This window comes from Anaerosolibacter carboniphilus (assembly GCF_014205875.1).
Lineage (GTDB): Bacteria > Bacillota > Clostridia > Peptostreptococcales > Thermotaleaceae > Anaerosolibacter > Anaerosolibacter carboniphilus.
In genome coordinates this window covers 57672-115342 of sequence record NZ_JACHEN010000003.1, presented here as the reverse complement: position 1 = coordinate 115342, position 57671 = coordinate 57672, and the positions used below count along the sequence as shown (strand labels likewise).

Sequence of the window (57671 nt, the reverse complement as noted above, 5' to 3'; positions counted from 1 at the left end):
GAGAAAATGGCATGAGAGAACTAAGTGTAGGAAGAAATGAAGGGAATCAACGTATTGATAAGTTTTTAAGGAAATATTTGCCCAAAGCCTCCCTGGGGTTTATCTATAAAATGATTCGAAAGAAGAATATTAAGGTCAATGGTGGCAAGATTGACAATGATTACATATTGAAGGATGGCGACATGATTCAGCTATACCTTAGCGAGGAGACGATTGAAGGATTTTATGAAAAAAAAGAAGTGAAAACCGTCAGAATGTCTTTTAAAGTCGTATATGAAGACGAAAATATACTCCTTGTAAACAAGCCCTTTGGATTATTAGTTCATGGAGACAGCAGAGAAAAAAAGAATACATTAATCAATCAAGTGATGAGCTATCTCCATGCCAAGGGAGAATATGACCCTCGAGATGAAAAAACTTTTGTACCTGCCAGTGTAAATCGTCTGGACCGAAACACCAGCGGCATTGTCATTTTCGCAAAGAATTACGAAACCGTTCAAAACTTGAATAGAATGATTCGAGAGAAAGAGTATATTAGAAAATACTATGTAACCATTGTAAAGGGGAATGTCAAGAAAGGACAAGAATTAAAGGGATATCTGACCAAGGACGAAGTCCGAAACCGTGTTCAGCTTGCGGACAGAGAGGATGAGGATGCAAAAGAGATTCATACCATTTATAGACCATTGAAGAGCACCGAAACGTTTAGCCTCTTAGAGGTGGAGATCATCACTGGGAGGACTCATCAGATCAGGCTTCATCTTTCCAGTATTGGACATCCTATCATTGGAGATTCCAAATATGGCAATACTAGCATTAATCAATTGATGAAGAAAAACTTTGGACTAGAAACCCAGTTTTTGCATGCTTATAAAATATATTTTGAAAAATGTTTAGGCAATCTGACCTATCTAGAAGGAAAGAGCTTTGAAACACAGCTTCCTAAAAGGTTGAAGGATATTGAAGACAAGCTAATCAATGATTTAGCAAGAACAAATTGATGCAGTTAATTAGATGATCATGATAAAATTGAAGATGGATATAGATCTTTATGAAAGAGGGGGACATCAATGAATGTTTTTTCCAAACCTGAAATTAATACTAACTCTTTATGGTTTGTTTTTCATAACGATAGATTGCTTATAAAAGTGGGAAATGAAGGGTGGGAAATTCCTACACAAAAGGATTTGATGGTTTTAGAGCGTAGACCTGAGAAGTATCACTTTCTTGGGAAAATCAAGGAAGCTAATTGTTTTTCTGCTGAATTAAGTACAGATGAAGTCCAGGGAGAACATATGATTTTTGTTGGTTTGAGAGAACTGTTTGGAAAAATAGACGAAGCATTGTTCTGGCTAGCAGGGAAAGCTATTCAGATTGTGAATTGGGATAAAACCTATCAGTTTTGTGGGCAGTGTGGAAGTCCAACGGTTACAAAGGACAATGAATTTGCAAAACTCTGTCCTGTCTGTGGTCTTACGAATTATCCACGAATTTCTCCAGCCATCATCGTGGCGGTAGTAAAAGATGATCAGATTTTATTAGCCCAAAGCCGCCGTTTTACTTCAAAATTTTATAGTGTTCTTGCTGGATTTGTAGAGCCAGGGGAAACGCTGGAGGAATGTGTGAAGCGGGAAGTAAAGGAAGAATCAGGCATTGAAGTAAAAAATATTTCCTATTTTGGGAGTCAGCCCTGGCCTTTTCCAAATTCTCTTATGGTCGCCTTTACAGCGGACTATGCTGGTGGAGAGATAAAGGCAGATGAGGAAGAGCTTGTTGATGCGAAATGGTTTTCTGCAAAGGATCTTCCACAGATACCTGGTAGTATCAGTATTGCAAGAAAGTTAATCGATTGGTTTATTGAAACTCACCAATAGAGCTGCAGCCTTCGGGATTCTCGAAGGCTATAATTTTATATAAAATATATTATAATGATGATATACTTGGTATACTATGAAAAAAATCATCAGTAAAAATAGACAAAATTACATTGGGAACAGTGGATAGGGAAGGGAATGCTGATATAATATGAATGAGGAACAAAGAATAACATTGGCTTATTGTTTAAGTCGATATGATTATTCGGGAGCTTATGATCTACTGAAGGATAGAGATGATGTCTTTCAAGGTATCGTAAGCATTTTGGATGGTTGTAGATATGCAAGCAATTTCGATTTTACGACAGCGTTTGAGGTGGTTCGATTTTTAAGTAAAGAGAGAAATATAGACATATCTATGAAAAAGTGGATAAATGAAATGGAAAACTTAGCCCGCGGTGTCCCTGAGGCAATTTTTTCTGAGCTTTTAGAAAATACGAGGATTCAATTGCACAATGAGCGATATATAGATTTTGTGAGCAGGATATACCGTCTGAAAGAAGCTATTCTAAAATATATTTTTATCCGTTATCATATGGAAAAGAGTAAAATTACATTTTCATCAGAGGTTTTGTCAAAACAATCTATATTGAAAATACTAAGAAAAAAATACAAGGTTTTTAATCCTAATTTAAGCTATGCCATTACAGCTTATCTTCAAAAGTATCAAGGGCATGATTGGCGATGTAATGAATTAATCCATATCCTAAATAGCGATAAGATGAATGCCCTTATGGATCTTAGAAACGCTTCTGTTGCAGGCCATGGCTTTAGAGGGATAAATCGAAGGGATATTAGCATGATTTATGGCAGTATCGACCAAATCATTGAAGATTTTATCAAAATATTATCTGGAATAGATGTTCATGTACAACGAAAAAAATATGATCGATTGAATCATTATATTTTGGAAGTCATACCCTCGAATAATTAGGAATTGTTGTACAGAAAGATAAGTGATAAAATAAAAGATAGTGAGCTTGTATAAAGGAGGGGTAACGTATGAGGAAAGAGATAATGGAGTGGCTTAAAACCATTGCCATTGCAGTAGCGATTGCATTAGTGATTACAAATTTTATCGCAAGACCAACCCTGGTAAAAGGATATTCCATGTATCCTACCTTGGATCAGTACGACTATTTGATCATTAATAAGATTCCATACATGATTCATGAACCAGAGCGAGGAGATATTGTCGTATTTAAGTCCCATTTAAAAACCTTGGAAGGAAAAGAAAAGGATTTAATTAAAAGAATCATTGGTATCCCTGGTGACCATATTCAGGTAACCGGAGGGAAAGTTTTTGTGAATGAGAAAGAATTGGTGGAACCATATATTAATGGTGATTATACGCCTGGAGAAGTGGATGCTGTCGTCCCAGAAGGGATGCTTTTCGTAATGGGAGATAATCGAGAAAATAGTTTGGATAGCAGGGATGAAAGAGTGGGTCCAGTTGAAAAGGAAACCCTAATGGGAAAAGCATTTGTTCGCTTATATCCCTTTAACAAAATTGGTCTAATGGATGATAAATAAACTCAAGCTTTGGCTTGGGTTTTTTTATATACAAGAAAGTGTACTTTCTTGTACTATAAAAAGCAGGGGTGCCCAGGCCGTTATTCACAGAGAAAAGTTAAATGCAATAATTATACATCTATTTTAAAGGAAATTGGAAAAGTATATCGAAATAAGTAGAAGAAATAGTAGTTTAAGGATTTTTATTTTTCAGTAAGAGGAGATACCGTCATGGAAAATAGGGATGTGATCATTGTAAATGATTCAAAATTTGAAACGAGAATACTGAAGGATATATTGTTCAAACTGGGGATGAACCCTTTGATTTCAGATGAATACATGATTCTAAGAGATATAAAGCATCATAGACCCTTTATGGTTATTGTTAATTATATTTTGGAGGATTCCACTGGAGATCGAATTATCGAAGAAATCAAAAGAAAAGCCCCAAAGACCGTATGTATTCTGTCATCAAGCAATTTACTCTTGATGAAGGATTTTTCCAGCAGTCCCATCGATCAAATCATGAAAACACCCATTACCATTGACAAAATGAAAGAGATTTTAAAAGGCTATCTTCCTAAGAAGAACAATCAATGCATCAAGTGTGGAAAAATTATTCAAGATGATTTTAATATATGCCCTTATTGTGGAACGCAATTAAAAATTAGAGCGTAAACCGTTTTTGCTGATTATTTTTTCATATATTGCGCAAGCTAATAAATGAAAAAATGAAAGGAGGCAAGAATTCATGAAAGTAAGAGAATTAATGACAACAAATGTTTCAACAGCAAGCGTAAATACTCCAATTGGTCAAGTTGCAAAGCAGATGAGAGATCTAGATGTGGGCTGTATTCCAGTGTGTGATCAACAAAAGAATGCATTAGGAATTATTACCGATAGAGACATCGTGATTAGAGGCGTTTCAGAAGGAAATATGAATGCCAATGCAGGTGATGTGATGACCAGCAATCTTGTGTATGCGACTCCAGAAATGCATGCCCATGAGGCTGCTGAGATTATGGCAAAACATCAAATTAGAAGATTGCCAGTCGTAGAAAATGGACGAGTAGTAGGGATTTTAGCTATTGGAGATTTGGCGACAGTAAACATTTATGTTAATGAAGCAGGAGATGCATTAAGCAATATATCAAAACCTAGTACGCCAAAAATGTAGTTAGAAAAGTTCCTGCTAATGCAGGAACTTTCAATTTTAAATGAAATAAAAATGATAAACGATTTATGGTAGGAAACAAAAAGTATAGGGTATAATACGGTTAGTGTGTGAAATTTATTATTTTAGTGGGGGGATCAGAGAAAGATGACAGAAAAGATAAATGTATTGGTGGATGAAAATAAAGCGTTTGAAATAGATGAAGGGATGATTCTAGCGGATATCTGTAAGGAAATTCAAGGGGAATATCCTTCAATGATTGTAGCAGCGAAGGTAAACAATAGACTTCGAGAACTAGGATATTCGTTACATAAAGATGCAAAGGTAGAGTTTATAGATTTAACAACAACCGATGGGATGCGTATTTATCAAAGAAGCTTGGCCTTTGTTTTTATTCGGGCAGCTATGGAAGTATTATCTGGCTGTAAGGTTACTGTAGAACACTCTTTAAGCAAGGGGTTGTATTGTGAAATCCATTATAAAAGGCCTATTCATGAGGATGATGTAGTCAAGATAGAAGCAAGGATGAGGGAGATCATTGAAGAGGATGTGCCTTTTATTAAGAGTAGTGTGCCGGTTGATGAGGCGAAAAGAATATTTAAAGAACTGGGATTAGATGCAAAAACAAAATTATTAGACTATAGAGATACAACAGAGGTGAATATTTACAGCTGTGGCTGGTTAAAGGATTATTTTTATGGTTATATGGTGCCAAGTACTGGATACCTGCAACTGTTCAAACTAAAATATTATATGCCGGGCGTAATTGTTCAGTATCCTGAGAAATCAAAGCCTACTGAGATACCTTCGTTTGAAGAACAGGCTAAATTGGCTACTGTCTTTAGAGAGGCAGAGCAATGGGGAAAGATTCTTAATATTGAATATGTGGCAAATTTGAATGATACTATACGGGATAAAAAGTATCCAGAACTGATACGAGTGGCAGAGGCACTTCATGAAAAGAAGATAGCCCAAATTGCAGATATGATCTTAGAAAAGAAAAAAAGAATTATTCTGATTGCAGGGCCTTCTTCATCGGGAAAAACCACATTTGCCCAAAGGCTGGCTATTCAGCTGCGAGTAAATGGACTAAGGCCAATTTCCTTATCAACAGATGATTATTTTGTAGATAGAGTTCATACACCAAGAGATGAGAATGGTGATTATGATTTTGAATCCATCGAAGCGGTAGATACAGCATTGTTCAATGATCACTTATCTAGACTGATTCAGGGGGAGACGGTGGATTTGCCAACCTTTAATTTCCACAAGGGCGAAAGAGAGTATCGTGGCAAAACCCTGAAAATAGCTGAGGATCAACCTATCATCATCGAGGGTATTCATGGGCTGAATGACAAACTTACATTAGATATTCCCCATGAAAAAAAATTTAAAATTTATATTAGTGCCTTAACGCAGCTGAATATTGATGACCATAATCGAATTCCTACAACGGATACTCGGTTGCTTCGAAGAATTGTGAGGGATAGCAAGTATAGAGGTCATTCGGCGTTAAACACGTTAAAGCTTTGGAATTCTGTGAGAAGGGGTGAAGAACGAAATATTTTCCCTTTCCAAGAAGAAGCGGATATCATGTTTAATTCGGCGCTAATTTATGAATTGGCTGTCCTGAAAAAGCACGCAGAACCACTGCTGATGGATATAAGTAAGAAAGAAAAGGAGTTTTCTGAGGCAAAGAGATTGCTGAAGTTTTTAAGTTATTTTCTATCCATTGAAGATGACCATGTAATTCCTCAAACATCGATTATAAAAGAATTTATAGGCGGAAGCTGTTTTGAAGAATAGGAAGTCTGGAGAAATAATAATGGATATTACAAAATATTAAGAAAGTTGCATAGATGATCTATTGACTTCGTTTTCATGATGTTTTAAAGTAAGAATTGCGATGGATTCAGAAAGGTGGAACATATATGCAATTTTTATTATCCGAATTGATATCTAGAAATAGATATTGGACCAGTTTTGGGCATGTGGCTACATATATTCCAGAACTTAAAAATGCAGGCCCGGATGCCCTTGGAATTGCTGTAGTGGATACGGATGGTAAGATACACAAGGCTGGTGACTATGATACAAAATTTACAATTCAAAGTGTTTCTAAACCTATTACTTTGATGCTTGCATTAATGGATTATGGACCAGAGTATGTATTTGAAAAGGTAGGTATGGAGCCAACGGGAGATCCTTTTAATTCCATGAGAAAGCTTGAAACCATCAATCCATCAAGACCGTTAAATCCTATGATTAATGCAGGGGCAATCGCAGTGGCATCCTTGATTAAGGGAAAAGATAATCAGGAAAAGATGGATAGGATCCTTGATCTATTCAGAAAATTATCAAGGAATCCTCTGTTGAATATCAATGAAAGTGTTTATTTGTCTGAAAAGAAGACTGGAGACAGAAATCGAGCGATGGCTTATTTCTTAAGAGATGTGGGCGTCATTGAAGGGAATGTAGAGGAGATTCTAGATTTATATTTCATGCAATGTTCTATAGAAGTGACCTGTGAGGATATGGCACATATGGGAATGTTTCTAGCAAATCATGGCTGTATACAAGGGACAGGAGAGCAATATGTGCCCAAGCATATTACCCAGATCGCTAAGACTTTCATGGTAACCTGCGGGATGTACGATGCGTCGGGAGAATTTGCTATCCAAGTGGGCATCCCGGCAAAAAGTGGCGTTGGCGGTGGGATCATGTGCGCAGTACCAAATAAAATGGGTATTGGTGTAGTGGGACCAGCCTTGGATAAAAAAGGAAATAGCATCGCGGGCGTAAGAATGCTCCAGGATTTATCAAAAGAGTTGAATTTGAGTATATTTTAAGAGATTCCTTACAAGAGGAGTCTTTTTTTATAGCATAAGAAAGGATCCTTATTTATGCAGAAATGAGGAGCAAAGTTAACGGGGAATAATATCTTTAGGGTTTCTAATGAATAAATAAAAAATTTGAATAGAGGGTGATTGTAATGAATAGAGTATATTATGTTGATGGTGGCAATAGAAAAATTGAGTTGCATCTATCAAAAAAAAGCGAGTTGGAAGCGTATTACGATGGCTGCATAGTGATTTTATTTAAGAATGAAAAATTAATAATGGCATATCATCCAAAGAGAAAAGGGTGGGAATTCCCGGGAGGAAAACTTGAGCCAGATGAATCTATTGAAACCTGTGGTATAAGAGAAAGTTATGAAGAAACTGGGGCTGTTGTTCGTAAACTCATTCTATTAGGGAAATTCATCATTACTACGCAAGAGAAGAAAATTACTTCGGCCATATTTTATGGTGAGGCAGAAGTCATACATCCCTTACCTGTTGATAGTGAAATGGAAAAGGTAGAAGAATTTGATGGTTTACCTGAGAATATATCTTTTGATGATGATATTTACAAACTAGTATTAACTTATATTATGGACGAAATGGACGAAAAAATTCGCTAAAAAATCAAGCGTTAAGGGGTGGAGGAAGTGAATATTAATGAAATCCTAAAGCGTAGAAGCTCTATACGAAATTTCGATAAAAGGGAAGTGTCCCATAATCGATTAACTCAACTGGTGGACGCAGGAAATACATCTATACCCTTGTACAAAGATATCGATGTACAATTTAGGTTGATCCATCAAGGCGCTGTCTTTGCAAAAAAAATACATGGCTATGCTGGTTATTTTGGGATTGTATTCGATGCGCCCCACTATATTGTTTCTGTTTCAGAAAGAAAAGAAGGATTTTTGGAAAACCTAGGATATCGTATGGAACAACTGATGATCAAAGCCCAGGAGGAAAAGATCGGTACTTGCTGGACGGAGGTATTCCATTATCATGACAAAATAAAGGAAGTTTTAAATATTCGCGATGAAACCAAGGTGATCCTTGCAGTAACACCTGTCGGCTACGAAAAAGAAAATTTTGCAGATAAGATGATAAAGCAGGTAGAACATCAGGGCATCCCAAGGAAAGAGATTGAAGAACTCATATGGGGAAGAGAATGGAAGGCGGAAAGAGCAAGCAAATGGTCTGAAAGATATAAAAGGATTATTGATGTGGTTCGTTTAGCTCCGTCCTGGGCTAATCAGCAGCCTTGGAAATTTGTTTTACATAATGAGAACATGATACTATGTGTAAAAAAAGAATCTATTGGGGGGCTTTTATCTGTCAATATGAACAGAATTGATGGAGGGATTGTCATGCTCTATTTTCAATTGCTAGCAGCCAATGAAGGAGTCAGGGGTACATGGAAAAAGCTATCATCGATTGAGACTGCGAACCTCAGAATTCCTGAAAAATATGAGGTGGTAGGTATATTCAAGCCAATTGTTGCTACCTAGATAGAGGTTTTTACAAATGATTTCGACATAATATTCAAGGATGAGGAACGGAATAATTTTAAAATATTGAAGGATTATGACGTTTCATGTAGAAAGCTTAAATAATAAAGATTATCGAAACGGAGTTGAATCCTTTGCTAAGTATTAAGGAGAATAAAAAGTCAATCGATTTAAGATATATTTATTTAGCACTAATCTTTCTAGGATCCTTGTTCATATATCAAATTGTAGGGATGCTGGAAACATATATTTACAGTGTGCTTGGTAATGTCACCTTTCTTACCTATCACCTTATATTGGAATCCCTTAGCATCATTATTAGCTTTACATCTTTTATTCTTACATACTATACATATCAGAAAAATAACCGTCTGAGACTGCTTGTGTATTCAGCCGTTTTTTTTATCACTGGATGGTTGGATTTTTTTCATACGATGGGATACAATGGGATGCCAGTATTCTTTACAAACAGCTCTATACCTAAGGCAACGACTTTTTGGATTATAGGAAGATTGATCTTTGCTATGGGTTTATTGGTTGCTGGGCTGGTTCCATATAATTACAAAACCAGATTAAGCAGGAGTTATTTTCTATGGGGTAGTATTATTGTTTCTGTTTTAATCTCCTATGTAGTGACGGTTCATTTAGACAGTTTTCCACCATTATTTATTGAAGGTCAAGGATTGACAGAACTCAAGATAAATCTGGAATATTTTATTTTAGTAATTTTTGCGATTGCTTCGATCTTATATATTCGTGATTACCATTTGACAAGGGATCGGGTTTTCATGTTGGTAGCAGCGGGTCTCATTGTCAGCGTTTTTGCAGAGGCAGCATTTACAGTGTATAAAAGTGTTTATGATACTTATAATATGCTAGGACACATTTATAAAGTTTTAGGCCTGTATCTAATCAGCAGGGGGATATTCATATACAATTTAGACAAGCCTTATGTAGAACTGAGCAATGCAAAGAAGAAAATCAAGCTCTACGCAGAAAACCTAGAAAAAATCGTGGAGCGAAGAACGTCTGAGGTTCATAAAATTAATGCGAAGATGATTGAGGATTTAGAATATGCAAAAAAAATTCAAGAATCCATGCTCCCCGCCAAGGAGTTAAATATCTATAGTACTCAGTTTGTGTCAGAGTATATTCCTTGTGAACGGTTAAGCGGAGATTTTTATGGAATATATGTTATTGATGAAGAGAATCTGGGAATGTATATTGCCGATGTGGCAGGTCATGGCGTGTCTGCTGCTATGATGACAGTGGTGGCAGACCGAATCATTAAACCGACGGGGGCTCAAGAGCGTGCAGTGAATGCATTGGCGCCTCATAAAACCTTGGGGCATTTTTACAGAGAATTTAATAAATCGGAATTTCCTATAGAGATGCATGTGGTTATGTTTCATGCTATTTTTAATACGAAGTCCCGTCTATTATCCTACTGTAGCGGTGGAATTAATGTATTGCCGATTCTTGTAAGGAAAAGTGGAGAGATCGTTACCTTAAGTGAGAGCACTGGTTTTCCCATTTGTCGTTTTGGTGACTTCTATACACCAGAATATAAAAAAGCTGATATCCAGATGGAAAAAGGTGATCGGGTGATTTTTTATACCGATGGTTTAGTAGAGAATTTCAAGAATAGTACCTTAATAGAGCAAAAAGATCTGATTCGTATCCTTTTGGCGAACCGAGACAAGGATTTGAAAGTGTTAAGTCAGGGAATACTGAATGAAATAAAACAAATTGCATCAGGATCAGAATATGATGACGACATTACTTATTTTATTATGGAAGCATAATAAAGGAACGATAAAAGCTTACAAAGGATTTTGACAAGGATGTAGAAAAAGTATATAATATATACAATTGTTACGATATGTTAACAATTTTGCAAAACGCTTAATATCAAAAAGAATAGAGGAGATTATATGAAAGATATATTGGTGTTGCGGGAATTGGATCAAATAAAGGCGATTTCTCATCCTTATCGTATAGAAATTATTGAGTGTTTTGAAGAGGATCAGCCTGCCACGGCAAAACAGATCGCAGATCGTATGGGAGAACCTCATGCCAAAATTAACTATCATATCAAAACCCTTCAAAAAGTCGGTATCCTGGAGCTAATTGATGAAAAGGTAAAGTCTGGAATTATAGAGAAATACTATCGTCCAGCGGCGAAAACTTTTGTGATTGATCGAAGCATTATGAATACCGGAGAAAAGAGTGTAATGGAATCCATTAACCAAGCCTCCATTTCCATATTCGAAAACATTAGCAATGATTTCTATCGTGCCATTGAAAATGCCAATGACTCAATTTATCCAAAAAGAATGCTTCACTATAATGATTATTATCTGACGATTGAAGAGACAGAAGAACTACAAGATATACTAAAAGAGACATTAGAAGGCTATATCAAGGATAAAAAGGATAAATCCCGACAAGGGACAAAGGCATATTCTATTTCAACTTTGACGATTCCAAGGGTGAAAAAAAAGAAATAGGGCAATAATAATAAAAGACTTATGTGACTTTTGCATAAGTCTTTACAATTTTACATTTCGGTATAGATTTATAATGGTAGATTTTTAAAAAAGAACATGGTATTTTGAAATAAAACTTCAAATAATGGGGGGGCGGACATATGCTGATACTTACGATTATCATTATGGCAATTGGTTTCATTGGGGCCATTGTTCCAGGACTCCCAGGCATTGGACTGATGTTTTTATCTACTTTGTTCTATGGAGTTTTTACACAGTTCGAAAAAATCAGCATTGGCTGGATCGTTGTTTTTGGGGTATTAATGCTAATATCCTTTATATTAGACTATCTATCGAGTATGGTAACAGCTAAAAAATTTGGTGCTACAAAATTTGGAATCATTGGAGGACTTGTGGGTGCAGTGGTAGGTGCTTTTATACTGAATGTACCAGGATTGTTTTTAGGTCAGTTTATTGGGATGCTTTTAGGGGAGATGTTTGGGGGAAAAGCATTAAAGGCTTCCGTTAAGGCTGGATTTGGCGGGATCGTAGGGTATATTTTAGGAATGACGATCAATATATCCATTGCATTTTTTATAATGGCTATTTTTCTGTTTAAAACATTGAGATAAAAGCTTTGTGGGAGGTGGCGTGATGTTACAAATAGGTGCTCATTTAACTATATCAAAGGGATATGAAAAAGCTGCTAAAGAAGCGATTTCAATCGGTGCCAATACATTTCAGTTTTTTACAAGAAATCCAAGGGGTGGTAAGGCAAAAGCTTTAAATATAGACGATATTCAGAGGCTGGACGAAATAAGTAAAGTCCATGGGTTTGCTTCGTTACTAGCCCATGCGCCTTACACATACAATTTGGCGTCAGGTGATGAGGACATATGGGAGCTTGGAAAACGGCTGTTGCGGGATGATCTAGACAGACTACAGCATATGGAAAGCTGCAGCTATATCGTGCTTCATCCTGGAAGTCATGTGCAAAAGGGAGTAGAATATGGAATTGATCGGATTGCCCAGGGACTCAATGACGTTCTGATTGGAGAAGAGAATACTATGGTTTTATTGGAGGGAATGGCTGGGAAAGGAACGGAGATTGGGAGTCAATTTGAGGAATTGGGAGCAATAATAGATCAGGTACACCATAAGAATTTAGTGGGTGTTTGTCTGGATACTTGCCATTTGTATAGTGCTGGCTATGATATTGTGGAGCAGTTGGACAGTGTATTGCTGCGATTCGAAAGAATTGTAGGCTTGTCTAAGCTAAAGGCAATCCATCTCAATGACAGCATGATGCCCTTTGCTAGCCATAAGGATCGACACGCAAAAATCGGAGAAGGTACCATTGGACTTAGAGCTATTGTGGAGTTTATCAAGCATCCTGCCATAAAAGAGTTACCTGTTTTTTTAGAAACACCCAATGAAGTGGAAGGATACAGAGATGAAATCAAGATGCTGAGAAGCGAGTTAAATAAATAATAGTTAGAAGAATAAGGAATGCCTTATTCTTTTTTTCTTTGCTAAGGTTATCGCTACAGGAGTATGAGAGAGCTAACTATCGTAAAAAATAATAGAAGTAAAATGATCAGCAATATATGCGTAAAGAATAACGATGAAGGAGTGGGTCTGGTGAACGGATATATTGCGAGTATATTGGCTGGTGCTTGTACTGGTATTGGTGCTTTGCCCCTCATTTTTGTAAAAAGGATTACGAAAAAATTCGAGGATATTATCTTAGGATTTGCTGCGGGCATTATGTTGTTTGCTGCATCTTTTAGTCTTGTTTTACCTGCACTGGAGATGGGTGGGATCAAACAAGTCATTGCAGGACTATTATCAGGAGCCATCGTCTTAGCCTTTATTGAGAAAGTGACACCGAATATTAATATAGGTCAGGTGAGGGGGACGGATTTTAATAGCAAAACCCTGAGAAAAACGATTATGATGACAGCTGCCATTGCCATACACAATATCCCAGAAGGATTCGCCATTGGCATAGGCTATGCTTCTGGGAAGGCAAACATGGGACTGGTATTAGCCATGGCCATTGGAATTCAAAATGTACCAGAAGGTCTGGTGGTGGCTGCACCACTGATTGAAAAAGGTTATTCGAAATTTAAGGCTATAGCCTTTGCATTTTTTGCAGGGATTGGAGAGCCTATAGCAGCTACTGTAGGAATTCTGGCAGGGAGATTCATACAGCCATATATGACATTTACGCTGGCTATGGCCGCCGGGGCAATGTATTATGTGGTATCCCATGAATTAATCCCGGAGAGTCACTGCCATGGCAATCAATTAGGTGCTACCTTTGGTGTAATTATTGGTTTTATAGGTATGCTCTTGATCGAATACAAGCTGAAAGGATTTTAAAGGCTTATTTTGTTTCAATGCTGTATTGAATATTGTATTTACTGCTTTCGTATAATTCAATTTCAATCCGTGGATGATCTTTATCAATATAATCGAATAAGAGGACGGGTTTTAACTGCTTATCGTTTTGAATCACACCGCTTTTTTCAATACCATCACAAATACTTTTTGGATAATTATGGATGTCCCCCATCTTTCGATTGGGAAAGAAGAGCTTAATGATAGTGATAACACTGCCTTCTAGAGGTGGTCCATCATATTGTTGATTAACATGGCCAGCAATTGTGTTTTCGTAAGCGATATATTTACTATGTTTTCCCTGTTTTGGCATCCAAAATTGGCCGTGGATATTCTGAAGCTTAAAGTTCGATTTGCTGATGGGTTTTCCTGGTACAACTATTTTGATCATTTTTACACCTCCAGAAATATTTTAGCATACCCTGCTCATATAATAAATTGATTCATTGTTTCTTTTGAAAATGTATTTGTTCACTTAGTTATAAAAAACGAAGTGAAAGGAGACAATGATTAAAAAAGGTACAGGGTGTGATGAGATGCTGGATAAAATAATTAGTATATTAAGAAATATATTGGTTGCAGTTTTTATTGCAATTATTATCGAAGAGTTTGTCTTCGGCTTTACTGTGGTACAGGGTGAATCCATGGCACCTACCGTAAAAGATCGAGATAAGTTGTTTGTAAATAAAATATGCTACTTGCTTCATAAACCGGAGATTGGAGATATTGTTATTTTCCATCCACCCATTGAGGAAAGAAGAAAGGAATATTTCATCAAAAGGGTTATCGCCATGGAAAATGACGAGTTTATGATTCGCGATGGAAAGGTATTTGTTAACGGCAACGAAATCAAGGAAAATTATATCATGAATGAGCAGTATATAGATAGGGCTTTTGATATGGATCAAGGCAAAGTACCTAAAGGTATGGTGTTTGTCATGGGAGACAATAGAAATGATAGCAATGACAGTCGATACTTTGGCTTCGTGCCAATAAAAAATATTGAAGGAAAAGCAGATCTGCGGCTGTGGCCTTTTGACGAGGTTCAGGCATTTACAGTTGATTATTGAAAGGATTGGGGAAACTCAATTCTTTTTTGTCGTGTCATGATATAATGGAAAGAAGATTCTCTTTGGAATTAGGAGATGAGGTTGATGATGTTCGAGGATAAGATCAGAAGTTATGGAAAAAGCATCGGAATTGATTTAATTGGGTTTACTACAATAGAGCCATTCGAAAGAATTGGAAATGTACAACGAGCGAGACATAAAAAGGGGCATCTCTCAGGCTTTGAAGAGCATGATCTGGATAAGCGCATGAACCCTCTGATTACTATGGAAAATGCAAAATCTATTATTGCTATCGGGATCGGATATTATCATGGAGATGAAACACCCATGGAGGAGCCTTATGGAGAAATTACACGAAGTGCCTGGGGGAAAGACTATCATCATGTGTTGATGGAGAAATTTTTACGGCTCATGAGCTATATTAAGGAGAGTATAAGTGATTTTGAATATAAAGCATTTGTGGATACGGGTCCTCTATCAGACCGGGAAGTAGCTTATCGTGCAGGCCTTGGTTGGTTCGGAAAAAATAATATGCTCATAACGAAAGACTTTGGTTCTTGGGTTTTTTTAGGATATGCACTGACAAATCTTTTTCTAACGCCTGATCAACCCATGGTAGAAAATTGTTTAGGATGTAATCTTTGTATTGAAGCATGTCCTGGTGGTGCCCTAGAAGATGGGTATGGCATGAATGCGCGAAAATGCTTATCCTATATAACCCAGACCAAAGAAGAGATTGAAGAAGAAACAAGAGAAAAAATGGGAAATGCTATCTATGGTTGTGATGTCTGCCAGAATGTTTGTCCTCACAATCGCCCTATTTCCCATAAGGTGAAAGGTGATTTTATACCAGAAGGAAGAACTCACCGACCACACATCGGAAGACTGATTCAGATGTCTAATAAAGAATTTAAAGCGTTGTATAAGGACACTGCAGCTGGATGGCGAGGCAAAAATAACTTAAGACGGAATGCGATCATTGCAGCAGGAAATGCGAAAGATCCAGGGCTACTCCCTTATCTCATGGAGGCTTTAAAGGATGATAGCATCATGATAAGGAAATATGCAGTTTGGGCTATTCATAAAATAGGTTGGGAAGGAAAAGCTATATTAGAGCAACATTTGAGATTGGAAAAGGATCAAGAAATCATAAAAGAAATCATAAGGTATCTAGAGGGTGAATAAATGCGTGTTGCTGTTTTAGCTGATACTCATCTAAAGAATGACAAATTGGATTTGCCACAAATTGTGATTAAATATTTAGAGGGTGTAGACGGCATCATCCACTGTGGCGATGTAAAGGAAGAAGGACTGTTAAATTTGCTGGAAAACTATGCCCCTGTATATGCGGTCCGAGGCAATAATGATGATGAGAGACTTCAGTATAAACTAAAGGAGAAGCTGATCATCAATTTAGAGAACTATAGAATCGGTATTACTCATGGTCATGGAGAGAAAGGAAAAACAACAGACCGAGCTTTAGAAGTTTTTCAAGATATGGCAATAGATATCCTGATTTTTGGCCATAGTCACCAACCACTGCTTCAAACGAAGAAGGGGGTTATGATGATTAATCCTGGATCTCCTACAGTAAAAAGGCGAGAAAAGAAGCACTCCATGGTTATCTTAAATCTGGGAGAGACTTTGCACTGCGAGTTTATATTTTTTTAATATGATAAGGCGGATCAGGTAAATATTTCAAGTTTCATTGGAAAGATCAGAATATTATAATAGAAGTGGAACGTGGAACGCTGAGAAGTACTTTGGCGTATATTCGAAATCATTGATCTAGAAAGAGTGAAAGCATGAGAATTCTTAAGAAATTACTATCGAAGTTTATAATCCAAAAAGACATGCCAAATAAGAATCTGTCCTCCCACCTTTTGTTATCTAATACAATTACTACGACTATCCATAACAGGTCCCGTCGATTTAACCTTAAGTTTTAAGCTTAAGGTTTTTCTTTTTTTTGATTCTATTGTTACCTGATTGAATGAATAGTTTTTATCTTTACTGAAATTATTGGAGAGAAGGACGAGGAAGGTGAATAGAATGGATTAAAGAGTGCTTGCGTTTAAGGACAGAATAGGAGGAATTATGGATGACAAGGTATAAAGAACTTCCATATACAAAGCTCAAACGGTTTTGCAATCCAAGCCAATTCGATTTTAGAACCACAGAAGATCTGATTTTTAATGACAACATCATAGGTCAGGACCGGGCAGTAAGGGCTATGGAATTTGGGCTACGGGTAAAAAGCTCACAATATAACATATTTATCACGGGATTAAAGGGTACAGGAAAGACCAGTTACGCTCAGCGCATCGTATCTCAAAGAGCAAAGGGGGAGAATGTACCTGACGACTGGTGCTATGTATACAATTTTAACAATCCAGGTGTACCGCTGGCTTTGAATGTACCACCGGGTATGGGTAAAATTTTAGTAGAGGATATGGATATCCTTGTACAGGATCTTCTAACAGAAATTCCCAAGGCTTTTCATGGAGAAGATTATGAAAAACGCAAAGCTGAAATAGCAAAAAAATTTCAGGATGAAAGGAATCAGTTAATTGAAGAATTAACGGAATATAGCAAAGAGCAGGGCTTTAAAATCAAAAATACCAGTACAGGGTTTGCTTTGGCCCCTTTGATCAATGGAGAGGTAATCAGCGATGGAGAATATAACGCATTGGAAGAAGAGCAGAGAAATGAAATTGAGGCTAAGGCAGAAGATATACAAGATCTGGCAGTGGAAATTCTAAGAAAAATTAAAGAACTGGAAAGACAGGCAAAGAAAAAGGTGATAGATTTAGACAATACTATTGGTTTATATGTGGTGGAACCCTTAATGGATGAATTGTTTGATAAATATAAAGAACATACAAAGATTATCGATTATTTGAAAAATGTGCAACATGATATCATTGAGCAGCTTTATGATTTCGATTTATCTGAAGAAGAACAGGATGAGCTGGTTGTCAAGAAAGCAGAAAATAATTTTGTGAAAAAATACAAGGTCAATTTATTTATAGATAACAGTGATACTACAGGAGCGCCTATCATAATGGAATGTAACCCGACTTATAATAATTTAGTAGGTAGGATAGAGTATGAAAATGAGCAAGGTGCGTTAAAGACTGACTTCACTATGATTAAACCCGGTGCCATTCATAAAGCCAATGGAGGGTATCTGATCTTACAAGCCAATCAAGTCCTTACAAATCCCCAATCATGGGATTTGTTAAAACGAACCATTGAAACTGGTGAAATCAGTATTGAGAATTTACGGATGCAATTGGGTATTGTGGAGATAACGACCCTGAAACCTGAGCCGATTCCTGTAGATATCAAGGTTATATTGATTGGAAATCCATATTTATATCAGCTCTTATATAGCTATGACGAGGAGTTTGAGAAGCTTTTCAAAGTAAAGGTGGATTTTGATTCTGTGATGGACACGAACCGTGAAAATGAGCAGAAAATCGCAAATTTTATTAGTGATTATTGTGATAGAAAAGAATTAAAGCATTTGGATCGAGAAGCAGTGGCTAGGGTAGTAGAGTATAGCCATAGAATTGCAGGAAGTCAGAAAAAACTCTCTACCCGATTCAATAAGATTATTGAGCTATTGATAGAAGCTGATGTATGGGCGGATATGGACCAAAGTGAATGGATTCGTAAAGCTCATATTGATAAGGCTTATGAGGAGAAACAATACCGAAACAATCGAATGGAAGAGAAACTGGATGAAATGTACGAATCAGGTAAAATTATCATTGATCTCAAAGGGAAAAAAGTTGGAAGGATTAATGGCCTTTCAGTGATTGATGTGGGAGATCACTCCTTTGGTAAGCCGTCGGTGATTACCGTAACCACCTTTGCAGGAAATAAGGGAATTATCAATATTGAAAGAGAAGTAAAAATGAGTGGAAAAATTCATGATAAGGGTGTACTGATATTAGAAGGCTATTTAAGCGAAAAGTTTGGGCAGGAATACCCTGTCACTGTGACCGCTAAAATTTGCTTTGAACAATCCTATAGTGGAGTGGATGGCGATAGTGCATCCAGTACAGAGTTATATGGACTCTTATCGAGTTTGAGCGATATACCTTTAAAACAGAATATTGCGGTGACAGGCTCTGTGAATCAGAAGGGTGAGATTCAGCCTGTTGGTGGTGTGACAGAAAAGATAGAGGGTTTTTTTAGCTTATGTAAGTATTTTGAATTGACTGGTGATCAGGGTGTGATAATACCCTATCAAAATGTAGATGATTTGGTTTTAAAAGATGAAATTATTCAGGCGGTTCGGGATGGGAAATTTCATATATATCCTGTTAGTTCCGTAGAGGAAGGAATAGAGATTTTGACAGATCAACCATTTCAAAAGATAGCAGAGGCTGTGATGGAGAAGCTGAATAATTTTACAATGATTGTAAAAAATGAAGGGGATCCAGGAAATAGGAAAGGCTTTAGGGGAAAGCCGTTCAAAGGAAGATAGTGATACAAAGGGCAGCGCGTTTATTCGCTGCTCTTTACTTTGTGAAAAATTAATATGAAATAATGAGTAAAAAAAGGAGGAATTTTATAAAAATATGTGGTATAGTAATATTAGTCACGGACAGTTTGATAAAAAAGTGGTGTTTTGGCGGACAATTGTATTCGATAATCGTCCAGTCGACTAAAATACTCTATTTATCATAAAAGAGGAGGATATATAATGGAAGGAACAATGAAAGTAGTCATCAAAGAGAGTCCATCAGCGGGAGCAGTCATCGCAACGAAGGAAATTCCAAAAGTAGGACCCAATGATATTTTAGTAAAGGTAGCGGCTACATCAATTTGCGGTACTGACTACCATATTTACAGCTGGGATGCTTGGTCTCAAAAAAGAATCAAAACACCTCGTATCATGGGGCATGAATTTGCTGGAGAAGTTGTTGAAATAGGAGAAAACGTTACCAGGGTAAAATTGGGTGATATTGTATCTGCTGAAACCCATGTGGTATGTGGTAAATGTGAGTTATGTGCTACTGGAAAAGCACATATTTGTAAGGACACAAAGATTCTTGGTGTAGATACAGACGGTTCATTTGCAGAATATGTAGCAATACCTGAGGAAAATGCATGGATCAACGACCCATCCATTCCACCAGAATATTTATGTGTTCAAGAGCCACTGGGCAATGCGGTACATACCGTGATGTCCGGAGAAATCATTGGAAAAAGCATTGCTGTCGTAGGCTGCGGTCCGATTGGTATTATGGCTGTTGCTGTGGCGAAAGCAGTAAGTGCATCAAAGGTGATTGCTATTGAAGTAAATGAATATAGATTAGCGTTAGCGAAAAAGTTAGGTGCTGATGTGGTTATCAATCCTATGAAAGAGGATGTAGTAAAGAGAGTATTAGAGGAAACAGATGGCATGGGTGTTGACGTGGTCGCTGAAATGTCTGGAAATGCAGTAGCTATTCAACAGGCTTTGGAATATATCAAGCTAGGCGGCAGAATGTCTATGTTGGGTATACCGACAAAAGATGTGGAGATTGATATCGCCAGCTTGGTATTCAAGGGAATACAAATCCATGGAATTACAGGTAGAAGAATGTACGATACTTGGTATCAAGTAAAGGGCTTGTTAGCATCAGGAAACTTAAATATTGATACTATTATAACCCACAAACTTCCTTTAGAAGCTTATGAGGAAGGTATGGAATTGATGAAGCGCGGAGATTGTGGAAAAGTTGTATTGTTTCCCAACATGAATAAATAGACTTAAATATGATAAAATTAAGATAGATAAAACTGGAAAAGCTGAGTTGTTATAGAAGGAGGTTTTAGGTCATGTCAAATATTCACGAACTGCCTTTTCTTAAGGAGAAGATTGAAGAGCTAAAGAGTCAAGGGGTTTATAGAAAACTTCCAGTGTTGGAAGGACCTAACGAAGCAGAAGTAATTCTGAACGGGAAAAAAGTAATTAACTTATCTTCCAATAATTATTTGGGATTTGCAAATCACCCTAGAATGAAAAAGGCGGCCATAGCTGCAGTAGAAAAGTATGGGGTAGGTGCAGGTGCAGTAAGAACAATCATCGGTAATATGGATATCCATGAGGAAATGGAAGCCTTATTGGCTAAATTTAAACGAGAAGAAGCTGTAATGTCCTTCCAATCTGGATTCAATTGTAATGCCGGTGCAATACAGGCGATCACTGAGGCTGGAGATTTGATTATCTCTGATGAATTGAATCATGCCAGCATCATTGATGGAGCAAGATTAAGCAAGGCAGCCAAAACGATTTATCAACACAATGATATGGATAGCTTAGAAAAGGTACTAAAGGAAAACCGAGATAAATATAGAAATATATTGATCATTACAGATGGGGTATTTAGTATGGACGGGGATATCGCTGATCTTCCTAACATTGCAACCTTAGCTGAAAAATATAATGCCATGACCTATGTGGATGATGCCCATGGTTCTGGGGTGTTAGGAGAAAGTGGTAGAGGTACGGTGGATCATTTCCATCTTCACGGAAGAATTGACTTTAGTATTGGAACTTTATCAAAGGCCATCGGTGTGATTGGTGGCTATGTTGCAGGAAGCCAGACAGCTCAGGATTGGTTAAACCATAGAGGAAGACCGGTCTTATTCAGTACATCATTGCCACCAGCTGCTGTAGGGGCGGTCATGGAAGCCATTAAGATGCTGATGGAAACCACTGAATATACGGATCGTCTATGGAGCAATGCGAAGTACTTTAAAGAAAAGCTTGGCAAGCTAGGCTTCAATACAGGAAATAGCCAGACACCAATTACACCTGTGATCATCGGTGATGAAGCCAAGACCATGGAGTTCTCAAGAAACTTATTCAATAATGGGGTCTTTGTATCTGGTATCGTATTCCCAACAGTTCCAAAGGGAGCAGGCAGAGTAAGGTGTATGGTAACTGCAGCCCATACAGAAGAGCAACTGGATCGTGCAGTAGCTGCCTTTGAAAAGGTAGGCAAGGAAATGGGCTTGATTTAATTAATGAAGTTAAATAATAAATAATAAAAGAAGCAGCTTCTTCAATGCATTATGAGGAAGCTGCTTCTTTTTATGCTTTCATATCACTTCGTTTTCTTAACTTCTACATCTTTGAAACTACATAGGACAAAAGTCAACATTAAAAAAATTAATAAATTTTTATGCTGATACAAACTTTTTTGATGTTTCTGCGTAATATTCAAAGTAGCATCATAAATCATAATACTATCGAATCCTGATGACATTCTGAAACATGGTCTAATTTATAAAGAAAAATTTACAAATAATTTATTATTGTTTAATTGACTGTCGAAACAATTGAATATATAATGAAAAAATACTGACCAGTCAGTCGGACTAAGATGGTAGGGAGTTGTCAATCATTCAAGAGAATATTGTTTTTTATGGAGGGAAAAAAATGAGAAAGAAAACCGTATCATTCATTCTTGCAGCATTTTTACTTATGAGCATTTTAACAGGCTGTGGCGCAAAAAAAACAGCTGAAGCCAATGCGCCAGTTGAAGAAAAGTACATACCGGTAGAAATAGCCACGGTGGTACAAAAAACCATATCCAATGAAACTACATTTAGCGGTAAGATTTATGCCGACAAAGAGGTGTATGTTGTGCCTAAGACACCTGGAAAGGTGATGAGTGTAAATGTTGCCGTTGGATCTGTCGTGAAAAAAGGCACCGTATTATTTCAATTAGATAAAGAGGATATACAAAAACAGGCTGATTTAACAAAGAAAAGTATAGATTTGGCAGAGGCTAATTATCAACTGACGAGAGAGAAGATTGACAATGCGAAGGTGACATTGGAAAGAACAAGGGCTTTATATGAACAAGGAGCAATTCCTAAAAGTCAACTGGAGCAGGCTGAATTGGCAGCTTCAGATACATCCTTACAGACGATTCAAGTTCAGTTAGAGCAGGCACAGCTTCAATACACGCAAGCTTTAGACAGCCTACAGAATTTGACGATCACAGCTCCTGTGGACGGCATTGTTTCTGCCGTGGATGTAGAGGTAGGAGAGATGGCTAGTACTGCTCAGCCTTCTGTGACGATTGTAAATATGGATAATGTATATGCTGAGATTAACGTAACAGAAAATGTAATCAATGCCATTACTGTAGGTAAAGAAGTGGTGGTGGACATTCCTTCCGCTTCCAGTGAAAGCTTAACAGGGAAAATTGATAAAATCAGTCCTGTTTCCGATGCAAAAACACAATTATATCCTATAAGAATATATATTGAAAATCAGAATCATCTTGTGAAGCCTGGCATGTTCGCAAAAGTGAAATTGTCCACAAATGCTAGGGAAAATGTAATTGCTGTACCAACGGAAGCGATTATGAATGAAAATGATAAGAATATCGTTTACGTGGTAGCGGATGACAGAGCTGCAGCTAGGGAAGTAGGCATAGGATTAGAGGCGGGTGGAGAAACAGAGATTGTAAAAGGATTAAAACCAGGAGAAAAGGTGATCGTAAAAGGACAAGATTACGTAGAAGACGAATCAAAAGTTAAGGTAGTGAGAGGTGAACAATAATGAATTTGTCCAGCTTATCGGTAAAAAGACCTGTCACAGTGATCATGTTAACCTTGATCGTTGCAATTTACGGTATCATATCTTTTTCTAAATTACCGATTGACTTATATCCAAGCTTTGAGATTCCAGTAGGGATTGTTATGACCACTTACTCGGGGGTTGGCCCTCAGGAGATAGAAGAACTGATTACGAAGCCTTTAGAGCAGTCAGTAGGTACGGTAGGAGATATCAAAACCATAAGTTCTTCATCATCAGAAGGGCGGTCTATGATTATTGCTGAATTTAATGATGGTACAGATATGGATTTTGCCGCCCTTGAAATGAGAGAAAAGGTGGATTTAATAAAAGGAAGGTTACCTGATGGAGCAGATGCACCTATGGTAATAAAAATCGACCCAAATGCCATGGCAGTTATGGAAATTTCCATCACCAACGGGGAAGATTTGTCAAAACTACAGAGAATTGCTGAAGATACCATCCAACCAAGATTGGAAAGAATTTCTGGTATCGCATCTGTTAGTGTTTCTGGTGGTTATGAGGACCAGATCGAAATCGCTGTAAACCAAGAGAAACTACAGGGTTATGGTCTTACTTTGAATCAACTGGCGCAGAAACTTCAGGCGGAAAATCTCAATATGCCTGGTGGAGAGGTGAAAAAAGGAATTCAGAAACTAACCCTTAAAACTGTAGGGGAGTTCCAGACCGTTGATGAGATCAAATCATTACCTATTGCCTTACCGGCAGGCGGCGTGATTTATCTACAGGATATTGCGGAAGTGGAGATGAAGCATAAAGATATTACTGCCATTACAAGAACCAATGGGAAGAGAAGTGTAAATATCTCCTTGCAGAAGCAATCTGGCAGCAATACGGTGCAGGTGGCAGATAAAGCACTGATGGAGATTGAAAAGCTGAAAAAGGAATTTCCGGATTTGGAGATTAATGTTGTATTAGATCAATCAGAATATATCAAGGACTCTATAGATAGTGTAAAAAACAATGCAATGATGGGGGCTGTTTTAGCTATCGTTATCCTATACTTGTTCTTAAGAAACATCAGAACAACTTTCATTATCGGGGTATCTATTCCAGTATCAATTATTGCTTCCTTTATCCTCATTTATTTCAATGGGATTACACTGAACATGATGACCTTAGGCGGATTGGCCCTTGGGGTAGGTATGTTGGTGGATAACTCCATCGTAGTACTGGAGAATATCTATCGGTTTAGACAAGAAGGGTATTCCAGAATCGAAGCTGCATCGGAGGGGGCAAAAGAAGTTGGGATGGCCGTTATCGCTTCAACACTGACGACAGTAGCGGTGTTCTTGCCGATGGCATTTGTTGAAGGAATGGTAGGGGCTATATTTAAGGAATTTGCTTTAACCGTATGTATGTCCTTGGCGGCTTCCCTTGTCATCGCACTTACGGTAGTACCAATGCTTTCATCTAAGCTTTTAAAGATTGATGAAGCACAAGGAAAAGTCCATCATGGTCGATTTAGATTGTTTGATTTTCTTTACGATGGCTTTGACAAAGTGTTTGCAAATCTTGAAAAAGCTTATAAAAGAATTCTTGCCTGGGCTTTAAAACATCGTAAATCTACTGTGATCATTGGAATTGTAGTTTTTGTTGTGGGTATGGGTTCTATTCCATTAGTAGGAGCCGAATTTTTCCCTACAACCGATGAGGGAGAGTTTTCTGTTAGTGTTTCTTTACCGACAGGATCAGAACTCGAAGATACTGACCAAGTGGTTATGGAGATAGAAGGAATTTTAGAGCAAATTGGAGAGATTGAAACTGTGTATTCCACTGCAGGTTCAGCTGGAGGCATGTTTAGCAGCAATAGTGGTACAAATAGCGGGAGAGTATCAGGAGTGTTGAAAGAACTATCTCAACGGGAGCGAAGTACGGCAGAAGTTGCCGATGAAGTTCGTAATAAAGTGAAGGATATTCCTGGAGCGGAGATCAAGGTCGAGGCGTCTTCCAGTTCTATGGGCAGAAGTAGCGCACCTATTTCTATAAAAATAAAAGGTGATGATTTGGAAGTCTTGAAAAAGATCGGAAAAGATTTCAAAAATATTGTCTCTTCTGTAGAAGGTACTAGAGAAGTAGAAAGTGACTTGGAAGAAGGTATACCAGAAGTTCATGTAAAATTAAACAGAAGCAATGCTTCACAATATGGATTGACGGCATCCCAAGTAAGCTCTGCTGTCAGGGGCATTATTGCAGGACAAACGGCTACAACCTATAAATTTGAAGGGGACGAAATTGATGTTGTGATCAAAGGCGACCCGATTTATCAGGATAGTATTTCCAATCTTGAACAATTGGAGATTCAAACGCCTGCAGGTATCAGTGTGCCATTGAATCAAGTTGCTGATATCAGCGTAGAAAGAGGACCTGTAACCATAAGCAGAGAAAGTCAAGTAAGGATGGCAACGGTGTCCAGCCAAATCATGGGTAGAGACTTAAAAAGTGTTTCAGCTGATGTTGAAAAGAAGCTTTCTCAATATGATATGCCTGAAGGATATACCTATGACATAGGTGGAGAAAATGAAGAGATGATGGAGGCCTTTGCGGACCTATTCATGGCATTGATTTTGGCTGTAGCATTGGTATATATGATTCTAGCATCACAGTTTGAATCTTTGCTGCATCCATTTACCATCATGATGTCTGTTCCTCTGGCATTTTCGGGAGGACTGCTTGGACTGCTGGTGACAGGAAGAAGTCTTAATGTAACAGGGTTTATTGGATTGATCATGCTGGCAGGTATCGTTGTAAACAATGCCATTGTATTGGTCGACTATATCAATATAAGAAGAGAAAAAGGGGAAGAAAGAAACGAAGCGATTACTAATGCTGGACCAACACGATTGAGACCTATTTTAATGACCACATTGACAACAGTATTAGGATTACTGCCACTAGCACTAGGAATTGGAGAAGGAGCAGAGATGCAGGCATCGATGGCAACGGTTGTAGTTGCAGGTTTAACCCTTTCAACCTTGTTAACGCTGGTGTTTATACCAGTACTTTATACGATGTTTGATGATTTCAGCCACTTTATTAAGCGAAAGTTATCCAAAAGAAAAAGCGCAGAAGCATAGATGGAAGGCAGTGGAGTCATGAATCAAAAGGTGAATAAGAAGCATGAAATATTAAAGGCTTCTATGAAAATATTTGCGCTCAAAGGCTATCATAATACAAAGATTGAAGATATCGCTATAGAAGCTGGGATTGGCAAGGGGACGGTCTATCAGTATTTTGAGAGCAAGATACAGCTATTCGAAGAGATGGTTTTGTATTATATTGAATCCTACAAGGAGGAAATAGTAGAAATCATTGATGAAAATATTAGCTTAGAAGAAAAATTATTAAAAGTTGCGAATAAAAATAGCAAACATGTTGCAGAACATTTTGATATGGCAGAAAAAATCGATGTGAGAGAAAACATTATTTCCAATGAGATGAAAAGCAAGATGCTTCGCAAGAAAGAAGAAATTTTTTCAATATTGGAATGTGCGATTGATCAAGCCATAGAAAATGGAGAAGTCAGAAATGATCTAGATAAAGAAGTGGTAATTTCTACTTTCTTTGGAGCAGTAAATGTATACTGTGCAGGCAGATATCAAAGGAATAATACGATGAAAGCGTATGTAGATCCAACGCCGGTGGTAATGTTTTTAATGAGAGCATTAAATAAATAGAATGATATAAAAATAGAGCGTCTGCTTCATAGCAGATGCTCTATTTTTATGACGTTGCGATTGTAATGAAATAAACTGGGGCTAATGAATTCCTTTAGCATTTAAGATTTGTTGCCACGCATCTAAGTACATGAACTGCTCTTCATGATTGTCATAGTTTGGAATATTCCCAAGGCGCCATAGGGAAATATCCTTTATGTCAAACAACTTGGCAAGATTTATTTTTGATAATACACTGCGGCTATCCTCATACCAAATGATGTTATGGATATTCTTTTCCTGATCAAAATAAATGAAATAAGGATTTTCATACGCCTTGCTATACTGCATATTTAATGTACCCTTCTGAAGCTCTGCCAAAAGTCTATTTCTTAAAGCATCATAGGTTGGATTTGCTGTCTCGATTGTGAAGCTTCCGTTGTTTTCTATTTTTCTCCATTGAATGGCATTGAAAGAAAGCTGTAGAGAAATTTTACTGCGATCGGAAATGCCTGTATGACTGTCTGTAATTTCCTGTAAGGCAGTGTATACATCAAAATCCTTATTATATTGGTTAACAATTGGTGTTAAGGGACTTTGAATTTGTGTAAAGTTTTCTATGGGATTGATGGTGCTTAGGGCTTCCACTTGCCGTGGATGATAGTCGTGAGCCATAAGAATTACTTTGTCAGCAATTTCCCCAATGGTTTTATAGTCATAGCCTTTATAATATTTTCTAGGCTGTACAGCCACATAAAGTTTTTTATTTGTCTTATCTAATTCAATCTTAAGTTCTTGCAGGAACTGGTTCAATGACGCAGCCAAAGCAGGATCCTTTATTTCTTCAAAATCGATGACGACACCGTCGAAGGTGACGGAAAGACCGTCTTTTGTCGTGTCTAAAATCTGCCGAATGATTTCTTGGATTACCTTTGTCTTTACTTCACTATCCAATAAGATACGCTCTACTAAGCCTGTACCTTCGCTATTTTTAGTTCCTTGAGAAGCATATACCATGAGTTGTATAGGTATCTGATGCTCTCTTGCTTTTGAGATAGGCTCCATAAAGCCAGAAGGAATGGCTAATCCACCCTGTGCATCGGTTTTTAGAGACACACCATTATTTTCATCAAAGGCTAGCTGACTCCAACCAAAGCTGAGAGAATCCAACGCAGGTATAAAATCTAACTGCGTATAGGACTTCATTGCATAAAATCCATGAAGCTCTTCCAATGGGCTCGATATTTTTTGATACATTTCCAAAATCAATTTCTCTTCAGGGGTTTGACCTAAGGTACTCATTTTTTGCAAAAGGGCCTTAGAATCCTGAATAGATAGTTTGATAGGATCGTAGCCTATGGCACGTATAAACATCAACTCTGCATCTTTTTTTGTGATTTCTTGGTTCAAATCATACTGGGATTCTACGATGATGCCATATTGTTTGCCAAGGTCTATAAGGTTTGAAGAGTCAGAATCGCTGACAGTCTCAAGAGAGAGATCGTCGTGAATCAAGGAAAGAAGGGTTCTTAGAAAAGAAGCCTTTGTAATCCCTCCGGTGGTATCTTGCGGCACAGCAGGAATAGGACCCAGCTCTTCTCCGTAAATTGGTATAATAGAGAGTACTAAGGTTACAGTGCATATAAATATAATTCGTGATAAAATCTTTTTCATATTTACCTCCTATGATGTAATTATTCACTATTTTAATGTTTCTATAAAGACCAGATTGAATCCTTTTGAAGTAAAGTTACAATTATGTTACAAAACAAGAAAAAAGAATTGATTACAAAAAGGAATTAGTTAAAGGGATAGGGGAGCATATTTCATGTATAATATAGATAAGCAGACTGATAAAGAGGTGATGACGATGATGGTTGGAACTTGTAGCGTAGAATTGATGATGCAGGAAACAAATTCATTGAAGGACAAACGACAAATTATAAAAAGTCTGATAGGAAGAATTCAGTCTAGATTTAATGCTTCAGTGGCGGAGGTAGATCTCCAGGACAAATGGCGAAGCGCTGTGATTGGGATCGCTTGTGTCAGTACAACCACAAAGCATGCAAATCAGATGATTGATTCCATCATTAAGTTTATCGAAGGAGATAACAGGGTAGAAATTATACATTTCGATATTGAAATATTATGATCAACGATAGAAAGGAAGAATACCATGGGTAAGAAAAAGAGCAAAGTACTGGAGATATTGGATATTTTGGATACAACCTATCCCGACGCCCATTGCGAGCTGAATCATGAAAATCCATTTCAACTTCTTATCGCCACAATTCTTAGTGCCCAAACAACTGACAAAAAAGTGAATCAGGTTACACCGGGACTATTTGAAAAGTATAAGACGCCGAGGGATTTTCTCATGATGACCCAAGAAGAGTTAGAACAAGAAATAAAGGAAATTGGTTTATATAGAAGCAAGGCAAAGAATATTCTGAGCACTTGTAGAATGCTAGTTGAACAATATGATTCACAGGTCCCAAATACGATGGAAGAACTAATAAAACTTCCAGGTGTGGGAAGAAAGACTGCAAATGTCGTGCTCAGCAATGCTTTTGGGGTACCTGCCATCGCTGTAGATACCCATGTGTTTAGGGTTTCTAATAGGATTGGATTAGCAGACGCTGGTAATGTTGAAGAAACTGAACAGCAGTTAATGAAGAATATTCCCAAGGATCAATGGAGCAAAGCCCACCATACCCTAATTTTTCATGGCAGGCGTACTTGTGATGCACGTAAGCCTAAATGTGAGACATGTCCGTTATTGTCCCATTGTAACTATTATGTGAAAAATGGGAAGCAGAAACATAAATAGCGCCTATTTGCATGGTTGATTTTGTCGCATATTGTAAGAATGGAAAGAGGAAAATGTAAAATCATGAAGAATACTTATTAAGAAGAAGAAAATGAAAGGGTTGTGAAGGATGTCTGAAACAACAACGGTAAAGATAAATCCCCATGAGATTATATTTTCTTTAGATATAGGGACGAGAAATGTAGTAGGAATTATTAGTAAGAAAGATGAAGACAAACATGTGATTTTAGATGTGGAAGTGATGGAACATCCCAGCCGGGCCATGTATGATGGACAAATACATGATATCGATAAGGTAGCTGTGATAGCAAGAAAGGTGAAAGAGACTCTGGAAAACAGGCTAGGTTTTGAGCTGAAGCAGGTTGCTATCGCAGCAGCTGGTAGAGCTTTAAAAACATATCGGGTTATGGTAAATAGAGATATTGATATTTCAAAGGAAATTGACAAAGGACTGATTGATAGTCTTGAGATGGAAGGTATTCAGAAAGCCCAGGAACTTATAGATCAAGAAAGTCATAGCCAAGATCATACTTATTATTGTGTAGGCTATACAGTTGTAAACTATTATTTAAATGACGGTGTCATCATGTCTTTAAAGGGGCATCGAGGAAACAAAATAGGTGCAGAAGTTTTGGCTACTTTCTTACCCCATGTGGTTGTAAATGGTCTGTATACTGTAATGGATAAAATAGGACTAGAGGTCATCAATTTGACCCTTGAACCCATTGCTGCCATCCAAGCAGCAATCCCACCAAAGCTACGGCTATTGAACCTTGCTTTAGTGGATATTGGTGCAGGCACTTCGGATATTGCCCTAACCCAGGATGGAACCATTGTAGCCTATGCCATGGCCTCAGTGGCTGGTGATGAAATTACGGAAGCCCTTGCCAAAACATATCTATTAGATTTTGACATGGCAGAGAATCTAAAATTGGAGCTGAACAAAAAGGATAGTCATTCCTTCTCCGATATTGTAGGTATTCCCTACTCTCTGACTACCCAAGAGATTATTGAAAAAATAGATGGTGTGATTGAAAGCTTAGCAGTAGAAATTGCAAACAAAATCATTGAATATAATGGAAAAGCACCTAGTGCAGTATTTTGTATTGGCGGTGGCAGTCAGATACCGCAATTTACAAATCATTTAGCGGAAAAGCTTGGACTGCCAAAAGAGCGGGTTGTGGTACGAGGTACAGAGATCATTGAAAATACTGTGTTTCGCTGTGAAAAGCTTATGGGACCTGAATTTATTACACCAATCGGTATTGGTATTATTGCAGAAAAGGATCGAGAGCAGGATTTTCTTCAGGTATCTGTAGATGGCAGAAACATAAAATTATTTAATTCAAAGCAGCTCTTAATTTCAGATGCTCTTATACTGATCGGCTATAATGCGAGAAAGCTGATTTCGCGGAGTGGAAAAAAACTAGTTTTCACTTTGAATGGAAAAGAAAAAGTGATACCAGGTGTCCCAGGAGAATCAGCAAAGATTTATCTAAATGGAAAAATTAGCAGTCTTGATACTGCAATCCATCACAAAGACATGATTATCATTGATCCTGCCATCGATGGAAAAGATGGTGCAGCGACGCTTAAAGAAATCGTAGATACCTTAAAGTATGTAAATTTCAATCAACTGGAAGTGAAGTTATATAGTAAGCTTACGGTGAATGGAAAAGGGCAGGAGATGCATTATGAGATTCAAGAGGGAGATGTCATTCATTATGATGAGATCGAGAGAATAGAAGATTTACTCCATCGATTTGAAATGAATCCTGTACAGTATCATGTTTTTGTTAATGATGTAGAACGAGAATTGGGCTACGTACTAAGAAATGGAGATAGAATCTATACCCGTGAAAGAGGGCTAGAGATGGAACGACAGCCAGTGATGGAGACCGAAGAAGCCGAAGTTGCTGGGGATTATTTCATCCAAGTGAATGTGAATGGGCAAACTGTCAAAGTTTTTAAGGAGAGTGGAAGCTTTATTTTTGTGGATGTATTCAATTATATTGATTTTGATAGAACAAAGTCAAAAGGATCCCTGGTGTTGAAATTAAATGGACAGAGGGCAAATTATACAGATGTCATTAGAGATGGTGACCAGATAGAAGTGTTTTGGAGTGAAAAATAGTAGAATCTCTGCAATAAAAAAACTAGAGGGAACTCTAGTTTTTTAAACGAATGGTTGCGGAGGCAGGATTCGAACCTACAGCCTCCGGGTTATGAGCCCGACGAGCTACCGTTGCTCTACTCCGCGTTGATTGAATAAACTTATATTATATTGTTATGTAAAACAATCAATATTATACCTATTAAAAAGTTGTTATTTTACCGAGGCAATCAAAGAGAAAAAGAGAGGGAGTATAAAACTCCCTCTAAATAAAGGGGAAATTGCTTGTGGACCCATGTCCACTACATATTATGAGATAATAAAAAAAAGGTGAAAGGAATATGGCAACAAAATTAATATTAAATTTTAATTAATAGATGTTCAGTGAACATAATATCATGTATATTAGTTATATGAGAGAAATAAATATAGAAAATAGGGAGAGATTGTTAAAATATGATTTGCAGATGAATGGAGGAGAAGGATTGGAAACAAAGGTTAAACATAAAACAAAAAAATCAAATATTATAACTGGACTCATCATCGTGTTGTTTAGCTTTCTCATTTCAACCACAGGCATTTCATTTTTCTTGCTATATAGAGACACGATTTACAATGGTGTAACTATAGAAAATGTGGATGTAGGGAGCCTATCTGTTTTAGAGGCACAGAAAAAGATACATGAGCATTTTGAAAAATCCATTGATCAGCAAAGTTTAGAGCTAGGTTATGGAGACAAGAGATGGAATATAGATGGTAAAGATATTGGATTTTCTTACGATTACACAAAGGCAGTAAATGAAGCCTATCAAGTCGGTCGTGATGGAAGTTACTTTGAAAGATTGCAAAAAATTGTTTCTCTGTATAAAGTACCTTACAACTTGAATTTAGTACCTATTATCGATCAGAGTAAGCTAGAAGGGATCTTGATCGATATTCGAAAGAATATCGATCAACCTTCTCAAGATGCAAAAATTACCAAGGCAGATGGCAGATTCCATATAACTCAAGAAAAGGTAGGTTTAAAGGTAGATATAGATCGACTAAAGGGGTTAATTTCCGAAGAACTTAAAAATAATTATCGGCAGGGAACTGTAAAGGTGGATATACCTGTTGAGGTGGCTTCGCCGAGAATAACGTCGGAAAGCTTGAGCTTTATTCAAGAACTTTTGGGAGAATACACGACTCAGTTCACAGCAGGGAATAAAAATAGAACGCAAAATATTGCTCTCGCGTCTAAAACAATTAATGGTACTGTGTTGATGCCAGGAGAAATTTTTTCCTTCAATGAAAAAGTGGGACCGAGAACAGAGAGTAGGGGCTATCAGAATGCTCCTGTGATATTTAAGGGAGAACTTGTAGATGGTTTAGGGGGTGGGATCTGCCAGGTTTCCAGTACCATATACAATGCAATTTTACTGAGTAATTTAAATATTATAGAGAGAATTAATCATAGCATTCCATCTACCTACGTACCAAAGGGAAGGGATGCGACGGTTTCCTATGGCGTTCTTGATTTTAAGTTTCAGAATATATTGTCTCAGCCCATCTATATTGAAAGCTATATAAGAGGAAATCTTTTGATTGTTAAAGTATATGGACAGAAGGTAGACAATAAGGTTGTAAAGATTGAATCAAGGCAAGATGAAGTGGTAAAGAGAACGGTAGAGGTGAAATTTGATGCCAACATGTATCAGGGAGAGGAAAAGGTAGAACAAGAGGGTAGAGATGGCTATAAGATTACGACCTATAAAATTGTTGTGGAAAATGGGGTTGAGATTGAAAGAAAACAAATTAGCAAAGATTACTATAAACCTCAAAAGCAGATTATTGTAAAGGGAACGAAAAAACGTTCTGCAGCACCAGTGCAGAAAACGCAAGATGAGCTAAAGCCAAAGGGAGAAGGAGAGGCAGGCGTAGAAGTTATCAGACCTTAAGATTAGGATAATCGTTAAAGATGCACAAGAAAAAGCAGTAATGAGGTGACGAAAATGATCAATGCACTATATGACAAAGAGATAACTTGTCCAGTATGCAAAAATATTTTTCACACGAAGAAGGTACGGACCTCTGCTACAAGGGTCGAGAAAAGAGATACAGACTTCTGTACCCATTATATTGGTGAAAATCCAATCCTTTACAATGTATGCGTATGTCCTATGTGCGGGTACGCTGCTTTAGAGAGTAATTTTGGAGAGATAAATGCTACAGGTAAAAAAAAGATTGAAGAAAGTATCTCGAGACGTTGGGTTCAGAGAAGTTTTGGGGAGGAAAGAACGGTTATAGAGGCCATTGAAACCTATAAACTAGCCCTTCTATGCAGTCAGATCCTAGCAAATAAAAAAGGCACGTTGGCTAATATTTGTCTAAGAATTGCATGGCTATATCGTTATCTCCACCACGAAAAGGAATTTGAATTTTTAACCCATGCGGTAGGCTGTTTTGAACAAGCATTTGCCAATGAACCTCTACCTATAGGGAATTTAGATGAAGTATCTCTTATGTATTTAATTGGAGAACTCCATAGAATGATTGGAAATTATGAAGAAGCCATTGAATGGTTTGGAAAAGCGATTAGCAATCCAGCAATCAGAGGGAAGAAAAAAATTGATACCATGACCAGAGAGCAATGGAAATTGGCGAAAGACGCTTTTAAAAACAAAAGAAATCAAGATCAGGTGGGATAGAGCATGGAAAAGGTATACTATACAAAATTCATGAGTAATCTTGGTGAAATGTTTATTGCTTCCAGTGACCTAGGTGTATGTAGGTTAAAACTAGAAAGTGAAAGAGTGGAAAGCTTTTTCGATTGGATGAAAAGGAATTTCGTAGAAGTTCAGGAAAACAACGAAATGAATCTAGAAGTGATTCGACAGCTTTCTCTCTATGGAAAGGGTCAATTGAAGGAATTTGATCTCAAGCTGCATCTGATAGGGACTCCCTTTCAGAAGCTAGTTTGGAATGGATTGCGCACAATACCTTATGGAGAAGTTGCTAGCTATAAGGATATTGCGCTATTGATAGGATCACCTAAGGGTTTTCGTGCTGTGGGAATGGCGAACAATCGTAATCCAATTCCTATTATCATCCCTTGTCATAGAATCATTGGTCACGGTGGCGATCTGGTGGGCTATGGTGGTGGCCTTGATATGAAAATGAAGCTTCTACAATTAGAAGGCATACACATTAACGAAGGAAGAGTTGCTACAAAAAAGTAGCAGCTTTTTTTCTTTCATTTTTTAAACGTATTGCTAAAGGAGGAATGTCTGTGCATCCAGTATTAACCACAGTCGGTCTTATGGAAGTGATCAAGAGCAAGCTTCAAAATCAGAAAAGAAATCCTCTGATTTTTGTCCCTGGTCTTTATGGATCCATGGGGAATACAATCATTCCAGGAACAGGAGATTGGAGCTTTGGAATGTCTGCCTCTATATATGAACCTTTCGTGGAAAAATTAGAGCAGCTTGGATATACGAGGGATGAGAATCTGTTTATCGCCTTTTATGACTGGAGGCAGGATTGTATACACTGTGCTGATGAATACTTGATAAAGACTATCGCCTTGGCGAAATCGAAAAGCCGCAGTCGAAAGGTAGATATCATTTGTCATAGTATGGGGGGATTGGTTTCAAGAACCTATGTACAGGGGAATAATTATCAAGGAGATGTGGATAATTTAATCAGCATTGGTACCCCAAATGCAGGGGCGGTCAATGCCTATTTCTTTTATGCTGGTGGAAAGCTTCCCTATAACCGTGGCATGAAATCCAATATTTTTAGAACATTATTAGAAGGATATTTGTGGATCATTGAGAAGTATTATGGAGAAAAAAATGATTTGGATACAATACATAACCTATTAAAAGGCGCGCAAGACCTATTGCCAAGCATGCAATATGGGAACTATCTTTATTATCTAGATAAAAGCAGAAATATGAAATTCATCTCCTATGATCAAATGCACTATAAAAATAACTTTCTAGACTATATTAATTATATTTATCGAAAGACAATGCCTAAGAACGTAAAGGTAACATTGATTGCTGGAAAAGGTATTGAAACAAATCAGCTGCTTCAGATTGACCCTAGAAGGGAACACGATGGGCAAAGATGGATTGATGGCAGGGTGATCGATGTATCAAAGTCACTGGAAGGGGACGGTACTGTCATGGTGAAGAGTGTGATGGCCATAGAAGGAGATCGATATATTATCAATGGGAAGCATGAAGAATTGCTGGAAAGAAGCCTCTTTATTATCCGAAAAAAGCTGGGGATTGACGATGGATACATGATGCGAAGCAGATATGAACCCATAGAAAATCATATCAGCATTCTTATAGATGGCATGGGTGATTTACAGTTACAAGGTTTTGGTGAAAATGGGCAAGAAATTCTCTATGATAAAGGAGTAAACAATATAGAAAATCTTGATGTTCAAAAATACGGAGAAAGGCTTACTTGGATGCTCATCACCAACTGCAGACACCAGGAATTGGTGTTGAATTTCTTGCCTCAAAAGGATAGTACGTTGGACATTATTGTAAAAGATCGTGATGGAAATATAAAAAGAGCCTTGGGAAAAGAGGTATTGACCAAACATCGTTATCGTATTCAGATCAACTGATGGATTCGTTGACGTAACATATCATGGATGATATGATAAGAAAGGAATGATTAAAATGCCTGTCAATAGACAGGCTTTGTTATATCTAGGGAATCATAGCCTCATGATTTTCTAGCGAAAACAAATTTACGCAGTCAAATTTGTTTGTAGGAGTGATAGGATGAGGGGAAAAATAACGCTCGTTACGGGTGGTGCCCGAAGTGGAAAAAGTAATTTTGCAGAGGAGCTGGCAAAGACTTCTGATATGCCAGTGGCTTATTTAGCTACAGCTACTCCTTTTGATGATGGTATGCGGGATCGCATCAAGAAGCACAGGGAAAGTAGACCACAAGAATGGACAACCTATGAAGGCTTTAAAGATCTTCATCATGTTGTGAAAGATATATCAGCTGATCATGGTACTGTACTGTTGGATTGTGTGACGATTATGGTGACGAATTTGATGTTTGAAGACTTGACCATTGATTGGGATAGAATAAATCATGAACAGATTGATATCATTGAAGCTGGAATCAAAGAGCAAGTTTTTTCTTTGCTAAAAAGCATTCGTGAATACAACATGTGGAGTATTATTGTGACCAATGAGGTGGGGATGGGAATTGTTCCAGAAAACAGATTGTCGAGAATTTTCGGTGACATTGCAGGGAGGATAAATCAGATCATCGCAGCTGAGGCAGATGACGTCTATTTTACAGTGTCAGGAATCCCCATGAAAATAAAGTAGGAGGCGGTAAGATGGCAGCAAAACAATTATCTCAAGGTTTGGTACACATATATACTGGTGATGGAAAGGGCAAGACCACAGCAGCCTTGGGACAGGCTCTAAGAACTGTTGGTTGTGGATACAGGGTATTTATGGTTCAGTTTCTCAAGGGAGGCGATTCCGGGGAATTGCACAGCGCAGAAAAGCTGAAACCAGATTTTCAGATATTTCGATTCGACACAGCGAAAAAGTTTTTTTGGACACTGAATGATGAAGAGAAAAAGGAAGTAAAGAGAAATATTGATAAGGCATTCGCCTTTGTGGAGGAAGTTATCCAAAAGGAAAGCTGTGACCTGTTGATACTGGATGAAATTATGGGTGTACTCTCCAATAAGCTTCTTACAGTTCAACAGGTCTGCAATTTGATTGAGGGCAAGCCCAAGCACATGGAACTGATCTTGACAGGCAGAAATGTGCCTCAAGAAATTGTTGAGCTGGCGGATTATGTATCTGAAATGAAAATGATAAAGCATCCCTTCCAGAAGGGAATCGGAGCCAGGGAAGGAATTGAACACTAATGAAGCGATTGATTCTGATGATACAGTTTTTAACTCGGGTACCGATTCCAACCAATCTAAAAGTAGACGAGGATGATTTTTTGCATGGTATTATATATTTTCCAGTGGTAGGGCTCCTGATTGGGATGTTTATCGTATCCTTTCACTATATCGGTTACCAGTTGGGAGGGAGCTTCCTAGCGGCTGTCATGGCAGTAGTCATAGAAGTGTTTATTACAGGAGGTCTTCATCTAGATGGACTGGGGGATACCTTCGATGGGGTATATAGCAACCGTCCTAAGGATCGAATTTTGGAAATCATGAAGGATAGTCGACTTGGAACCAATGCAGCCTTGGCCATCATGATGACCTTGGTCTTAAAAATAGCATTAATTGATAGTCTTGCAGAGGATATGGTTTATGGCGTACTTCTTCTCATGCCAGTATTTTCAAAACTATGTCTCATCTATGGGTCTAAATTCTCTGTGTACGCCCGCAGTAATGGTATGGGAAATCTATATATTGGAAAGGTAACGAATCTTCATTTAGGAATCGCCTTATTTTTTACAGGTGTAATTTCCTTGATCCATCCATGGTCCTTCCCATATATTCTTTTAAGTTATATTTTCAGCCTGTTATACATAAAACACATTACAGGAAAAATCGATGGCATGACGGGTGATACTTTGGGTGCCTTGAGTGAGCTTTCTGAGCTTTTTTACCTCTTTTATTTTTTAATCTTAGGATTTTTGATGAAGGGATAGATGCTTATGCTGGAGCTGTATTTGGTTAGGCATGGAGAAACCATATCCAATTGTCGAGGGGTTTACTGTGGATGGTTGGATATACCTCTAACAGATAAAGGAATACATCAAGCAGAGGAAAGTGCTGAGAAGATGAAGGAAGTGTCACTGGATGTTATGATTACCAGTGATTTGCTCAGGACTAGAAAAACTGCGGAAATTATCAATAAGCATCATCATATAGAAATAAAAAACATAGACAGTTTTCGAGAGATGAACTTTGGCCTATGGGAAGGGTTATCCTATGAAGAGATTATCAACCAATTTCCTGATGAATTGAATGCATGGGAAAAGGAATGGTTGAACTATCCTGTTCCTGAAGGAGAGAGTCTTCGTCAAATGTATGAGCGTGTCATAAGGGGCATCGAGAAATTGATAGAGGATCATCCAAAAGGAAGAATATTGTTGGTTTCCCATGGGGGATGCATCCGTGGGATTCTGTCCCACCTGATTGGAAGGGGAATTGAGGATTATTGGAAATATAAGGTCGAAAATTGCGGGATTACTAAGATAGAGATTGTAGATGGCTATCCTGTATTAACAATGCTGAACGGATAAAGTATTATGCTATGGAAACACTATTATTTATCACTACAAGCCAAAATATTTCACTCTAATGCTATTGAATTATTGATGAATATTTGATACGATTAAATAAATTAATATGGAAATCAAATAGGTGTTGATACTTAATAGGGAAGTCCGGTGAAAGTCCGGCACAGCCCCCGCTACTGTATGTGAGGATGAAATCGATAGTATGTCACTTGTATATTACAGGGAAGACGTCGAGAGTAAAGCGATTCACAAGTCAGGAGACCTGCCTCTTTGAATTCATTGTATTGCCTTCGGAGGGAAGGAAACAGGAATATACATACGTGTGTTCATGCTCTGACCAAAGATGGTCAGGGCATTTTTATTTAGGATTCAATGAGGACTGATGCCATCACTGGCAGATTACGAATTTATATGGAAAAGGAATGATCAAGATGAAGCTACCTAGATTTGTTTTGGCAGGTACCCAGAGTGGCGTGGGAAAGACTACCATATCCACGGGGGTCATGTCTGCCCTTCGAAAAAGAGGTTTTCAAGTGCAGCCCTTTAAAGTAGGGCCAGACTATATAGATCCAGCCTTCCATACCTTTGTAACAGGAAACAAGTCGAGAAACCTTGATAGCTGGATGCTGGAAGAAGAAACCGTCAGGGGTCTATTTGTTAAAAATGCTCAGGAGAAAGACATCTCTGTGATTGAGGGGGTTATGGGACTATACGATGGTAGTGGTAGTCGAAAAGATGTGGGGAGCACAGCCCATGTATCTAAAATTATCAAAGCGCCTGTGATCTTAATTATCAATGGTAGTGGTATGGCAGCCAGTGCTGCTGCCCAGGTGCTAGGTTACAAGATGTATGATTCCGATGTGGAGATTGCTGGTGTAATCATCAACAATGTTTCTGGGGAAAAACATTATCATATATTAAAGGAAGCCATTGAAAGAGATACCAAAATCAAGTGTGTAGGATATATGGTAAAAAACACTGCCATTAAGCTGGAGAGCAGACATCTTGGACTCATTCCCAGTGTAGAGGTGAAAGATTTAAAGGATAAAGTGGAAGAGATCGGAAGCATGATAGAGAAAACTGTAGACATAGATGCTTTGTTAGAAATCAGCGAACAGGCGGTGCCAATAGATGCTTGCATGTCAGAGGATATATGGGTGGAGGATCGAATCAACTTAGGTGTTGCTTCTGATAAAGCTTTTAATTTTTATTACGAAGACAATCTAGAGTTATTGAAAAGCCTAGGTGCAAATTTGATTTTCTTTAGTCCGCTGCATGATCGAAAATTGCCAGAAGGACTCCATGGACTATATTTTGGTGGTGGGTTCCCAGAGGTATTTGCCCAAGAACTAGAGGATAATAGGGAGATTCGGCAACAGATCAAGGAAAGCATTGAGGGCGGTATACCTGCCTATGCTGAGTGTGGAGGGCTGATGTATCTGACAAATGCTATTACCAGCGTAGCGGGAGAGAGACATGAAATGGTTGGGGTGTTCCATACAGAAGCAAAGATGACGGGGCGGCTGCAGCGTTTTGGATATGTAGATATTACTATTGATCAACCCTCTGTATTATCTAAATCGGTGGAGCAAGCGAAAGCCCATGAATTTCATCGTTCTATTCTCATGGATCATATGGAAGACGATCAGGTTTATCAGCTTGAAAAAACCAGAAATGGAGAAATCATTGATCGCTGGCGATGTGGATTAAAGCGGTATAATGCTCTGGCAGCATATGCCCATATACATTTTTATTGCAATCAGAGACTAGCAAAAAATTTTATAGAAAACTGTAGGGTATATAAGGATGGGGGGAAGGAATAAATGATGAAAACGAAGAAATTAATGCTTCAAGGCACAGGATCCTCTGTAGGAAAGAGTCTGTTAACAGCCGGTTTTTGTAGAATATTCCATCAGGATGGACATAAGGTAGCACCATTTAAGTCTCAGAACATGGCGTTAAATTCCTTTATTACAGCGGAAGGATTGGAAATGGGAAGGGCTCAAGTGGTGCAAGCAGAGGCTAGTAAAATAGAACCAACGGTAGCTATGAATCCCGTATTATTAAAACCAACGACTGATAAAAAGTGCCAGGTCATATTAAATGGTAAGGTCTTTAAAAATATGTCTGCCGTGGAATATCATGAATTCAAGCCGGAATTAGCAGAATTGGTAAAAAAAAGCTTCCAACAGTTGGAATATGAGCACGATGTAGTCGTTATTGAAGGCGCAGGAAGCCCAGCGGAGATTAATCTAAGAGAAAATGATATTGTAAATATGGGTATGGCAGAGATGGTAGATTCCCCGGTAATCCTCATCGGAGATATTGACCGTGGCGGTGTATTTGCTTCTTTGGCAGGAACCATGCTGTTATTAACAGAGGAAGAAAAAAAGAGGGTAAAAGGGGTCATTATCAATAAATTTAGAGGGGATGTAGAGATCCTTAAACCCGGGATTAAAATGCTTGAAGATATTATCAAAATTCCTGTTTTAGGTGTGATTCCATACTATCATGTGCAGATTGAAGATGAAGATAGTCTGGCAGAACGTTTCAGATATCAAAAATATCAAGGCGGACAAATCGAGGTAGCGGTGCTTTACCTTCCGCATGTTTCGAACTTTACGGATTTTAACGTGTTTGAAACCCAAGAGGATGTGAATCTTAGGTATGTCATGCGAGGAGAGTCCATTGGCAATCCTGATATTCTGATCATTCCTGGCTCAAAGAACACCATAGAGGATCTTGTTTACATTAGAGAAAGCGGTCTGGAAGAGCAAATATTGAGATTACATAGACAAGGAAAGCTGATTGTAGGTATTTGTGGTGGATATCAGATGCTTGGAAAAACCATAAAAGATCCCTATGGCACGGAGAGCTCCATCGAGGAAATCAATGGCTTGGGACTGTTGGATGTAGATACTTTATTTGAAATGGAGAAAACAACCACACAGGTGGAGGCCGTGGTTACAGCCCAACTGGGCGGATTGTTGGAAGGTATCCAAGGGGCTAGTCTTAAGGGTTATGAAATTCACATGGGAAAAACCGTGCTGGGCCCAGAAAGTCGTGGATTAAATCAGATCCGACATATGTTGGGCAAGGATGTGGCTTTGGATGATGGTGCGGCCAATATGGAAGGGAATGTTATTGGTACCTACATCCATGGAATTTTTGACAATATTCCTTTTACCAGAGCTATATTAAACAATATTCGTCGGCTAAAAGGATTAGAGCAAGTTGAAAGCAGTATTGAGAGTTTTGAAGCATTTAAGGAACAGGAATATGACAAATTGGCCGAGGTTATAAGGACGAATCTAGATATGAAAAAGGTATATCAAATACTGAATGGGGAAGAAATATGCTCAAAATAGTGATAGGATATGGGTTGGATTTACTCTTCGGGGATCCTTATTGGCTTCCTCATCCTATACGGTTTATTGGAAACGGCATCAAAGCTACTGAAAATATGCTGCGAAGGTTTTTTAAAGGGGAGAAGCAAGAACGAGTCGGGGGAATTTTTCTAACAATCATCATTGTATTCCTTGCCTATGGGTTAACCTACTTGCTCATGTATGGAGCAGAAAAAGTACATCCCTATTTAAAACTAGGTTTAGAAACCTTTTTGATTTTTCAAATATTGGCTACAAAGAGTCTTGACCGAGAAAGTAGAAAGGTATATACCCAGCTTCAACAAGAGAACTTACCTGAGGCTAGAAAATATCTTTCCTATATCGTGGGGCGAGAGACGAAAGATTTAAATGAACAAGAGATTGCCAGAGGAGCCATCGAGACGGTAGCTGAAAATATATCCGATGGCATTATCGCACCGTTGTTTTATATTTGTATTGGTGGAGCACCCTTAGGAATGGCTTATAAGGCCATCAATACCTTGGATTCTATGGTAGGGTACAAAAATGAGAAATATTTGAACTTTGGAAGAGCCAGCGCTAGACTTGATGATTTTGTGAATTACATTCCTGCAAGACTTACCGCATTCTTTATTATTATTGCCTCAGCTTTTACAGGTTATGATTGGAAGAATGGGTATAGAATTACGAAGAGAGATTGTAGAAACCATAAAAGTCCAAATAGCGGATATCCAGAATCAGCAGTCGCAGGTGCATTAGGTATTCAAATAGGAGGTACCAACACATATTTTGGAGAAAAGGTATATAAGCCAACGATTGGAGAGCCCATTCGACAGTTGGAGAAAGAAGATATTCAACGGACGATCGAAATTATGTATGCTACTTCCTTGACTGGTATGTTTTGTTTTATGATGATAAAATATTTATTGATTGTAATATAGGGGGTGAATAGCAATGAAAATAGCTAAGCATGGCGGTAATATATATGAAGTTGCAGAAAAACTAGGGATTCAACCAAGCGAGGTATTAGATTTTAGTGCGAATATCAATCCCCTGGGTGTACCGACTAGCTTCCGAAAGGCGTTAATTGAAAATATTTCTTTGATCGAGAGCTATCCGGATCCATACTATCAAAGACTGATACAAGCAATTGGTAAATATCATCAGATCAATCCAAACTATATTACTGTGGGAAATGGGGCAACGGAAATTATTTTTTCCATGATTTCAGCGCTGAAGCCAAAACAAGCACTAATCCTTGCGCCAACTTTTTTAGAATATGAAAGGGCTCTGGCAAAGGTTGGATGTGAGGTTCATTATTATCGATTGAAGGAAGAACTGGATTTTATCGTGGATGAGGGCTTTCTAAAGGCGCTTCATGAAGAGATTGATTTGGTGATCTTATGCAATCCTAATAATCCCACAGGGCAAATGATCCATCATGAAATCATGGACAAAATTTTAGATAGGTGTAGAGAGCAGCGTATTAATTTGATGATCGACGAAGCGTTTAATGAGTTTCTGGATTGCCCAGATGAAAAAAGCATGATTTCCCGTATTGAGAGCTATAAGAACCTTTATATCATCCGATCCCTTACAAAATTTTTCGCGCTACCGGGATTGAGAATAGGATATGGGATTTCAGGAAATCTGGATATGCTTCAAAAGATTGCGAGTGTGAAAGAACCATGGACTATCAATAGCTTTGCAGCCTTAGCTGGAGAGGTTGTAGTAAAGGATCAGGAATATATATGCTGCAGCAAGGCATGGATTGATACAGAGCGGGAATTCCTATTTGAAGGATTTCAAGGTATTCCTCAGATCAAGGCGTATAGACCAGCGGCCAATTATATTCTTCTGAAAGTGCTGGATGACCAATATGTATTTTTACAAGAAAAACTTTTAGAAAAAAACATCCTGATTCGTAGCTGCAGTAATTATGAGAATTTAAATAAATCTTATTTCAGGGTGGCCATAAAAGATAGAGAAGCCAATGAAAAGTTGATACGAGCATTAAGAGAGGTATTTTATGAGGGTTAAAGCGAAATGTCCTGCTTCCTGTGGAGAACTACTTCAAGGGATGATTGGAACGAATGAAAAACTTATCTCTTATCCTGTAGATATTTTTTCCCAGGTAGTCATTGAAGAGAGGAAAAATCCAAAGAGAGATATGGGCCGTAAAAAAGCTACGGAAGCCATGTATAGAACCCTTGCCTACTATGGTGAAGCTCAGGAGATTGGTGATTCTCTGATGATAGAGATTCAGTCCAATATTCCGATTGCTAAGGGAATGGCCAGCAGTACGGCTGATATAGCTGCCACAGCCGCTGCAACAGCAGCTTTGATTGGAAAAAAAATTGATAGCGATGCTTTGGCTAAAATCTGTGTTGGTATTGAGCCTACGGATAGTACTATTTACAAAGAACTAACCCTATTTGATCATTTAAAAGGGATAAGAATTGAAACCTTTGATTGGAGCCCTGCGGTAGATGTGCTCATATTAGAATCGGATCATGTTCTAGATACGCAGGTGTTTAGAAAATCTGATTATTCCAAGGAAAGAATGGAGGTACAACCTCAAGTGGAGGAGGCCTTTCGTATTTTTAAGGAGGGTGCGCTGAAGCGAGAGCTCTCCCTGTTGGGAAAAGCTGCCATCGTAAGCTCTTTAGCAAACCAGAGGATTTTGCCGAAAAATCGATTGGAAGAAATCATAGAGATAGCGATCCAACATGGATGTCTAGGAGTAAACGTGGCTCATAGTGGTACCGTTGTTGGTATTCTTATGGAAAGAGATAAAGTAGATGCCCAGCAATTGAAAGGGGCCTTAAGAAATAAAAATGTTTTTGAACATTATAACAAAGCATATTGCACAAAGATGATTCAAGGCGGTGTACGCATCATAGAAGAATAAGGAGGATGAATAGATATGAAAAGGGCATTATTTGTATTAGGTCATGGAAGTCAAGCAGCAGAGGCTGATTTAATTTTTGAGCAAATCGTTGGAATGGTAAAGGGAATGACATCCTTTGAACTGGTAGGCATGGGATCGTTGCAGATATCAACGCCAAGCTTTGAAGAGGGTATTGCAGCATTGATTGAAAAAGGAGCAGAGCAAGTGATTATTGTTCCTATGTTTATATTTAAAGGAAACCATGTAAAGTTTGATATTCCAGAAAAATTGGTAGAACTACAAGAAAAATACCCCCATGTGACATTTACCATGGCAAATCACATCGGTGCCGATGAACGCATTGCCATGATCATAGAGGAGAGGGCGAAGGAGGCTATCGGAGCGTAATGAGTGAATATATCAAGGTGCCCCATGAGATTGAGGAAAGAAGCTTCGAAATTATAACAGAAGAATTAGGGGATAAGACTTTTCCAGAGGAAATCGGTAGAATCATTAAAAGGATTATTCATACCACTGCTGATTTTCAGTATGCTGATATTACGGTGATTTCGCCAACCGCTATTCAATCGGCGAAAGATGCCATTGCAAAGGGTGTAAGTATTGTAACGGACACCCAGATGGCTAAGTCTGGCATTAATAAGATGAAATTGAAAAAGTATGGTGGAGATGTCCACTGTTTCATATCTGATGAGGATGTGGCACTGCGAGCAAAAGAAAAAGGAATTACCAGGGCGATGGTTTCTATGGAAAAGGCAATAGCTGACGAGAAGAACCAGATTTTTGTCATAGGAAACGCACCTACTGCCCTATTTGAATTGAAGCGTTTTATCGAGGAAGGAGCCGTGAAGCCTGCCCTTGTGGTGGGGGTACCCGTAGGTTTTGTAGGTGCGACAGAATCGAAGGAGGCCCTGGAAGCTTTAGATGTACCTTATATATTGACAAGGGGTAGAAAAGGTGGAAGCACCGTAGCTGCTGCCATCATCAATGCGATTTTGTATATGATGGAGTAGGGGAAGAAGGGTTACTTATGTTGGAACGATATATTGTAAAAGACGGAAAAAAGATGAGATATGGTTATACCACAGGATCATGTGCAGCAGCGGCAGCCAAAGCAGCTGCCATGATGGCGTTGGAAGGAAAGAAAATCGAAAAGGTATCCATCGATACACCAAAGGGATGGACCCTGGATCTTAAGATTGAGGAACCGTCTTTAGGCAATCGTACTGCTGTTTGCGCAGTGAAAAAGGATGGTGGAGATGATCCGGATAATACAGATGGTATCCTTATAGAAGCTTCCTGTGAGATACTAGAAGTACCAGGGATTGAGATCAAGGGCGGAAAGGGTGTTGGCATGGTGACAAAGCCAGGGCTTCAGGTTCCTCCTGGTCAGCCAGCGATTAACCCAATACCAAGAAAGATGATATATAAGGAAGTTTTAGAGGTATTACCGGAAGGAAAAGGTGCGGTGATTACTATTTCTGTACCCCAAGGGGAGGAAATCGCAAAAAAAACCTTTAACCCAAGACTTGGCATTGTTGGTGGCATATCGATTCTTGGTACCTCTGGAATCGTGGAGCCTATGTCAGAAGAAGCTTTCAAGGATTCCCTTGCCTTGGAAATAAGTGTTGCAGCAGAGGCAGGAAAAGAACGCTTAATATTGGTTCCTGGTAACTACGGGAGAGATATTGCCGTAGATCACTATGGCTTACATAAAGATATGATTATCAAAACCAGCAATTTTGTAGGATTCATGCTGGAAAAGTGTGTAGAACATGGCATCAAACAGGTGTTGATGATTGGACACTTGGGAAAATTTGTTAAGTTGGCTGGCGGCATATTTCATACCCACAGCAAGGTAGCCGATGGACGCATTGAAATTCTAGCAGCAAATTTAGCCCTTTTGGGAACAAAACAGCAAGTTATTGAAGAATTATTCCAATGTGTAACCACAGAGGCTGCCATGGAAATCATAGACCGGGAAGGTTATAACGCTGTTTATGATCTGTTATGTAATAAAGCAGAGCAGAAAGCAGAACAGCATGTATTTAAACAACTGGAAATTGGCGTCATTATGTTTTCTATGGATAAAAAGGTCATTGGGCTAGGGAACAATGCAAAAAGATTGGTGGAGGAGTTCAAGGATGAATAAGATCTATGTACTAGGGATGGGTCCTGGCAATAAAGAATATATTCTACCCATCACCACTCGCATTATCGAGGGTTGTGATGTGCTAATCGGTGGGAAGCGAAATCTGCAATACTATGAGGACCTTGGAAAAGAAATCCTTTACATCCAATCAGATCTGGCAGGCATCATGGATTATGTAGAAAAAAATCGAAGCAATAAGAAAATTGCGTTTCTTCTATCGGGGGATACTGGATTTTACAGCATGCTGGATTATATAAAAAAGCATATAAAAACTTCGGAACTGGAAGTAATTCCTGGCATCAGCTCCTTTCAATACCTAATGGCCCAAATTGGAGAACCATGGCAAACCGCCTATGTAGGTAGCCTCCATGGAAGAACCTGTGACTTTATCGAAATCATACAACAATATGAAAAGGCGATCTTTCTAACGGATCATAAGTATTCACCACAGCAGATTGCAAAGGAACTACTGCAGCATAAGATTGGAAACAAACGAATGATTGTCGGTGAAAACTTATCCTACGAGAATGAGCGAATTATCATGGGAAAGCCGGAAGAGATAGTAGATATACCAAAATTTGATATGGCTGTGGTGGTGATTATGAATGATAAATAAATGGAAGTATAAAACACCTGGAATTCCTGACGATGTATTTGTTAGAGGAAAAGTGCCTATGACAAAGGAAGAAGTGAGAGCTGTTACGATTTCAAAATTGCGTCTACAGGATGACCACATCGTAGTGGATGTAGGTGCTGGTACGGGATCTATTGCTATTGAAGCTGCACATATCTGCTCCAAGGGCAAGGTCATCGCCATTGAAAGAAATGAAGAAGGCATTCGATTGATTCAAGAAAACTGTAACCAATTACAAGTTGAGATGGAAATTCTTCATGGAAATGCTGCAGAAAAATTGAAGGGCATTTCTGTTTTTGATCGTGTTGTCATAGGCGGTAGTGGCGGAGAACTGGAAGAGATTGTTCGACTCTGTTACGAAAGACTGACGTCAGGCGGTCGGGTAGTGGTAAATAGTATTACCGTCGAAACCTTGTATGAGTCTATACAGTTTTTAGAAGGTACTGGATTTGTAGATATCGATGTGGTTTCAGTAAGTGTTGCCAAGGGTCGGAAAGCCGGACGATATACCCTGATGGAAGCTCTGAACCCCATCTATATTATTTCTGCAGAAAAGAGATTGTAAATGAACATAAGTGGAGGAATTAAAATGAATGGTAGATTTTATGGCCTTGGTGTAGGTCCTGGAGATCCAGAATTGGTTACTCTAAAGGCTATACATATATTGAATCAGGTAGATATTATCATTGCACCTGAAACTATCAAGGATAAAGGTAGTGTTGCTTATGACATCATCAAAGGGCATGTGCAGGATCAGCGTAAAGTTGTTTTTCAAGTTTTTCCTATGACCTATGACAGTAAAGAGTTAGATGCTAGTTGGAATCGAAATATGGAAGAGATCCTTACATTTTTGTTTGAGGGAAAGAATGTGGCCTTTATTACATTAGGAGATCCCATGGTGTACAGCACTTATATATATGTGATGCGTCTCATCAGAGACAAAGGGATTGCGGTGGAAACTGTTCCTGGCATCACATCCTTTTGTGCAGCGGCTAGTCGATTAGGGATTCCTCTTTCAGAAGGGAATGAAACCATTGCCATTGTTCCTGCGGCGTACCAGTGTGAACAGATTGATGATATCCTTCATTTTGCAGACAATGTGATTCTGATGAAGCCTTCCAGAGGATTTGAGAAGACAGTTCAAAAGCTGGAAGAGCATCAGCTTTTAGAGAATACAGTTTTGATTAGCAAATGTGGTCATGAAGACGAAAAGATTTCCTACGATGTTAAGAGCCTGCTAGGAGAGAAAATTGATTATCTATCCATGCTGATTGCAAAAAAAAGGAGGCAGAAATAATGGTATATTTTATTGGTGCAGGACCTGGAGATCCAGAATTAATCACGGTAAAGGGACAAAGAATTGTAAAAGAGGCGGACGTCATTATCTATGCAGGTTCCTTGGTGAATAAAGCAATTATTGATTGCAGAAGAGTAGATGCTGAAGTCCATAACAGTGCTTCCATGACATTAGAGGAAGTGATTGAAGTGATGGAGAGGGGCGTAAGACAAGGAAAGCTTATAGCTAGGGTTCATACAGGAGACCCAAGTATTTATGGTGCGATCCGAGAGCAGATGGATATATTGGATGAAAAGGGAATTTCCTATGAGGTGATTCCAGGGGTAAGTTCTTTTGTAGGTTCTGCTGCTGCCATTAAAAAAGAGTTCACCCTGCCAGGAATAACCCAAACCGTTATTCTTACAAGGATGGAAGGGAGAACTGATGTACCAGAAAAGGAGAATCTTGAGAAATTGGCGCAGCACCGCGCTTCTATGTGCATTTTCCTATCTGTGCATATGATTGATGAGGTCGTAAAAAAACTAGCTGTTCATTATCCCGTGACAACACCTATCGCTGTTGTTCAAAAAGCCACATGGGAAGATCAGAAAATTGTAATCGGTACCTTAGCGGATATTGGAGACAAAGTAAGGGAAGCTGGAATTAATAAAACTGCTCAAATCATGGTAGGAGATTTTCTTGGAAATAACTATGAAAAATCAAAGCTTTATGACAAGGATTTCAGCCATGAATTTAGGAGTGCGAAGAATGAGTAAAGCAATCATTACACTGACTCGGGGCGGATTCGACTTGGGGAAGCGGTTGCAGCAAATGTTAAATGACAGTACCTTGTATGTGAATGGAAAATTCGATGTGAAAGGTCCTGGCATTCAAAAAATAGAAAAGAATATAACTGCCTTTGTAGGAGAAATTTTCAATCAATATGAATGTTTGATCTTTATTATGGCAACAGGGATTGTGGTGAGAGCCATCGCTCCTTATATTCAAGACAAAAAAATAGATCCTGCTGTAATTGTTTTGGATGAAAAGGGAAAAAATGTTATTAGTCTTCTTTCAGGTCATCTTGGTGGTGCCAATGAATATGCCTTTGCCATCTCTGAATTGTTGGGGGCGAACCCTGTGATTACGACGGCATCAGACGTCAATCAATCCATTGCCGTAGATACCTTAGCTATGACTTTGCACTGTGCTATTGAAGATTATAGCGATGCCACAAGGGTTACAGCCCATATCGTGAATGGCGAACTGGTGGGCATTCGATCAGATATTCCAATATTTTTTCATCTGCCTGAAAATATAGATATCCTAGATGAAAATGAATTTGAAAACGAAAAATACAAAGGGATGATATATATAACCGAGAGACAAGTGAAGAAAGATCCAGATAAGGACCAGGTAATTTTAAGACCTAAGAACATAGTCTTAGGTATAGGATGTAGAAAGGGGAAGTCTAAAGATGAAATCCTAAAGGCGATCCATGCTACATTGAAGAATTTAAATATTGATCCTATAGCTATAAAACATATGGCCACGATAGATGTCAAACAGGATGAACCAGGAATGATTGACGCAGCGAAAACTTTAAATGTTCCGCTGGTCATCATCAGTAGTGAAAATATTAGTGCTGTGGAAAAAGAATTTGATCGTTCGGAGTTCGTGAAAAAAGCGATTGGTGTAGGCGCTGTATGTGAACCTGCAGCTATGCTCAGTTGTAAAAATGGTACTTGGCTTCAAAGAAAAACTGCTTATGATGGTATCACGATTGCATTGATGAGAGAAGGTGAATTTGAATATGGAAATCATTGTAGTAGGAATAAACTATAAGCAATCACCCATAGAAATACGGGAAAAAGTGGCATTTACAAAGAGTAGTCTGGAAAAGGCCTATGGGATATTCAAAGAAAATCATTTCATAAAAGAGGCAGTCATTCTTTCTACCTGTAATCGCAGTGAAATCACAGCAGTGGCGGCGGATGTGGAAAAGGGCGTTCACGAATTGGTCAAATTTTATCATCAATTTTTTGAGTTGGCAGATGGAACTTTGACAGAGCATCTTTTTATCAAAGTTTCTGATGATGCGGTAAAACATATCTTTCACTTATCAGCTGGATTAGATTCTCTAATACTAGGAGAGGACCAGATACTGGGGCAGGTAAGGGAAGCCCATAGTAATGCCAAGACTTGGGGATGTACAGACACCATATTGAACAAGCTCTATCGAGAAGCGATTACAACGGCGAAAAAAATCAAGAGAACAACGGCCATTTCACAGAACTCTCTTTCCATTAGTTCCATTGCAGTAAAGTTTGTAGAGCAGATTTTTGGCGATTTAAAGGATAAGCGGGTAATGGTGATCGGTGTAGGAAAGATGAGCAGGATTGCCATCGAAAACCTGATCTATAAAGGTGTTAAAGAAATTTATGTAACCAATCGAACCAAGGGCCATGCAGTAGATTTATCAAAGCGTTATAATGAGGTAGGTGTCATCGACTTTCATGATCGGTATAAGATGATCTCCCAAGTAGATATTATCATCACTTCCACCAGTGCACCCCACTATGTGTTGAGAAAGGAAGCCTTTGAAAAATATTTAGGGCAAGAAAATAAAATATGTATCATTGATATTGCGGTACCTCGGGACGTTGATCCTGAGATAGGAGAGATTCAGAATGTTTCCCTATATGAATTGGATGATTTGAAAAGGGTTTCCATGGAAAATATGGAATCTAGAGTAGAGGCAGCCAAACATGCAGGGGAGATTATTATTGAAGAGTGTATTAAATTTGAAAATTGGTACCATTGTTTGCCTGTTTTTCCTGTATTAGAAGCCCTTGCTCAATATAGAGAAGAAATCCTTGAGGAAGAGGTGAAAAGCCTGATGCCTCGTCTCGAACAGGCTTCCGAGAAGGACAAAGAGTTAATAGAGATCGTTATGCGTAGTTTAGCAAAAAAGATCATCAGAAAGCCAATACTTAACCTCAAAAGGGCTGGCGAAGATCGTCAAGGCGAATTATATGCGTCCATTGCTGGACAATTATTTGGAGTAAATCAGTATAGCTGTAAGCCAGGGCCTTGTAAAGAATGCACAAAGGTTTGCAGTAAAAACAGTTAGGGGGAAAAAGATGAAATCGCAGAATAAGATTTATGTAGTAGGGATAGGACCAGGAAATCGGGAACATATGAGCGTACGAGCCATAGAAGCGATTGCCGAAGCAGATGTAATCATCGGATATAAGACATATATTGATTTGATTAAGGATCTAATTGTTGATAAGGAAGTTATTGATTCAGGAATGAGAAAAGAGGTTGAACGCTGTAATCTAACCCTAGACTATGCCTTGCAGGGTAAAAATGTAGCAATTATCAGCAGTGGAGATGCAGGAGTATATGGTATGGCAGGGATTATGCTAGAAGTAAAATATGAAAGAAATAGTGATGTAGAAATCGAGGTTGTACCAGGAATAACAGCTGCCAGCGCCGCTTCAGCAGTGCTAGGGGCGCCCATGATGCATGATTTTGCCGTCATTTCTCTCAGTGATCTATTAACAGAATGGGAACTGATTAAGAAAAGACTGGATTGCGCAGCGATGGGAGATTTCATTGTAGCTTTATATAATCCTAAAAGTATGGGTAGGGTACATCAAATTGAGGAAGCCCGGGAAATTATGATGAAATATAAGGCGGGAAGCACACCCGTGGGTATTGTTAAAAATGCCAAACGTCAAGGAGAACAAGCAGTGATTACAGACCTAGAACATATGCTGGAGCACGATATTGATATGCTTACAGTCGTGGTCATAGGAAATGCCCATACCTATGTAAAGGATGGCAAAATGATCACCCCAAGGGGTTATCAAATATGATTTTTGTCATAAGCGGAACCCAAGATGGCAGGGAGCTGGTGGAACAGTTGGCTGCCAAGGGCTATCCTCTGATTGTTTCCACAGCAACGGCCTATGGTGCCAGCCTCATAGAAAGTCGTGAGAACTGTCAGGTTTTTCACCAACGGCTCAACAGAGATCAGTTGATGACTTTTATGGATACCCATAAGGTTAAATTGCTCATTGATGCAACCCATCCTTACGCTGTAGAAGTGTCATTAAATGCCATAGATGCTTGTAAACATCGTAAGACACCTTATATTCGATTTGAAAGGTCTCAAAGTGATGACATAGGTTATCAAGATATCATATATTCTGTAGAAAGCTATGAGGAAGCTGCAAAATATTTATCGACTATCCAGGGAAATATACTACTGACAACGGGGAGTAAAACCTTGGAAGTTTTTACGAATATCATTGATAGGACGCGGATCTTTGCAAGGGTGCTACCCACTTGCGATGTATTGAAAAAATGTGAGGTGTTGGGTTTGCCACCATCTAATATCATTGCCATGCAAGGGCCTTTTTCAAAGAATATGAATAAGGAAATGATGAAGAAATATAATATTCAACTTCTTGTTACAAAAGATAGTGGAGATATTGGAGGGACTTTGGATAAACTGGAGGCGGCCCATGAAATGGAGGTTTCCGTGGTAATGATCATGAGACCTGCCATACCATATCCCAATATCTATAGAAGCTTTTCTCATATCATGGATAAAGTGAGTGAAATTATATGAAAAAGTACTATCCAATTATGTTAGATATTGAAGACAAGCGCTGTGTTGTAATCGGTGGGGGAAAAGTTGCCCAGCGTAAGGTTGAATCTTTGTTATATTGCGGTGGAGCCGTCACAGTGATTACGCCAAAGGTGACGGAAGAATTAAATAATCTTGCTCAAAATGGAAAAATACAAATAATTTTGAGAGAGTATACCAGTGGAGATTTAAAGGGTTTTGATTTAGCTTATGTAGCTACAGATAATCAGCGAGTAAATAATTTATGTCGCGAAGAAGCAAAACAGGAAAAAGTATTATTAAACGTTGTGGATCAACCAGATATGTGTGATTTTATTGTTCCCGCTTCTGTCCAAAGAGGCGACCTGACGATTGCCGTGTCTACCAATGGGAAAAGCCCAATGCTATCAAGAAAGATCCGTGAGGATTTGGAGGCAGTCTATGGGGAGGAATACACAGTGTTCTTAGAGGTCATGGGAGAGTTAAGACAGTTGGTATTAACAGAATGGGAAAATATTCATCACAGAAGAGAATTCTTTCAGAAGATTGTCTACAGTGATGTTTTAGATAGATATAGAAATGGGGAGATTCAAGATTTAAAAAGCTATATCCTTGAAACTTTTCTAAAAAGAAGTGTATGAAAAAACATTGCGTTGGACCATATAGTCATTACATACAATAAGGATGGGAAAAGGTGGACAAAATGAAAAAGAATAAGATTATTGTGGGATCGAGAGCCAGTGAGTTGGCACTGACCCAAACCCGTTGGGTAATTCAATGTCTTAAAGAAAAATTTCCCCATATAGATTTTGAGATTGCTGAAATCAAAACCATTGGGGATAAAATACTGGATAAGACCCTTAACAAGATTGGTGGTAAGGGTCTATTTGTAAAAGAAATCGAAGCGGCTCTCCTTCAAGATCAGATTGATATGGCTGTTCATAGTATGAAGGATGTGCCAACAGAGATGACAAAAGATCTTGTAATCGGAGCTATTACAACACGAGAAGATATTCGAGATGTGCTTATCTCAAAGGATGGACTGGACATTGTCAATCTTCCACTCGGTGCACGGATAGGAACCAGCAGTTTGCGCAGGGCTGCTCAACTCCTAAACTTTAGACCAGATTTGCAAATCGAACCTATTCGTGGCAATATTGCAACGCGTATAAAAAAAATAGAACAGTTAGGCTTAGATGGTGTGATTTTGGCAGCAGCAGGCATATTGAGAATGGGCTGGGAGGATCAAATAACAGAGTATATTTCCACGGATATCTGTATACCTGCCGTTGGACAGGGAGCCCTTGGGATTCAAGTTCGATCAAAGGATCAAGAAATTATTGACATGATAAAAGAGATCGATGACCCAGCAGTTGCTTTTTGTGTGAATGCAGAGAGGAGCTTTATGAGAGAATTAAAGGGCGGATGTCATGTACCCATCGGTGCTTATGCATGGATAGATGGAGAGAAACTGAGGATGAAAACCGTTGTCGCTGCTCCTGATGGAAAAGAACAAATCAAACAGGAAGAAACCTCCCATCCAAGAGATGGAGAAATGTTGGGGATCAAGCTGGCAGTCAAAAGCTTAAAAGAAGGTGCCCAAGAAATATTGACAAGGATAGAGGCTGGTGAATAGTATGGAGTTTGGTAAAGTATATTTAATTGGCGCTGGACCAGGGGATTACAAACTCATTACCATGAAGGGGTTAGAGTGCATACAAAAGGCAGATGTGGTTTTGTATGACCGTTTGGCTAGTGAGAAGCTGCTAAGCTATGGACGGGAGGATGCTGAATTCATTTACGTAGGAAAAGCACCAGATCATCACACCTATACCCAGGAGGAGATCAATCAACTATTGGTGGATAAAGCGAAAGAGGGTAAGACGGTTGCTCGATTGAAAGGCGGAGATCCATTTGTATTCGGTAGAGGTGGAGAAGAAGCCCTTGAACTAATCAAGCATGGTATAGGATTTGAAATTGTTCCCGGGATTACGTCAGCAATCTCTGTACCAGCTTATGCGGGCATTCCTGTAACCCATAGGAATGTAAGTGCCTCATTCCATGTGATTACAGGAAATGAGGACCCAACAAAAGACGAAAAAGCAATAGATTATGAAGCTTTGGCCAAGGTAGAAGGAACCTTGGTGTTCTTAATGGGTGTTCGAAATATCGAAAAGATATGTACCAGCTTGGTGAAGTATGGGCAGAAGGGTGATCGACCTGTAGCCGTCATCCATAAGGGTACCACGTTAGAGCATAAAATATTGAAGGGAACTCTAGCGACCATCAGCGACCTGGTAAAGGAGACAGGATTTTCAAATCCGTCGATTATCATCGTTGGAGAGGTTGTAAATTTATCGGAGGAACTCAGGTGGTTTGAAAACAAACCACTATTTGGTAGAAGAGTACTCGTAACAAGAACGAGACAGCAAGCCAGCTATCTTTCTGAGAAGATAGAGGACTTAGGTGGAGAGGCCGTGGAGTTCGCCACCATTAAGATTGAAAAACCAGAGAATTATGATGAAATCGATAAGGCCCTGGGAGAAATTCAGAAATATGATTGGATTATATTTACCAGTGTCAATGGCGTTCAGGCATTTTTCGATCGTATGAAAAAGTTAGATTTTGACATCAGGCTATTACATAAAGCAAAGCTTTGCGCCATCGGTCCAGCAACAGGCAAGGCGTTGGATGACATGGGCTTCAATATCGAATTTGTTCCTGCTGAGTATAGAGCAGAGGCAATCATCGAGGGTTTAAAGGATAAAATCAAGCCAGGACAACATGTGTTGTTACCGAGAGCAGATATAGCCAGGGAAGTGCTTATAGATGAAATAGAAAAAATGGGCGCATGGGTGGACAATATCCATGTTTACCGCACCGTGGTACCAGAACAAGATCGAAGCAGCTTGGTAGCTATATTAGAGGAGAGAAAAATAGATGTCATAACATTTACCAGCTCCTCTACTGTTAAGAATTTTCTTCAAATTCTTGGAGAGGAAAATAAAGGATTATTGGAGAATATTGCATTGGCAGTGATCGGACCCATCACAGAGGAGACAATGACCCAATATGGCTTAAATCCAGATATACGAGCAGAAGAATATACCATTGATGGACTGGTAAAGGCCATTACAGAACATTTTTGTAAGTAAATCATCGTCAAGAAAGGGAGGACGACCATGATTCTAACCCATAGACCAAGGAGATTGAGAGTAAATCAAGCCATCAGAAGTCTGATGAGAGAAACAAATCTATCGGTGAATGATTTTATTTATCCTATTTTTGTAGTGGAGGGAGAGAAAATAAAACGGGAAATCCCAAGCATTGCAAACAATTATCATTTCTCAGTGGATATGTTGGAAGCGGAAA

Annotated in this window: 58 protein-coding genes, 1 tRNA gene and 1 riboswitch (2 of these 60 cut by a window edge); of the genes, 56 read left to right on the top strand and 3 right to left on the bottom strand. The window is 38.5% G+C overall.

Going from position 1 to position 57671, the window contains the following annotated elements; translation table 11 throughout:
• The 16 genes from HNQ80_RS03580 to HNQ80_RS03505 form a co-directional block, all read left to right on the top strand.
• On the top strand, positions 1 to 15 hold the 3' end of the coding sequence (locus HNQ80_RS03580) for a nucleotide triphosphate diphosphatase NUDT15 (RefSeq protein WP_243182963.1). It extends 504 nt beyond the left edge of the window; only the last 15 of its 519 coding nucleotides appear in the window; the start codon falls outside the window, past its left edge; it ends in the stop codon at positions 13 to 15.
• Positions 12 to 1001, top strand: coding sequence for an RluA family pseudouridine synthase (locus HNQ80_RS03575; RefSeq protein WP_184308271.1), 990 nt, complete (start codon positions 12 to 14; stop codon positions 999 to 1001). The genes HNQ80_RS03580 and HNQ80_RS03575 overlap by 4 nt, the downstream gene beginning before the upstream one ends.
• 69 nt (positions 1002 to 1070) lie before the next feature.
• On the top strand, positions 1071 to 1874 hold the full coding sequence (nudC, locus tag HNQ80_RS03570; protein WP_184308269.1) for an NAD(+) diphosphatase: 804 nt from the start codon (positions 1071 to 1073) through the stop codon (positions 1872 to 1874).
• 151 nt (positions 1875 to 2025) lie between these two features.
• On the top strand, positions 2026 to 2808 hold the full coding sequence (locus HNQ80_RS03565; protein WP_184308267.1) for a hypothetical protein: 783 nt from the start codon (positions 2026 to 2028) through the stop codon (positions 2806 to 2808).
• Positions 2809 to 2876: 68 nt separating this feature from the next.
• Entirely contained in the window at positions 2877 to 3407 is a 531-nt protein-coding gene (gene lepB, locus HNQ80_RS03560) for a signal peptidase I (protein ID WP_184308265.1), read from the top strand.
• Positions 3408 to 3617: 210 nt separating this feature from the next.
• Positions 3618 to 4064 carry a zinc-ribbon domain-containing protein gene (locus tag HNQ80_RS03555; RefSeq protein ID WP_184308263.1) on the top strand — a complete coding sequence of 149 codons (447 nt, stop codon included), beginning with the start codon at positions 3618 to 3620 and terminating at the stop codon, positions 4062 to 4064.
• A gap of 73 nt (positions 4065 to 4137) precedes the next feature.
• Entirely contained in the window at positions 4138 to 4563 is a 426-nt protein-coding gene (locus HNQ80_RS03550; RefSeq protein ID WP_184308261.1) for a CBS domain-containing protein, read from the top strand.
• Between the two features lie 144 nt (positions 4564 to 4707).
• Positions 4708 to 6366: a nucleoside kinase gene (locus HNQ80_RS03545; protein WP_184308259.1), complete on the top strand. Its 1659-nt coding sequence runs from the start codon at positions 4708 to 4710 to the stop codon at positions 6364 to 6366.
• Positions 6367 to 6491: 125 nt separating this feature from the next.
• Positions 6492 to 7409 (top strand): glutaminase A, encoded by a 918-nt coding sequence (gene glsA / locus HNQ80_RS03540; RefSeq protein ID WP_184308257.1) that lies wholly within the window; start codon positions 6492 to 6494, stop codon positions 7407 to 7409.
• A 143-nt stretch (positions 7410 to 7552) separates the two neighbouring features.
• Positions 7553 to 8023 carry an NUDIX domain-containing protein gene (locus HNQ80_RS03535; RefSeq protein ID WP_184308255.1) on the top strand — a complete coding sequence of 157 codons (471 nt, stop codon included), beginning with the start codon at positions 7553 to 7555 and terminating at the stop codon, positions 8021 to 8023.
• Between the two features lie 27 nt (positions 8024 to 8050).
• On the top strand, positions 8051 to 8908 hold the full coding sequence (locus tag HNQ80_RS03530; RefSeq protein WP_184308253.1) for a nitroreductase family protein: 858 nt from the start codon (positions 8051 to 8053) through the stop codon (positions 8906 to 8908).
• 233 nt (positions 8909 to 9141) lie between these two features.
• A complete protein-coding gene (locus tag HNQ80_RS03525; protein ID WP_243182970.1) occupies positions 9142 to 10713 on the top strand; it encodes an MASE3 domain-containing protein in 1572 nt (523 codons plus the stop codon).
• A gap of 129 nt (positions 10714 to 10842) precedes the next feature.
• On the top strand, positions 10843 to 11418 hold the full coding sequence (locus HNQ80_RS03520) for a winged helix-turn-helix domain-containing protein (protein ID WP_184308248.1): 576 nt from the start codon (positions 10843 to 10845) through the stop codon (positions 11416 to 11418).
• A 140-nt stretch (positions 11419 to 11558) separates the two neighbouring features.
• Positions 11559 to 12029 carry a DUF456 domain-containing protein gene (locus HNQ80_RS03515; protein ID WP_184308246.1) on the top strand — a complete coding sequence of 157 codons (471 nt, stop codon included), beginning with the start codon at positions 11559 to 11561 and terminating at the stop codon, positions 12027 to 12029.
• A 22-nt stretch (positions 12030 to 12051) separates the two neighbouring features.
• On the top strand, positions 12052 to 12888 hold the full coding sequence (locus HNQ80_RS03510) for a deoxyribonuclease IV (protein WP_184308244.1): 837 nt from the start codon (positions 12052 to 12054) through the stop codon (positions 12886 to 12888).
• Between the two features lie 63 nt (positions 12889 to 12951).
• Positions 12952 to 13782 carry a ZIP family metal transporter gene (locus HNQ80_RS03505; protein WP_184308242.1) on the top strand — a complete coding sequence of 277 codons (831 nt, stop codon included), beginning with the start codon at positions 12952 to 12954 and terminating at the stop codon, positions 13780 to 13782.
• A gap of 4 nt (positions 13783 to 13786) precedes the next feature.
• On the opposite strand, the gene HNQ80_RS03500 is transcribed toward HNQ80_RS03505, so the two are convergent.
• On the bottom strand, positions 13787 to 14191 hold the full coding sequence (locus tag HNQ80_RS03500) for a RusA family crossover junction endodeoxyribonuclease (RefSeq protein WP_184308240.1): 405 nt from the start codon (positions 14189 to 14191) through the stop codon (positions 13787 to 13789).
• 115 nt (positions 14192 to 14306) lie between these two features.
• Here HNQ80_RS03500 and lepB (HNQ80_RS03495) point away from each other — a divergent pair, with 115 nt between their 5' ends.
• The 9 genes from lepB (HNQ80_RS03495) to HNQ80_RS03455 all read left to right on the top strand — a co-directional run bounded on the left by lepB (HNQ80_RS03495) (position 14307) and on the right by HNQ80_RS03455 (position 27161).
• Positions 14307 to 14870 (top strand): signal peptidase I, encoded by a 564-nt coding sequence (lepB, locus tag HNQ80_RS03495; protein ID WP_243182961.1) that lies wholly within the window; start codon positions 14307 to 14309, stop codon positions 14868 to 14870.
• 84 nt (positions 14871 to 14954) lie between these two features.
• Positions 14955 to 16055: a tRNA epoxyqueuosine(34) reductase QueG gene (gene queG / locus HNQ80_RS03490; RefSeq protein WP_184308237.1), complete on the top strand. Its 1101-nt coding sequence runs from the start codon at positions 14955 to 14957 to the stop codon at positions 16053 to 16055.
• Positions 16056 to 16541, top strand: coding sequence for a metallophosphoesterase family protein (locus HNQ80_RS03485; protein WP_184308236.1), 486 nt, complete (start codon positions 16056 to 16058; stop codon positions 16539 to 16541).
• A 430-nt stretch (positions 16542 to 16971) separates the two neighbouring features.
• A complete protein-coding gene (locus HNQ80_RS03480; RefSeq protein ID WP_184308234.1) occupies positions 16972 to 19368 on the top strand; it encodes a Lon protease family protein in 2397 nt (798 codons plus the stop codon).
• Between the two features lie 219 nt (positions 19369 to 19587).
• A complete protein-coding gene (gene tdh / locus HNQ80_RS03475; protein ID WP_184308232.1) occupies positions 19588 to 20637 on the top strand; it encodes an L-threonine 3-dehydrogenase in 1050 nt (349 codons plus the stop codon).
• Between the two features lie 71 nt (positions 20638 to 20708).
• A complete protein-coding gene (locus tag HNQ80_RS03470; RefSeq protein WP_184308231.1) occupies positions 20709 to 21896 on the top strand; it encodes a glycine C-acetyltransferase in 1188 nt (395 codons plus the stop codon).
• A gap of 418 nt (positions 21897 to 22314) precedes the next feature.
• Complete coding sequence (locus HNQ80_RS03465; RefSeq protein WP_184308229.1) at positions 22315 to 23448, top strand: efflux RND transporter periplasmic adaptor subunit; 1134 nt, start codon at positions 22315 to 22317, stop codon at positions 23446 to 23448.
• Positions 23448 to 26561: an efflux RND transporter permease subunit gene (locus tag HNQ80_RS03460; RefSeq protein WP_184308227.1), complete on the top strand. Its 3114-nt coding sequence runs from the start codon at positions 23448 to 23450 to the stop codon at positions 26559 to 26561. The genes HNQ80_RS03465 and HNQ80_RS03460 overlap by 1 nt, the downstream gene beginning before the upstream one ends.
• A complete protein-coding gene (locus HNQ80_RS03455; RefSeq protein WP_207726837.1) occupies positions 26562 to 27161 on the top strand; it encodes a TetR/AcrR family transcriptional regulator in 600 nt (199 codons plus the stop codon).
• Between the two features lie 81 nt (positions 27162 to 27242).
• On the opposite strand, the gene HNQ80_RS03450 is transcribed toward HNQ80_RS03455, so the two are convergent.
• Entirely contained in the window at positions 27243 to 28814 is a 1572-nt protein-coding gene (locus tag HNQ80_RS03450) for a glycosyl hydrolase family 18 protein (RefSeq protein WP_184308224.1), read from the bottom strand.
• A 154-nt stretch (positions 28815 to 28968) separates the two neighbouring features.
• Between HNQ80_RS03450 and HNQ80_RS03445 the strand changes: the two genes are divergently transcribed.
• From HNQ80_RS03445 to HNQ80_RS03435, 3 genes are all read left to right on the top strand, one after another.
• Positions 28969 to 29292, top strand: coding sequence for a DUF503 domain-containing protein (locus HNQ80_RS03445; protein WP_279288951.1), 324 nt, complete (start codon positions 28969 to 28971; stop codon positions 29290 to 29292).
• Positions 29293 to 29316: 24 nt separating this feature from the next.
• A complete protein-coding gene (gene nth / locus HNQ80_RS03440; protein ID WP_184308222.1) occupies positions 29317 to 29970 on the top strand; it encodes an endonuclease III in 654 nt (217 codons plus the stop codon).
• 109 nt (positions 29971 to 30079) lie between these two features.
• A complete protein-coding gene (locus HNQ80_RS03435) occupies positions 30080 to 32104 on the top strand; it encodes a cell division protein FtsA (protein ID WP_184308220.1) in 2025 nt (674 codons plus the stop codon).
• A 51-nt stretch (positions 32105 to 32155) separates the two neighbouring features.
• Here the strand turns inward: HNQ80_RS03435 and HNQ80_RS03430 are convergent.
• Positions 32156 to 32230: transfer RNA gene (locus tag HNQ80_RS03430), tRNA-Met, on the bottom strand.
• Positions 32231 to 32496: 266 nt separating this feature from the next.
• Between HNQ80_RS03430 and HNQ80_RS03425 the strand changes: the two genes are divergently transcribed.
• From HNQ80_RS03425 to hemB, 28 genes are all read left to right on the top strand, one after another.
• Entirely contained in the window at positions 32497 to 34020 is a 1524-nt protein-coding gene (locus tag HNQ80_RS03425) for a VanW family protein (protein WP_207726836.1), read from the top strand.
• Between the two features lie 54 nt (positions 34021 to 34074).
• Positions 34075 to 34770, top strand: a complete 696-nt coding sequence (locus HNQ80_RS03420; protein WP_184308216.1) for a DUF2225 domain-containing protein — start codon at positions 34075 to 34077, stop codon at positions 34768 to 34770.
• Between the two features lie 3 nt (positions 34771 to 34773).
• Positions 34774 to 35301, top strand: a complete 528-nt coding sequence (locus HNQ80_RS03415; protein ID WP_184308214.1) for a methylated-DNA--[protein]-cysteine S-methyltransferase — start codon at positions 34774 to 34776, stop codon at positions 35299 to 35301.
• 50 nt (positions 35302 to 35351) lie between these two features.
• The gene (locus tag HNQ80_RS03410) at positions 35352 to 36707 is read left to right on the top strand and encodes an esterase/lipase family protein (protein ID WP_184308212.1); all 1356 of its coding nucleotides are present in this window, start codon (positions 35352 to 35354) and stop codon (positions 36705 to 36707) included.
• 160 nt (positions 36708 to 36867) lie between these two features.
• Positions 36868 to 37431 carry a bifunctional adenosylcobinamide kinase/adenosylcobinamide-phosphate guanylyltransferase gene (gene cobU / locus HNQ80_RS03405; protein ID WP_184308210.1) on the top strand — a complete coding sequence of 188 codons (564 nt, stop codon included), beginning with the start codon at positions 36868 to 36870 and terminating at the stop codon, positions 37429 to 37431.
• 11 nt (positions 37432 to 37442) lie between these two features.
• Positions 37443 to 37988, top strand: coding sequence for a cob(I)yrinic acid a,c-diamide adenosyltransferase (locus HNQ80_RS03400; RefSeq protein WP_184308208.1), 546 nt, complete (start codon positions 37443 to 37445; stop codon positions 37986 to 37988).
• Complete coding sequence (gene cobS / locus HNQ80_RS03395; RefSeq protein ID WP_184308206.1) at positions 37988 to 38731, top strand: adenosylcobinamide-GDP ribazoletransferase; 744 nt, start codon at positions 37988 to 37990, stop codon at positions 38729 to 38731. Before HNQ80_RS03400 ends, cobS begins: the two co-directional genes overlap by 1 nt.
• A gap of 6 nt (positions 38732 to 38737) precedes the next feature.
• Positions 38738 to 39328, top strand: a complete 591-nt coding sequence (cobC, locus tag HNQ80_RS03390) for an alpha-ribazole phosphatase (protein WP_184308204.1) — start codon at positions 38738 to 38740, stop codon at positions 39326 to 39328.
• A 102-nt stretch (positions 39329 to 39430) separates the two neighbouring features.
• Positions 39431 to 39609: riboswitch (cobalamin riboswitch) on the top strand.
• 147 nt (positions 39610 to 39756) lie between these two features.
• Complete coding sequence (locus HNQ80_RS03385) at positions 39757 to 41148, top strand: cobyrinate a,c-diamide synthase (RefSeq protein ID WP_184308202.1); 1392 nt, start codon at positions 39757 to 39759, stop codon at positions 41146 to 41148.
• Positions 41149 to 42693, top strand: coding sequence for a cobyric acid synthase (locus HNQ80_RS03380; RefSeq protein WP_279288950.1), 1545 nt, complete (start codon positions 41149 to 41151; stop codon positions 42691 to 42693).
• Positions 42681 to 43631 (top strand): adenosylcobinamide-phosphate synthase CbiB, encoded by a 951-nt coding sequence (cbiB, locus tag HNQ80_RS03375; protein ID WP_184308200.1) that lies wholly within the window; start codon positions 42681 to 42683, stop codon positions 43629 to 43631. The genes HNQ80_RS03380 and cbiB overlap by 13 nt, the downstream gene beginning before the upstream one ends.
• A gap of 13 nt (positions 43632 to 43644) precedes the next feature.
• The gene (gene cobD, locus HNQ80_RS03370; RefSeq protein ID WP_184308198.1) at positions 43645 to 44730 is read left to right on the top strand and encodes a threonine-phosphate decarboxylase CobD; all 1086 of its coding nucleotides are present in this window, start codon (positions 43645 to 43647) and stop codon (positions 44728 to 44730) included.
• Positions 44720 to 45601 carry a GHMP family kinase ATP-binding protein gene (locus HNQ80_RS03365; RefSeq protein WP_184308196.1) on the top strand — a complete coding sequence of 294 codons (882 nt, stop codon included), beginning with the start codon at positions 44720 to 44722 and terminating at the stop codon, positions 45599 to 45601. The genes cobD and HNQ80_RS03365 overlap by 11 nt, the downstream gene beginning before the upstream one ends.
• A gap of 15 nt (positions 45602 to 45616) precedes the next feature.
• Positions 45617 to 45988 carry a sirohydrochlorin chelatase gene (locus HNQ80_RS03360; protein ID WP_184308194.1) on the top strand — a complete coding sequence of 124 codons (372 nt, stop codon included), beginning with the start codon at positions 45617 to 45619 and terminating at the stop codon, positions 45986 to 45988.
• Positions 45988 to 46611 carry a precorrin-8X methylmutase gene (locus HNQ80_RS03355; RefSeq protein WP_184308192.1) on the top strand — a complete coding sequence of 208 codons (624 nt, stop codon included), beginning with the start codon at positions 45988 to 45990 and terminating at the stop codon, positions 46609 to 46611. The genes HNQ80_RS03360 and HNQ80_RS03355 overlap by 1 nt, the downstream gene beginning before the upstream one ends.
• 17 nt (positions 46612 to 46628) lie before the next feature.
• Entirely contained in the window at positions 46629 to 47750 is a 1122-nt protein-coding gene (gene cbiD, locus HNQ80_RS03350) for a cobalt-precorrin-5B (C(1))-methyltransferase CbiD (protein ID WP_207726835.1), read from the top strand.
• Complete coding sequence (cbiE, locus tag HNQ80_RS03345; protein WP_184308190.1) at positions 47743 to 48366, top strand: precorrin-6y C5,15-methyltransferase (decarboxylating) subunit CbiE; 624 nt, start codon at positions 47743 to 47745, stop codon at positions 48364 to 48366. The genes cbiD and cbiE overlap by 8 nt, the downstream gene beginning before the upstream one ends.
• Entirely contained in the window at positions 48356 to 48949 is a 594-nt protein-coding gene (gene cbiT / locus HNQ80_RS03340; protein ID WP_184308188.1) for a precorrin-6Y C5,15-methyltransferase (decarboxylating) subunit CbiT, read from the top strand. The genes cbiE and cbiT overlap by 11 nt, the downstream gene beginning before the upstream one ends.
• A 24-nt stretch (positions 48950 to 48973) precedes the next feature.
• Positions 48974 to 49681: a precorrin-2 C(20)-methyltransferase gene (cobI, locus tag HNQ80_RS03335; RefSeq protein WP_184308186.1), complete on the top strand. Its 708-nt coding sequence runs from the start codon at positions 48974 to 48976 to the stop codon at positions 49679 to 49681.
• Positions 49681 to 50436 carry a precorrin-4 C(11)-methyltransferase gene (gene cobM, locus HNQ80_RS03330; RefSeq protein WP_184308184.1) on the top strand — a complete coding sequence of 252 codons (756 nt, stop codon included), beginning with the start codon at positions 49681 to 49683 and terminating at the stop codon, positions 50434 to 50436. Before cobI ends, cobM begins: the two co-directional genes overlap by 1 nt.
• A complete protein-coding gene (gene cbiG / locus HNQ80_RS03325) occupies positions 50429 to 51505 on the top strand; it encodes a cobalt-precorrin 5A hydrolase (protein WP_184308182.1) in 1077 nt (358 codons plus the stop codon). The genes cobM and cbiG overlap by 8 nt, the downstream gene beginning before the upstream one ends.
• Entirely contained in the window at positions 51474 to 52793 is a 1320-nt protein-coding gene (gene hemA / locus HNQ80_RS03320; protein ID WP_184308180.1) for a glutamyl-tRNA reductase, read from the top strand. The genes cbiG and hemA overlap by 32 nt, the downstream gene beginning before the upstream one ends.
• 10 nt (positions 52794 to 52803) lie before the next feature.
• The gene (gene cobJ, locus HNQ80_RS03315; RefSeq protein ID WP_184308178.1) at positions 52804 to 53544 is read left to right on the top strand and encodes a precorrin-3B C(17)-methyltransferase; all 741 of its coding nucleotides are present in this window, start codon (positions 52804 to 52806) and stop codon (positions 53542 to 53544) included.
• Entirely contained in the window at positions 53541 to 54302 is a 762-nt protein-coding gene (locus tag HNQ80_RS03310) for a cobalt-precorrin-6A reductase (protein WP_184308176.1), read from the top strand. The genes cobJ and HNQ80_RS03310 overlap by 4 nt, the downstream gene beginning before the upstream one ends.
• A complete protein-coding gene (locus HNQ80_RS03305; RefSeq protein WP_184308174.1) occupies positions 54299 to 54940 on the top strand; it encodes a precorrin-2 dehydrogenase/sirohydrochlorin ferrochelatase family protein in 642 nt (213 codons plus the stop codon). The genes HNQ80_RS03310 and HNQ80_RS03305 overlap by 4 nt, the downstream gene beginning before the upstream one ends.
• A gap of 62 nt (positions 54941 to 55002) precedes the next feature.
• Entirely contained in the window at positions 55003 to 55935 is a 933-nt protein-coding gene (gene hemC, locus HNQ80_RS03300; RefSeq protein WP_184308172.1) for a hydroxymethylbilane synthase, read from the top strand.
• A gap of 1 nt (position 55936) precedes the next feature.
• Positions 55937 to 57454, top strand: a complete 1518-nt coding sequence (gene cobA, locus HNQ80_RS03295; protein ID WP_184308434.1) for a uroporphyrinogen-III C-methyltransferase — start codon at positions 55937 to 55939, stop codon at positions 57452 to 57454.
• Between the two features lie 27 nt (positions 57455 to 57481).
• A protein-coding gene (gene hemB / locus HNQ80_RS03290; RefSeq protein ID WP_184308170.1) for a porphobilinogen synthase crosses the window boundary here: on the top strand, positions 57482 to 57671 show its 5' end (the start). Its footprint extends 782 nt past the window's final position; the window shows 190 of its 972 coding nt (coding positions 1-190); the start codon lies at positions 57482 to 57484; its stop codon lies off the right edge, out of view.

Coding starts and splice junctions, on each gene's coding strand:
- nudC (WP_184308269.1), top strand. CDS start 1,071: ATGAATGTTTTTTCCAAACCTGAAATTAATACTAACTCTTTATGGTTT.
- hemC (WP_184308172.1), top strand. CDS start 55,003: ATGAAAAAGAATAAGATTATTGTGGGATCGAGAGCCAGTGAGTTGGCA.
- HNQ80_RS03545 (WP_184308259.1), top strand. CDS start 4,708: ATGACAGAAAAGATAAATGTATTGGTGGATGAAAATAAAGCGTTTGAA.
- lepB (WP_243182961.1), top strand. CDS start 14,307: ATGATTAAAAAAGGTACAGGGTGTGATGAGATGCTGGATAAAATAATT.
- HNQ80_RS03480 (WP_184308234.1), top strand. CDS start 16,972: ATGACAAGGTATAAAGAACTTCCATATACAAAGCTCAAACGGTTTTGC.
- HNQ80_RS03420 (WP_184308216.1), top strand. CDS start 34,075: ATGATCAATGCACTATATGACAAAGAGATAACTTGTCCAGTATGCAAA.
- HNQ80_RS03310 (WP_184308176.1), top strand. CDS start 53,541: ATGATTTTTGTCATAAGCGGAACCCAAGATGGCAGGGAGCTGGTGGAA.
- HNQ80_RS03535 (WP_184308255.1), top strand. CDS start 7,553: ATGAATAGAGTATATTATGTTGATGGTGGCAATAGAAAAATTGAGTTG.
- HNQ80_RS03470 (WP_184308231.1), top strand. CDS start 20,709: ATGTCAAATATTCACGAACTGCCTTTTCTTAAGGAGAAGATTGAAGAG.
- cobA (WP_184308434.1), top strand. CDS start 55,937: ATGGAGTTTGGTAAAGTATATTTAATTGGCGCTGGACCAGGGGATTAC.
- HNQ80_RS03525 (WP_243182970.1), top strand. CDS start 9,142: ATGCTGGAAACATATATTTACAGTGTGCTTGGTAATGTCACCTTTCTT.
- cobI (WP_184308186.1), top strand. CDS start 48,974: ATGAATGGTAGATTTTATGGCCTTGGTGTAGGTCCTGGAGATCCAGAA.
- HNQ80_RS03360 (WP_184308194.1), top strand. CDS start 45,617: ATGAAAAGGGCATTATTTGTATTAGGTCATGGAAGTCAAGCAGCAGAG.
- HNQ80_RS03575 (WP_184308271.1), top strand. CDS start 12: ATGAGAGAACTAAGTGTAGGAAGAAATGAAGGGAATCAACGTATTGAT.
- HNQ80_RS03565 (WP_184308267.1), top strand. CDS start 2,026: ATGAATGAGGAACAAAGAATAACATTGGCTTATTGTTTAAGTCGATAT.
- cobU (WP_184308210.1), top strand. CDS start 36,868: ATGAGGGGAAAAATAACGCTCGTTACGGGTGGTGCCCGAAGTGGAAAA.
- HNQ80_RS03450 (WP_184308224.1), bottom strand. CDS start 28,814: ATGAAAAAGATTTTATCACGAATTATATTTATATGCACTGTAACCTTA.
- cobC (WP_184308204.1), top strand. CDS start 38,738: ATGCTGGAGCTGTATTTGGTTAGGCATGGAGAAACCATATCCAATTGT.
- HNQ80_RS03305 (WP_184308174.1), top strand. CDS start 54,299: ATGAAAAAGTACTATCCAATTATGTTAGATATTGAAGACAAGCGCTGT.
- HNQ80_RS03485 (WP_184308236.1), top strand. CDS start 16,056: ATGCGTGTTGCTGTTTTAGCTGATACTCATCTAAAGAATGACAAATTG.
- cobM (WP_184308184.1), top strand. CDS start 49,681: ATGGTATATTTTATTGGTGCAGGACCTGGAGATCCAGAATTAATCACG.
- cobD (WP_184308198.1), top strand. CDS start 43,645: ATGAAAATAGCTAAGCATGGCGGTAATATATATGAAGTTGCAGAAAAA.
- HNQ80_RS03510 (WP_184308244.1), top strand. CDS start 12,052: ATGTTACAAATAGGTGCTCATTTAACTATATCAAAGGGATATGAAAAA.
- HNQ80_RS03415 (WP_184308214.1), top strand. CDS start 34,774: ATGGAAAAGGTATACTATACAAAATTCATGAGTAATCTTGGTGAAATG.
- HNQ80_RS03445 (WP_279288951.1), top strand. CDS start 28,969: ATGTATAATATAGATAAGCAGACTGATAAAGAGGTGATGACGATGATG.
- HNQ80_RS03355 (WP_184308192.1), top strand. CDS start 45,988: ATGAGTGAATATATCAAGGTGCCCCATGAGATTGAGGAAAGAAGCTTC.
- tdh (WP_184308232.1), top strand. CDS start 19,588: ATGGAAGGAACAATGAAAGTAGTCATCAAAGAGAGTCCATCAGCGGGA.
- cbiG (WP_184308182.1), top strand. CDS start 50,429: ATGAGTAAAGCAATCATTACACTGACTCGGGGCGGATTCGACTTGGGG.
- queG (WP_184308237.1), top strand. CDS start 14,955: ATGATGTTCGAGGATAAGATCAGAAGTTATGGAAAAAGCATCGGAATT.
- nth (WP_184308222.1), top strand. CDS start 29,317: ATGGGTAAGAAAAAGAGCAAAGTACTGGAGATATTGGATATTTTGGAT.
- HNQ80_RS03365 (WP_184308196.1), top strand. CDS start 44,720: ATGAGGGTTAAAGCGAAATGTCCTGCTTCCTGTGGAGAACTACTTCAA.
- cbiT (WP_184308188.1), top strand. CDS start 48,356: ATGATAAATAAATGGAAGTATAAAACACCTGGAATTCCTGACGATGTA.
- glsA (WP_184308257.1), top strand. CDS start 6,492: ATGCAATTTTTATTATCCGAATTGATATCTAGAAATAGATATTGGACC.
- HNQ80_RS03455 (WP_207726837.1), top strand. CDS start 26,562: ATGGAAGGCAGTGGAGTCATGAATCAAAAGGTGAATAAGAAGCATGAA.
- HNQ80_RS03520 (WP_184308248.1), top strand. CDS start 10,843: ATGAAAGATATATTGGTGTTGCGGGAATTGGATCAAATAAAGGCGATT.
- cbiE (WP_184308190.1), top strand. CDS start 47,743: ATGAATAAGATCTATGTACTAGGGATGGGTCCTGGCAATAAAGAATAT.
- cobJ (WP_184308178.1), top strand. CDS start 52,804: ATGAAATCGCAGAATAAGATTTATGTAGTAGGGATAGGACCAGGAAAT.
- cbiB (WP_184308200.1), top strand. CDS start 42,681: ATGCTCAAAATAGTGATAGGATATGGGTTGGATTTACTCTTCGGGGAT.
- HNQ80_RS03400 (WP_184308208.1), top strand. CDS start 37,443: ATGGCAGCAAAACAATTATCTCAAGGTTTGGTACACATATATACTGGT.
- HNQ80_RS03550 (WP_184308261.1), top strand. CDS start 4,138: ATGAAAGTAAGAGAATTAATGACAACAAATGTTTCAACAGCAAGCGTA.
- HNQ80_RS03555 (WP_184308263.1), top strand. CDS start 3,618: ATGGAAAATAGGGATGTGATCATTGTAAATGATTCAAAATTTGAAACG.
- HNQ80_RS03515 (WP_184308246.1), top strand. CDS start 11,559: ATGCTGATACTTACGATTATCATTATGGCAATTGGTTTCATTGGGGCC.
- HNQ80_RS03435 (WP_184308220.1), top strand. CDS start 30,080: ATGTCTGAAACAACAACGGTAAAGATAAATCCCCATGAGATTATATTT.
- cobS (WP_184308206.1), top strand. CDS start 37,988: ATGAAGCGATTGATTCTGATGATACAGTTTTTAACTCGGGTACCGATT.
- HNQ80_RS03380 (WP_279288950.1), top strand. CDS start 41,149: ATGATGAAAACGAAGAAATTAATGCTTCAAGGCACAGGATCCTCTGTA.
- HNQ80_RS03500 (WP_184308240.1), bottom strand. CDS start 14,191: ATGATCAAAATAGTTGTACCAGGAAAACCCATCAGCAAATCGAACTTT.
- HNQ80_RS03465 (WP_184308229.1), top strand. CDS start 22,315: ATGAGAAAGAAAACCGTATCATTCATTCTTGCAGCATTTTTACTTATG.
- lepB (WP_184308265.1), top strand. CDS start 2,877: ATGAGGAAAGAGATAATGGAGTGGCTTAAAACCATTGCCATTGCAGTA.
- HNQ80_RS03505 (WP_184308242.1), top strand. CDS start 12,952: ATGAGAGAGCTAACTATCGTAAAAAATAATAGAAGTAAAATGATCAGC.
- cbiD (WP_207726835.1), top strand. CDS start 46,629: ATGTTGGAACGATATATTGTAAAAGACGGAAAAAAGATGAGATATGGT.
- HNQ80_RS03425 (WP_207726836.1), top strand. CDS start 32,497: ATGAGAGAAATAAATATAGAAAATAGGGAGAGATTGTTAAAATATGAT.
- HNQ80_RS03385 (WP_184308202.1), top strand. CDS start 39,757: ATGAAGCTACCTAGATTTGTTTTGGCAGGTACCCAGAGTGGCGTGGGA.
- hemA (WP_184308180.1), top strand. CDS start 51,474: ATGGAAATCATTGTAGTAGGAATAAACTATAAGCAATCACCCATAGAA.
- HNQ80_RS03460 (WP_184308227.1), top strand. CDS start 23,448: ATGAATTTGTCCAGCTTATCGGTAAAAAGACCTGTCACAGTGATCATG.